Annotated in this window: 57 protein-coding genes, 1 tRNA gene and 1 pseudogene (2 of these 59 only partly in view); 29 read left to right on the top strand and 30 right to left on the bottom strand. The window is 57.5% G+C overall.

The genetic code is table 11. The features are described from left to right. Positions 1 to 468, top strand: partial view of a metallophosphoesterase gene (locus tag AVCG78_RS04470; RefSeq protein WP_071204617.1) — the 3' end only. It extends 663 nt beyond the left edge of the window; 468 of the gene's 1,131 nt are visible here — the last part of the coding sequence; its start codon lies beyond the left edge, outside the window; its stop codon occupies positions 466 to 468. A 65-nt stretch (positions 469 to 533) separates the two neighbouring features. Here AVCG78_RS04470 and AVCG78_RS04465 read toward each other — a convergent pair whose 3' ends face one another. Both AVCG78_RS04465 and AVCG78_RS04460 read right to left on the bottom strand, forming a co-directional pair. Beyond that, on the bottom strand, positions 534 to 1,817 hold the full coding sequence (locus AVCG78_RS04465; protein ID WP_071204618.1) for an O-acetylhomoserine aminocarboxypropyltransferase: 1,284 nt from the start codon (positions 1,815 to 1,817) through the stop codon (positions 534 to 536). Between the two features lie 139 nt (positions 1,818 to 1,956). After that, on the bottom strand, positions 1,957 to 2,409 hold the full coding sequence (locus AVCG78_RS04460) for a CoA-binding protein (RefSeq protein ID WP_071204619.1): 453 nt from the start codon (positions 2,407 to 2,409) through the stop codon (positions 1,957 to 1,959). Positions 2,410 to 2,651: 242 nt separating this feature from the next. On the opposite strand from AVCG78_RS04460, the gene AVCG78_RS04455 reads away from it, so the two are divergent. Next, positions 2,652 to 2,996 carry a hypothetical protein gene (locus AVCG78_RS04455; RefSeq protein WP_322267438.1) on the top strand — a complete coding sequence of 115 codons (345 nt, stop codon included), beginning with the start codon at positions 2,652 to 2,654 and terminating at the stop codon, positions 2,994 to 2,996. An 81-nt stretch (positions 2,997 to 3,077) separates the two neighbouring features. Here the strand turns inward: AVCG78_RS04455 and AVCG78_RS04450 are convergent, their stop codons facing one another. Next, complete coding sequence (locus AVCG78_RS04450) at positions 3,078 to 3,542, bottom strand: CoA-binding protein (protein WP_071204620.1); 465 nt, start codon at positions 3,540 to 3,542, stop codon at positions 3,078 to 3,080. A gap of 1,225 nt (positions 3,543 to 4,767) precedes the next feature. On the opposite strand from AVCG78_RS04450, the gene rplM reads away from it, so the two are divergent. The 9 genes from rplM to AVCG78_RS04405 all read left to right on the top strand — a co-directional run bounded on the left by rplM (position 4,768) and on the right by AVCG78_RS04405 (position 11,849). Beyond that, complete coding sequence (gene rplM / locus AVCG78_RS04445) at positions 4,768 to 5,232, top strand: 50S ribosomal protein L13 (protein ID WP_015915628.1); 465 nt, start codon at positions 4,768 to 4,770, stop codon at positions 5,230 to 5,232. 2 nt (positions 5,233 to 5,234) lie between these two features. Further along, the gene (gene rpsI, locus AVCG78_RS04440; protein ID WP_015915627.1) at positions 5,235 to 5,702 is read left to right on the top strand and encodes a 30S ribosomal protein S9; all 468 of its coding nucleotides are present in this window, start codon (positions 5,235 to 5,237) and stop codon (positions 5,700 to 5,702) included. Between the two features lie 146 nt (positions 5,703 to 5,848). Beyond that, the gene (locus tag AVCG78_RS04435; protein ID WP_071204621.1) at positions 5,849 to 6,181 is read left to right on the top strand and encodes an antibiotic biosynthesis monooxygenase family protein; all 333 of its coding nucleotides are present in this window, start codon (positions 5,849 to 5,851) and stop codon (positions 6,179 to 6,181) included. Between the two features lie 71 nt (positions 6,182 to 6,252). Continuing rightward, positions 6,253 to 7,098, top strand: coding sequence for a CgeB family protein (locus tag AVCG78_RS04430; RefSeq protein WP_071204763.1), 846 nt, complete (start codon positions 6,253 to 6,255; stop codon positions 7,096 to 7,098). A 118-nt stretch (positions 7,099 to 7,216) separates the two neighbouring features. Continuing rightward, a complete protein-coding gene (locus AVCG78_RS04425) occupies positions 7,217 to 8,062 on the top strand; it encodes a hypothetical protein (protein ID WP_071204622.1) in 846 nt (281 codons plus the stop codon). A 58-nt stretch (positions 8,063 to 8,120) separates the two neighbouring features. Further along, positions 8,121 to 9,074 carry an agmatinase gene (speB, locus tag AVCG78_RS04420; RefSeq protein WP_071204623.1) on the top strand — a complete coding sequence of 318 codons (954 nt, stop codon included), beginning with the start codon at positions 8,121 to 8,123 and terminating at the stop codon, positions 9,072 to 9,074. A gap of 69 nt (positions 9,075 to 9,143) precedes the next feature. Beyond that, positions 9,144 to 10,076, top strand: coding sequence for an N-acetyl-gamma-glutamyl-phosphate reductase (gene argC, locus AVCG78_RS04415; protein WP_071204624.1), 933 nt, complete (start codon positions 9,144 to 9,146; stop codon positions 10,074 to 10,076). Positions 10,077 to 10,092: 16 nt separating this feature from the next. Beyond that, the gene (locus tag AVCG78_RS04410) at positions 10,093 to 10,959 is read left to right on the top strand and encodes an aminoglycoside phosphotransferase family protein (protein ID WP_071204625.1); all 867 of its coding nucleotides are present in this window, start codon (positions 10,093 to 10,095) and stop codon (positions 10,957 to 10,959) included. Positions 10,960 to 11,021: 62 nt separating this feature from the next. Next, complete coding sequence (locus tag AVCG78_RS04405; protein WP_071204626.1) at positions 11,022 to 11,849, top strand: DODA-type extradiol aromatic ring-opening family dioxygenase; 828 nt, start codon at positions 11,022 to 11,024, stop codon at positions 11,847 to 11,849. Here AVCG78_RS04405 and AVCG78_RS04400 read toward each other — a convergent pair. Further along, positions 11,829 to 12,923, bottom strand: a complete 1,095-nt coding sequence (locus tag AVCG78_RS04400) for a COX15/CtaA family protein (protein ID WP_156582639.1) — start codon at positions 12,921 to 12,923, stop codon at positions 11,829 to 11,831. The two genes, AVCG78_RS04405 and AVCG78_RS04400, sit on opposite strands and share 21 nt — an antisense overlap. A gap of 155 nt (positions 12,924 to 13,078) precedes the next feature. Here AVCG78_RS04400 and AVCG78_RS04395 point away from each other — a divergent pair, with 155 nt between their 5' ends. After that, positions 13,079 to 13,288, top strand: coding sequence for a DUF2842 domain-containing protein (locus tag AVCG78_RS04395; RefSeq protein ID WP_041696430.1), 210 nt, complete (start codon positions 13,079 to 13,081; stop codon positions 13,286 to 13,288). 79 nt (positions 13,289 to 13,367) lie between these two features. Beyond that, on the top strand, positions 13,368 to 14,582 hold the full coding sequence (locus tag AVCG78_RS04390) for a GNAT family N-acetyltransferase (RefSeq protein ID WP_071204628.1): 1,215 nt from the start codon (positions 13,368 to 13,370) through the stop codon (positions 14,580 to 14,582). Positions 14,583 to 14,633: 51 nt separating this feature from the next. Here the strand turns inward: AVCG78_RS04390 and AVCG78_RS04385 are convergent, their stop codons facing one another. Further along, a complete protein-coding gene (locus AVCG78_RS04385; RefSeq protein ID WP_015915616.1) occupies positions 14,634 to 16,877 on the bottom strand; it encodes a GumC family protein in 2,244 nt (747 codons plus the stop codon). Positions 16,878 to 17,054: 177 nt separating this feature from the next. Between AVCG78_RS04385 and AVCG78_RS04380 the strand changes: the two genes are divergently transcribed. From AVCG78_RS04380 to AVCG78_RS04355, 6 genes are all read left to right on the top strand, one after another. After that, positions 17,055 to 17,624 carry a polysaccharide biosynthesis/export family protein gene (locus AVCG78_RS04380; protein WP_015915615.1) on the top strand — a complete coding sequence of 190 codons (570 nt, stop codon included), beginning with the start codon at positions 17,055 to 17,057 and terminating at the stop codon, positions 17,622 to 17,624. Beyond that, complete coding sequence (locus tag AVCG78_RS04375) at positions 17,624 to 18,760, top strand: glycosyltransferase family 4 protein (protein WP_015915614.1); 1,137 nt, start codon at positions 17,624 to 17,626, stop codon at positions 18,758 to 18,760. Before AVCG78_RS04380 ends, AVCG78_RS04375 begins: the two co-directional genes overlap by 1 nt. Positions 18,761 to 18,860: 100 nt before the next feature. Further along, a complete protein-coding gene (locus AVCG78_RS04370; RefSeq protein ID WP_071204629.1) occupies positions 18,861 to 20,411 on the top strand; it encodes an undecaprenyl-phosphate glucose phosphotransferase in 1,551 nt (516 codons plus the stop codon). After that, on the top strand, positions 20,408 to 21,634 hold the full coding sequence (locus tag AVCG78_RS04365) for an O-antigen ligase family protein (protein WP_071204630.1): 1,227 nt from the start codon (positions 20,408 to 20,410) through the stop codon (positions 21,632 to 21,634). The genes AVCG78_RS04370 and AVCG78_RS04365 overlap by 4 nt, the downstream gene beginning before the upstream one ends. A gap of 31 nt (positions 21,635 to 21,665) precedes the next feature. Continuing rightward, entirely contained in the window at positions 21,666 to 22,940 is a 1,275-nt protein-coding gene (locus AVCG78_RS04360; RefSeq protein WP_071204764.1) for a glycosyltransferase, read from the top strand. 106 nt (positions 22,941 to 23,046) lie between these two features. Further along, positions 23,047 to 23,196: a hypothetical protein gene (locus tag AVCG78_RS04355; protein ID WP_015915610.1), complete on the top strand. Its 150-nt coding sequence runs from the start codon at positions 23,047 to 23,049 to the stop codon at positions 23,194 to 23,196. A 199-nt stretch (positions 23,197 to 23,395) separates the two neighbouring features. On the opposite strand, the gene AVCG78_RS04350 is transcribed toward AVCG78_RS04355, so the two are convergent. Both AVCG78_RS04350 and AVCG78_RS04345 read right to left on the bottom strand, forming a co-directional pair. Continuing rightward, entirely contained in the window at positions 23,396 to 24,424 is a 1,029-nt protein-coding gene (locus AVCG78_RS04350; RefSeq protein ID WP_071204631.1) for an extracellular catalytic domain type 1 short-chain-length polyhydroxyalkanoate depolymerase, read from the bottom strand. Positions 24,425 to 24,927: 503 nt separating this feature from the next. Next, positions 24,928 to 25,004, bottom strand: a tRNA-Pro gene (locus tag AVCG78_RS04345). Positions 25,005 to 25,483: 479 nt separating this feature from the next. On the opposite strand from AVCG78_RS04345, the gene AVCG78_RS04340 reads away from it, so the two are divergent. From AVCG78_RS04340 to dinB, 4 genes and pseudogenes are all read left to right on the top strand, one after another. Continuing rightward, on the top strand, positions 25,484 to 26,335 hold the full coding sequence (locus AVCG78_RS04340; protein WP_197434932.1) for an AraC family transcriptional regulator: 852 nt from the start codon (positions 25,484 to 25,486) through the stop codon (positions 26,333 to 26,335). Between the two features lie 82 nt (positions 26,336 to 26,417). Continuing rightward, positions 26,418 to 27,134 (top strand): N-acyl homoserine lactonase family protein, encoded by a 717-nt coding sequence (locus AVCG78_RS04335; RefSeq protein WP_071585294.1) that lies wholly within the window; start codon positions 26,418 to 26,420, stop codon positions 27,132 to 27,134. Between the two features lie 90 nt (positions 27,135 to 27,224). Next, positions 27,225 to 27,579, top strand: a pseudogene (locus AVCG78_RS04330) (transposase); the annotation flags it as partial. 171 nt (positions 27,580 to 27,750) lie between these two features. After that, positions 27,751 to 28,845, top strand: a complete 1,095-nt coding sequence (gene dinB / locus AVCG78_RS04325; protein ID WP_071204634.1) for a DNA polymerase IV — start codon at positions 27,751 to 27,753, stop codon at positions 28,843 to 28,845. A 361-nt stretch (positions 28,846 to 29,206) separates the two neighbouring features. Here dinB and AVCG78_RS04320 read toward each other — a convergent pair whose 3' ends face one another. Further along, positions 29,207 to 29,353 (bottom strand): DUF1127 domain-containing protein, encoded by a 147-nt coding sequence (locus AVCG78_RS04320; RefSeq protein WP_071204635.1) that lies wholly within the window; start codon positions 29,351 to 29,353, stop codon positions 29,207 to 29,209. A 171-nt stretch (positions 29,354 to 29,524) separates the two neighbouring features. Beyond that, positions 29,525 to 30,403, bottom strand: a complete 879-nt coding sequence (locus tag AVCG78_RS04315; RefSeq protein WP_409065491.1) for a 3'-5' exonuclease — start codon at positions 30,401 to 30,403, stop codon at positions 29,525 to 29,527. Between the two features lie 460 nt (positions 30,404 to 30,863). Here AVCG78_RS04315 and AVCG78_RS04310 point away from each other — a divergent pair, with 460 nt between their 5' ends. Further along, on the top strand, positions 30,864 to 33,221 hold the full coding sequence (locus AVCG78_RS04310) for an Orn/Lys/Arg family decarboxylase (RefSeq protein ID WP_071204636.1): 2,358 nt from the start codon (positions 30,864 to 30,866) through the stop codon (positions 33,219 to 33,221). 22 nt (positions 33,222 to 33,243) lie between these two features. Then, on the top strand, positions 33,244 to 33,804 hold the full coding sequence (locus AVCG78_RS04305; RefSeq protein WP_071204767.1) for a GNAT family N-acetyltransferase: 561 nt from the start codon (positions 33,244 to 33,246) through the stop codon (positions 33,802 to 33,804). Positions 33,805 to 34,109: 305 nt separating this feature from the next. Here AVCG78_RS04305 and AVCG78_RS04300 read toward each other — a convergent pair whose 3' ends face one another. The 4 genes from AVCG78_RS04300 to AVCG78_RS04285 are packed head-to-tail and all read right to left on the bottom strand — an operon-like array spanning position 34,110 to position 36,678. Further along, positions 34,110 to 34,343 carry a PAAR-like domain-containing protein gene (locus AVCG78_RS04300; RefSeq protein WP_071204637.1) on the bottom strand — a complete coding sequence of 78 codons (234 nt, stop codon included), beginning with the start codon at positions 34,341 to 34,343 and terminating at the stop codon, positions 34,110 to 34,112. Between the two features lie 4 nt (positions 34,344 to 34,347). Then, entirely contained in the window at positions 34,348 to 35,403 is a 1,056-nt protein-coding gene (locus tag AVCG78_RS04295) for a hypothetical protein (RefSeq protein WP_071204638.1), read from the bottom strand. Beyond that, positions 35,400 to 36,416, bottom strand: coding sequence for a DUF2169 family type VI secretion system accessory protein (locus AVCG78_RS04290; protein ID WP_071204639.1), 1,017 nt, complete (start codon positions 36,414 to 36,416; stop codon positions 35,400 to 35,402). Before AVCG78_RS04290 ends, AVCG78_RS04295 begins: the two co-directional genes overlap by 4 nt. Positions 36,417 to 36,426: 10 nt before the next feature. Beyond that, the gene (locus tag AVCG78_RS04285) at positions 36,427 to 36,678 is read right to left on the bottom strand and encodes a hypothetical protein (protein ID WP_156601505.1); all 252 of its coding nucleotides are present in this window, start codon (positions 36,676 to 36,678) and stop codon (positions 36,427 to 36,429) included. Between the two features lie 259 nt (positions 36,679 to 36,937). Between AVCG78_RS04285 and AVCG78_RS04280 the strand changes: the two genes are divergently transcribed. Continuing rightward, positions 36,938 to 37,504: a phage head morphogenesis protein gene (locus AVCG78_RS04280; RefSeq protein ID WP_071204641.1), complete on the top strand. Its 567-nt coding sequence runs from the start codon at positions 36,938 to 36,940 to the stop codon at positions 37,502 to 37,504. A gap of 189 nt (positions 37,505 to 37,693) precedes the next feature. On the opposite strand, the gene AVCG78_RS04275 is transcribed toward AVCG78_RS04280, so the two are convergent. Both AVCG78_RS04275 and AVCG78_RS04270 read right to left on the bottom strand, forming a co-directional pair. After that, a complete protein-coding gene (locus AVCG78_RS04275) occupies positions 37,694 to 39,070 on the bottom strand; it encodes a sensor histidine kinase (protein WP_234665077.1) in 1,377 nt (458 codons plus the stop codon). Positions 39,071 to 39,303: 233 nt separating this feature from the next. Further along, a complete protein-coding gene (locus AVCG78_RS04270) occupies positions 39,304 to 40,095 on the bottom strand; it encodes a PRC-barrel domain-containing protein (protein WP_071204642.1) in 792 nt (263 codons plus the stop codon). Positions 40,096 to 40,167: 72 nt separating this feature from the next. Between AVCG78_RS04270 and AVCG78_RS04265 the strand changes: the two genes are divergently transcribed. Then, complete coding sequence (locus tag AVCG78_RS04265) at positions 40,168 to 40,659, top strand: DUF982 domain-containing protein (RefSeq protein WP_234665078.1); 492 nt, start codon at positions 40,168 to 40,170, stop codon at positions 40,657 to 40,659. A 112-nt stretch (positions 40,660 to 40,771) separates the two neighbouring features. On the opposite strand, the gene AVCG78_RS04260 is transcribed toward AVCG78_RS04265, so the two are convergent. The 6 genes from AVCG78_RS04260 to AVCG78_RS04235 all read right to left on the bottom strand — a co-directional run bounded on the left by AVCG78_RS04260 (position 40,772) and on the right by AVCG78_RS04235 (position 45,230). After that, positions 40,772 to 41,317: a MerR family transcriptional regulator gene (locus AVCG78_RS04260; protein WP_015915593.1), complete on the bottom strand. Its 546-nt coding sequence runs from the start codon at positions 41,315 to 41,317 to the stop codon at positions 40,772 to 40,774. Positions 41,318 to 41,510: 193 nt separating this feature from the next. Further along, positions 41,511 to 41,849 (bottom strand): integration host factor subunit alpha, encoded by a 339-nt coding sequence (locus AVCG78_RS04255; RefSeq protein ID WP_015915592.1) that lies wholly within the window; start codon positions 41,847 to 41,849, stop codon positions 41,511 to 41,513. A 97-nt stretch (positions 41,850 to 41,946) separates the two neighbouring features. Then, positions 41,947 to 42,918 carry a beta-ketoacyl-ACP synthase III gene (locus AVCG78_RS04250; RefSeq protein ID WP_015915591.1) on the bottom strand — a complete coding sequence of 324 codons (972 nt, stop codon included), beginning with the start codon at positions 42,916 to 42,918 and terminating at the stop codon, positions 41,947 to 41,949. A 19-nt stretch (positions 42,919 to 42,937) separates the two neighbouring features. Continuing rightward, on the bottom strand, positions 42,938 to 44,005 hold the full coding sequence (plsX, locus tag AVCG78_RS04245) for a phosphate acyltransferase PlsX (protein ID WP_071204643.1): 1,068 nt from the start codon (positions 44,003 to 44,005) through the stop codon (positions 42,938 to 42,940). A gap of 110 nt (positions 44,006 to 44,115) precedes the next feature. Beyond that, positions 44,116 to 44,679, bottom strand: coding sequence for a YceD family protein (locus AVCG78_RS04240; RefSeq protein ID WP_015915589.1), 564 nt, complete (start codon positions 44,677 to 44,679; stop codon positions 44,116 to 44,118). Continuing rightward, entirely contained in the window at positions 44,676 to 45,230 is a 555-nt protein-coding gene (locus AVCG78_RS04235; protein WP_071204644.1) for a ubiquinol-cytochrome C chaperone family protein, read from the bottom strand. Before AVCG78_RS04235 ends, AVCG78_RS04240 begins: the two co-directional genes overlap by 4 nt. A 331-nt stretch (positions 45,231 to 45,561) precedes the next feature. Here AVCG78_RS04235 and AVCG78_RS04230 point away from each other — a divergent pair, with 331 nt between their 5' ends. Beyond that, the gene (locus tag AVCG78_RS04230; protein WP_234626767.1) at positions 45,562 to 46,071 is read left to right on the top strand and encodes an outer membrane protein assembly factor BamE; all 510 of its coding nucleotides are present in this window, start codon (positions 45,562 to 45,564) and stop codon (positions 46,069 to 46,071) included. 78 nt (positions 46,072 to 46,149) lie between these two features. Here AVCG78_RS04230 and AVCG78_RS04225 read toward each other — a convergent pair whose 3' ends face one another. The 4 genes from AVCG78_RS04225 to ribH form a co-directional block, all read right to left on the bottom strand. Further along, complete coding sequence (locus tag AVCG78_RS04225; RefSeq protein WP_071585295.1) at positions 46,150 to 48,288, bottom strand: sodium-translocating pyrophosphatase; 2,139 nt, start codon at positions 48,286 to 48,288, stop codon at positions 46,150 to 46,152. Between the two features lie 339 nt (positions 48,289 to 48,627). Next, positions 48,628 to 49,854, bottom strand: coding sequence for an MFS transporter (locus AVCG78_RS04220; RefSeq protein ID WP_071585296.1), 1,227 nt, complete (start codon positions 49,852 to 49,854; stop codon positions 48,628 to 48,630). A gap of 26 nt (positions 49,855 to 49,880) precedes the next feature. Then, entirely contained in the window at positions 49,881 to 50,363 is a 483-nt protein-coding gene (gene nusB / locus AVCG78_RS04215; RefSeq protein ID WP_015915584.1) for a transcription antitermination factor NusB, read from the bottom strand. A 4-nt stretch (positions 50,364 to 50,367) separates the two neighbouring features. After that, a complete protein-coding gene (gene ribH / locus AVCG78_RS04210) occupies positions 50,368 to 50,826 on the bottom strand; it encodes a 6,7-dimethyl-8-ribityllumazine synthase (protein ID WP_015915583.1) in 459 nt (152 codons plus the stop codon). 530 nt (positions 50,827 to 51,356) lie between these two features. On the opposite strand from ribH, the gene AVCG78_RS04205 reads away from it, so the two are divergent. Further along, positions 51,357 to 51,734 carry a hypothetical protein gene (locus AVCG78_RS04205; RefSeq protein ID WP_071204647.1) on the top strand — a complete coding sequence of 126 codons (378 nt, stop codon included), beginning with the start codon at positions 51,357 to 51,359 and terminating at the stop codon, positions 51,732 to 51,734. Positions 51,735 to 51,795: 61 nt separating this feature from the next. Here AVCG78_RS04205 and AVCG78_RS04200 read toward each other — a convergent pair whose 3' ends face one another. The 5 genes from AVCG78_RS04200 to AVCG78_RS04180 all read right to left on the bottom strand — a co-directional run. Further along, entirely contained in the window at positions 51,796 to 52,407 is a 612-nt protein-coding gene (locus AVCG78_RS04200) for a riboflavin synthase (protein WP_071204648.1), read from the bottom strand. Continuing rightward, positions 52,407 to 53,507 (bottom strand): bifunctional diaminohydroxyphosphoribosylaminopyrimidine deaminase/5-amino-6-(5-phosphoribosylamino)uracil reductase RibD, encoded by a 1,101-nt coding sequence (gene ribD, locus AVCG78_RS04195; RefSeq protein ID WP_071204649.1) that lies wholly within the window; start codon positions 53,505 to 53,507, stop codon positions 52,407 to 52,409. The genes AVCG78_RS04200 and ribD overlap by 1 nt, the downstream gene beginning before the upstream one ends. Positions 53,508 to 53,509: 2 nt before the next feature. Further along, on the bottom strand, positions 53,510 to 53,986 hold the full coding sequence (nrdR, locus tag AVCG78_RS04190) for a transcriptional regulator NrdR (protein WP_015915579.1): 477 nt from the start codon (positions 53,984 to 53,986) through the stop codon (positions 53,510 to 53,512). Positions 53,987 to 53,995: 9 nt separating this feature from the next. After that, positions 53,996 to 55,285: a serine hydroxymethyltransferase gene (glyA, locus tag AVCG78_RS04185; RefSeq protein WP_060715809.1), complete on the bottom strand. Its 1,290-nt coding sequence runs from the start codon at positions 55,283 to 55,285 to the stop codon at positions 53,996 to 53,998. 202 nt (positions 55,286 to 55,487) lie between these two features. Further along, positions 55,488 to 55,756, bottom strand: the 3' end of a protein-coding gene (locus AVCG78_RS04180) for a L,D-transpeptidase family protein (RefSeq protein ID WP_041696415.1). 1,057 nt of this gene lie beyond the right edge of the window; only the last 269 of its 1,326 coding nucleotides appear in the window; its start codon lies off the right edge, out of view; the stop codon is at positions 55,488 to 55,490.

The raw sequence follows: 55,756 nt of genomic DNA, 5'->3' as shown, positions 1-55,756 counted from the left end.
TTCCAGGGCTGGATGGCCCATCTCGCGACCTTGAAGATGAACATGCTCTCGAACGCCCATGCTGTGATCACAAAAGGCGATGCAAAAATCGCCTTGGCAGGCGTCACGGATCGCTCCGCCGCCGCGCACGGCGCACCAGCCCCGGACCTCGCAGCGGCGCTCCAGGGGACACCTGCAGATGCGCCAATCATTCTCCTCGACCATCAGCCGATGTCGGCAGCCAAGGCGGCCGCGTCAGGGATAGCCCTTCAACTGTCGGGTCATACGCATGGCGGCATGGTTCTGGGCCTTGACCGGCTGGTCGCCCGTGCCAATAACGGCTTTGTTTCAGGCCGCTACGGCATCGGTGGCATGACGCTCTATGTGAACAATGGGACAGCGCTCTGGCCCGGCTTTGCACTCCGGCTCGGCGTGCCGTCAGAACTGACGAGGATTACCCTGAAAGCGAAGGCGCCTGGCGGGATTTAGAGCATTTCAGCTTTTCCACGGAAACGCTGAAATGCTCTGAAAGCACCCATCGTCAGCAAGCCCCATCAGAGTTTTGACAAGGCCTGATGAAGATCGGCGATGATATCGTCGGGGTCCTCGATGCCGATGGACAGGCGCACGACCTCCGGCCCGGCACCGGCCGCCACCTGCTGCTCCGGGGTTAATTGGGCGTGGGTGGTCGAGGCAGGATGAATGACCAGCGAGCGGGTATCGCCGATATTGGCAAGATGGGAAAACAGCTGCAATCCTTCCACCAGCGTCTTGCCCGCCTCATAGCCGCCTTTCAGCCCGAAGGTGAAAACGGCGCCAGCGCCTCTCGGCGCGTAGCGCTGTTGCAGCGCATGGTTCGGATCGTCAGGCAGGCCCGCATAATGCACCCAGGAGACTTTGGCATGGGCCTTCAGCCAGTGGGCGACCTTGAGGGCGTTGTCGCAGTGGCGCTGCATGCGCAGCGGCAAGGTTTCGATGCCTGTCAGGATGAGGAAGGCATTCATCGGCGCAATCGCCGGTCCCAGGTCACGCAGACCGAGCACCCGGCAGGCAATGGCAAATGCCATATTGCCGAAGGCGTCATGCAGAACCACATCGCCATATTCGCTGCGCGGCTGCGACAGGCTCGGAAACTTGTCCGATTGCGACCAGTCGAACGTGCCGCCATCGACGATCACGCCGCCCATGGAATTGCCATGGCCGCCGAGAAATTTGGTGGCGGAATGCACGACGATATCGGCACCGTATTCCAGAGGCCGGACCAGATAAGGGCTGGCCATGGTATTATCGACGATCAGCGGTAGGCCGTGGCGTCGTGCAACATCGGCAATCGCGGCAATATCGACGAATGTACCACCGGGATTGGCAAGGCTTTCGATGAAGATCGCCTTGGTTCGCTCATCGATTTGCGCCTCAAAGCTTGCCGGATTGTCGGTATCGGCCCAGCGCACCTGCCAGCCGAAATTCTGGAAGGCATGACCAAACTGGTTGATCGATCCGCCATAGAGCTTTTTGGCGGCAACAAAATTATCCCCCGGCTGCATCAGAGTATGGAAGACTAGCATCTGCGCGGCATGTCCCGATGCCACCGCCAGTGCCGCCGTGCCGCCTTCCAGAGCAGCCACGCGCTCTTCCAGCACGCCCTGGGTTGGGTTCATGATCCTTGTATAGATATTGCCGAATTGCTTGAGGCCGAACAGGGCGGCGGCGTGATCGGTATTTTCAAACACAAAGGCCGTCGTCTGGTAGATCGGCGTCGTACGTGCGCCGGTCGCCGGGTCCGGCTGAGCACCAGCATGTACGGCCAGCGTCGCAAAGCCCGGTTTGTTGTTTGCCATGGTTATCCTCCCTGAAATAGTGCGGCAGAGCATTACACCGATGCCGATGAAACGCTACCTCATGCCCTTTTTGACCGTCCTGGCTTTTTTGGAAAATTGGACAATCGTTTGATGCCTATAGATTTCTTATCCGATCAGCCTAATGCCTGTCCGGCTCCAATGTCCCTTGAAAAATTCTCGGATATTCGATGGCCGGGCAGCGGTTCATCACCACCTTGATCCCGGCGGCCTCGGCGCGTGCGGCGGCCTGATCGTCGCGCACGCCAAGCTGAGCCCAGATCACCTTCGGTAAATGCTTGAGTCCCAAGGCGTCATCCACCACTGCGGGCAGATATTCGGAGGCGCGGAACACATCGATCATATCGACTGGCTCGGGAATGTCCGCAAGCGACGCAAAAACAGTCTGCCCCAGAATGTCCTTTCCCGCCTGCCCCGGATTGACCGGAATAACGCGGTAGCCATGGTTCAGCAGAAAATGCATGACCCCATGGCTTGGCCGCGCCGGATTGGGCGAAGCCCCGGTCAGAGCAATGATCTTGACCGTTTCCAGAATGGTCCTGAGATAATCGCTCTCATAAACGTCATGCTGCATGTCATTCTCCCCAAGACGCTACTGCATGAGTAGCTCCTGTGATCCTTTGGAACTGCGCCCTGTCTTGATCGTAAGCGAAAGCGCCCCAGTTAAGAAGAGGATATACAGCACGTCACCCGAAAGTGTGCGGCGGTTTTGAGAAAAAGACACGCGAAAACAAAAAACTATAACATGTCGGGTGAATCCGGAATCACGCGACATGCTATAGACATTGGCAAATGCTTTTTGATGGAGATATTCCAATGAACCCAATGATACGGCTAGGTTTTTGCGTTGCTATTTCTTTATGGGGTAGCAGTGCGCTGGCGATAGAGCGTTACAACTCGACCACGCTTGCCTGCGAAAATGTCCGGCAAATCCTGCGAGACCAGGGGGCTGCCGTTCTACGCTATCCCTCGAAGCGGGTGCCGGGCATGGCGCTTTACGATCGCTACGTTCGCAACACCAATTCCTGTTCGCCAGGCGAGTATGCCGAACGCGCCACAGTACCGACACGCGACAACCCTGCCTGCCCGGTGCTGAACTGCAAACCGGTGGACAACCTGCAGGACGGCTTTATCCGCTTCGTTCCGCATTATTCCCTCTGAGCGACAAGCAGCCCGTGGATAAGCCCGCAAGACTGCGATAATCGCGCAAGGCAGCGCGATTATCGTTGGTGCAGCTTGGTATCAGGCGGCGGTGGGGGAGCGATGGGCAATATGACTGGCCTGGTAGACCAGTGGATATTCTGCGACCAGCGCTCGGTTCATCACGACAGCGATGCCTGCCGCCTCGGCTTTTGCCGCCGCTTCATCGTCGCGGACACCCAATTGACCCCAAATCGCTTTTGGTCGTCTCTCCAATGCCAGGGCTTCATCCACCACCTCACTGAGGGATTCCGAGCGGCGAAACACATCGATGAGATCGATCGGCACCCCTATATCGGCAAGGCGTGCATGCACAGGGCGACCAAGGATCGTGGTGCCAGCAAGCGCCGGATTCACGGGGAAGACCTGATAGCCCTTGCCGAGCAAAAAACCGAGCACCCAATGGCTAGGCCGGTCATCGCGTGCGGACGCTCCAACCAGCGCGACGGTGTGGGTGCGCGCCAGAATCTTGCAGAGATAGTCATCGGAATAATGGTCGTGGTTCATGGCTTATCCTTCCCGGCTTGACAGCCGTTTCTCCAGACAATCCGTCCCTAAAACCTGTCGCTTAAAAGTGGGCAGCGGTTTTGCGATGACGACATGCAGCAAAACAAAAATTCAAAGCATGAAAAGCTACCCTGAAGATATGCTTTGCTCTCGTGCTGTCGTTTGTCTTTTCAGGAAAACCGGGCTCCACTCTTCCTAAGGCAAACTCTAGGTCCCGGTCGCAGGATAGCAAATTTGGCTTAACTGTTTGCAAAGACGTAAAGTCCCGCAATGACACATTACGCGCTCCCATTCGCGCCATCATTTCCCGATTAAGTAACCTTTCTTTGCACAACCATCCCTCTGCCGACCCAGAATCGGAAACGCCGAATACAACCCTTGAGATAAAGACGCACCAATACCCCTCCACCTCCAGAGGAGACAGTGAAGCGGTCGTCATGTTATCGCTATCATTAGTATGCTCTTTTTAAGGGAATTTTCAAGCTTGATGTGATAACCATCACATCAATGAAGTCCAATGCCATTATGTTCACTTAATATTCTTTTTTTGTTCACGTACATTTTAGCACTCTCAAACATTGAATTCCCTAATGATTACAAGTAGTTTTAGGCAAAAATTATTTCACTTATAATGTCGCTAGACGCACTAGAATTTAAATCGATTTGATTGTCGATCAACCCACTTGCGTAAGCCTGCGTTAACGCAATAGCCTCGGGTTACGTATGTCAGAGTTAAGTTTATACTACCCTTGATTGAAAATTAATTATCTAGAAACAAGGCGAAATAACAGAGCGGCTTGTCTCAAAACGAAGCAACTACCTCACGTCTTCTCCAGGAGGAAATAGGCATCAAACACGGAGCTCCCCGCCCTCGCCCGAGAGGAAAAAGACAAGCGCGCCTCATAGCCTCATAGAGCAGTTGGCAAGTTCAGCATGACCGCCCAGCCGATTGCACCACGGAAAAGGCCGAAATCCAGACAAGACGGCAAAGTATTTTGCGGTAAAATAATACCACACATCTAATCCTCTGTTTTTTATAGATTTTTCGAACTCCGCCATCAAGCAACCATCCTTGACCGAACCCGGCACCGCGACTATAAAGCCGGCAGCTTGCGGCCCTATGGACCGCATTCTTTTTGTGCGTGTGAAAGCGCGCAAGACAAGCAACAAGAAACGCCCGACCGGCCGTTAACGGCTGAAAGGGTCCAAAAGAAAGTTGAACCTCATGTCTACCTTCGTTCAGAAGCCTGCAGAGGTGGAGAAGAAGTGGGTCATCATCGACGCCGAAGGGCTCGTTGTTGGTCGCCTCGCCACCGTGATCGCCACCTATCTGCGTGGCAAGCACAAGGTCACGTACACTCCCCACGTCGATGATGGCGACAATGTCATCGTCATCAATGCCGAAAAGGTCGTCCTGACCGGCAAGAAATACACCGACAAGACCTATTACTGGCACACCGGCTATCCGGGTGGCATCAAGGAACGCACGGCGCGCCAGATCATCGAAGGCCGCTTCCCGGAGCGCGTTCTTGAAAAGGCTGTCGAGCGCATGATTCCCCGCGGTCCGCTTGGCCGTCGCCAGATGAAGAACCTGCGCGTTTACGCCGGGTCCGCCCACCCCCACGAAGCCCAGCAGCCTGTCGCTCTCGACGTGGCCAAGCTGAACAGCAAGAACGTAAGGAGCGCCTAAGTATGGCTGACCTCTCTTCCCTGAAGGATCTCGGCACTGCGCAGGAAGCTTCGGCTCCCGTTCACGTCCGTAAGGTCGACGCTCAAGGCCGCGCCTACGCGACTGGCAAGCGCAAGAACGCAATTGCCCGCGTCTGGGTCAAGCCCGGCACTGGCAAGATCACGGTCAATGGCCGCGATTTCCCGGTTTACTTCGCCCGTCCGGTTCTGCAGATGATTCTGCAGCAGCCTGTCGTTGCTGCTGCTCGCACCGGTCAGTTCGACGTTATCGCCACCGTGACCGGTGGTGGTCTGTCCGGCCAGGCTGGCGCTGTGCGTCACGGCATTTCCAAGGCACTCACCTACTTCGAACCGGGCCTGCGCTCGGTTCTGAAGAAGGGTGGCTTCCTGACCCGCGATAGCCGCGTTGTTGAACGTAAGAAGTACGGCAAGGCAAAAGCTCGCCGGTCCTTCCAGTTCTCCAAGCGCTAATCGCGCTTCTGGAATTTTACATTGGAAAAGCGGGGCTTCGGCTCCGCTTTTTTTTATGATCGATCATCAATTTGAATTTGTCTATTTCGGCTGAAGGAGCAAATTGACAACACGCCATGCCTCAACCCAACAGAGAGTCGCCCGTGATGTCCGGTTTTGCCAAACTGCCTTCTCCCCCTTACTACGTCGTCTGTTTTTCCTCGGTCAGAACCGAAGTCAGCAATGGCTACGGTGACATGGCAGAGGCCATGGTGACGCTTGCCAGCCGGCAGCCAGGCTTTCTCGGTGTGGAATCCGCCCGCGATGCGACCGGGTTCGGCATAACCAATTCCTACTGGAGCGATGAAGACTCGATCCGGGCCTGGAAAAAGGTCGTGGATCATCTGGCAGCGCAAAACCAGGGCCGTGCGGAATGGTATAGCCGCTATGAGGTGCGCGTGGCAAAAGTGGAGCGGGCCTACAGCTTTGCGAAAGCCTGACACAGCAAGGATTACCGATTGCCACTGGCTTCAGTTTGACCGGTGACGCAGGCGGAACCTTGGAATTGAAGATGATAAAACGGCCTTACAATATTTGCATCGTGGAGCCGAAAGGCTTCGGACACTCGAAAGCCTTCGAGGAAGTCGCCGAGGCCCTCGACTATTCCTTGAAAGAATTGGGGTATCCGACGGCCCTTTCAGTCAACAGAGTGACCGACGACGCCGTCAACATTATCTTCGGGGCGCATCTCCTCCCCTTGCAGGACCTTCACAGCCTTCATCCGAGCACGATCATCGTCAATGCCGAACCGCTATCTGCAACTTCAGAACGGACACGTGAGCGGGTTCTCATCTGCCTCAATGCCGGTTTGGAGATCTGGGATTACAGTCCCGCAAATATCGAGATCCTCAACCGAATCGGTGGGCAGCCCGTCAAATATCTGCAATTGGGCTTTCAGAAAGAACTGGACCGTATAGCGCCCGCACCGGTCCGGGATATCGACGTGCTTTTTTATGGCTCCATGAATGAACGTCGCGCAGAGATTCTCTACGGCTTGCAAGCCCGAGGGCTTGTCATCGAGCATCTGTTCGATGTGTATGGACGTGAGCGCGACGCCTGGATCGCCAGGTCCAAAGTGGTTTTGAACATGCATCTGCTGGAATCGCAGATTTTCGAAGTCGTGCGCGTGTTCTATCTGCTCATCAATGGCGTGGCCGTCGTGGGCGAAGTGAATGGACCGGAAACGCTGATTGATGAGCGGTTTGCGCAGGGCATCGTCGCCGCCTCTTATAACAATCTGGTTGACGTTACGGAACAGCTGGTGCGCGATGCTGCCAGGCTCGAGAACCAACGCATCCTGGCCCGCGACGCCATCAAGCGTCATCCGCAAGTGACCTTCACCCAACAGCTTCTTTGATGTCTGATGGTAGAAATGGACGGCCTACAGGTTTGCGAAAGCCAGCTGCGCCATGGTCACAGCCCTTACCGTCATGCACCGAGCGTGCATCACGGCCTCGTAACAGCTGGTCGGTGACATGAGTTCTGAAAAATACAATATCTGCATCGTGAGGCCTGACGGCTTCATACACTCCATGGCTTTCGTGGAAGTCGCTGAGGCACTGGGCTATTCGCTGCGAGCGCTGGGGCATCAGTCGATGGTGAATTTTAACGCCTTCGCGCATGACGCAATCAACATCATTTTCGGTGCCCATCTGCTGACGCCCCAAGATATAGCCGATCTCAAGCCAAACACGATCATCGTCAATGCCGAACCGCTCTCGGCGATTGATGCGCCGGTACGTGAGCGCATTCTCACCTGGCTTGAGACCGGATTGGAAATCTGGGATTACAGCCGGGCCAATATCGAAATCCTGAGCCAGATCGGCGGACGGCCAGCCAAATATCTGCAATTGGGCTTCCAGAAGGAACTGGATCGCATTACGCCCGCGCCGCGCCAGGATATCGACGTGCTGTTCTATGGCTCGATGAACGACCGGCGTGCCGCCATCATCGATGGTTTGCGCGACAGGGGCCTTGCCGTCAAGCGCATGTTCAACGCCTATGGGCGCGACCGTGACATTTGGATCGCCCGTTCCAAAACCGTATTGAACATGCATTTTTTCGACGCACAGATTTTCGAGGTCGTGCGGGTCTTTTATCTCCTCAGCAACGGCGTGCCTGTTGTCGGTGAGGTCAACGGACAGGCGACACACATCGAGGAGCGATTTGCGCAGGGCATCGTTGCCGCAACCTATGACGATCTTATCGACGTCACGGAAAAGCTGGTGCGCGACCCGGAAAGGCTCGCACGGCAGCGCATCATCGCCCGCGACGCCATCACGCCCTATCCGCAGACGGCGTTCACGCAAATGCTGCTTTGACTGAGGCCGAGGCCTCTATAGGATTGCCGCATCGAACAGCTGACGCGGATCAAATACCTTGGCAGATAAATCCATAGACCACGCCTTCACGGCAACCGATCTCACATCGGCAGCCACCGACCCGACCTATGCCGGGGTGCTCTCCTTCATGCGCAGGCGCTATACCAAGGCGCTGGATGGGGTGGACACGGCGGTCTGGGGCATTCCCTTCGATGCCGCCACCTCCAACCGGCCAGGCGCCCGATTCGGGCCACAGGCGATTCGACGTGCCTCGGCCATTTTCGACAACGACCCGCAATATCCGTTCGAGCGCGACCTCTTCGCGGCCATGCCCACCGTGGATTACGGCGATTGCCGTCTGGACTATGGCAACCATTGGCAGACACCAGCGACCATTGAAAAGGAAGCGGCCGATATTCTCTCTAAGGCGAACTTCCTGCTGACGCTTGGCGGCGACCATTTTATCACCTGGCCGCTGCTAAAGGCCCATGTCGCCAAACATGGCCCGCTGGCACTGGTGCAATTCGATGCCCATCAGGATACCTGGTTCGATGATGGCAACCGGATCGACCATGGTTCCTTCGTCGGGCGGGCGGTGCGCGAGGGCTTGATTGTCCCGTCCCGTTCGATCCAGATTGGCATCCGCACCCATGCGCCTGACGATTGCGGCATCCGCATGCTCTACGGTCATCAGGTGGAGGAGATGCGCGCTGCCGAGATCGCCGCGCTGATCCTCGAGCATACGGCGGGCCAACCCGCTTATCTCACCTTCGACATCGATTGCCTCGACCCTGCTTTTGCCCCCGGCACCGGCACGCCGGTCGCAGGTGGACCATCCAGCGCAAAAATCCTCTCAGTTCTGCAAAACCTTCATCCGCTCGACATAAGAGGTGCCGATATAGTCGAGGTGGCACCCGCCTATGACCATGCCGATATCACTGCCATTGCAGGGGCAACGGTGGCAATGTATATGCTGGGTCTGCGCGCTGAACGACTGGCGCCATCTGGTTGATAAACTGATTCAAGCAATTCAGGATTTGAATCCGCAAAAGCGGGCAATTCCCTGAAAAGAGAGGGTAAAATGACAGCGAAAATCTTCATTGACGGCGAACACGGCACCACCGGCCTGCAAATCCGCAGCCGCATGGCCGACCGCCGCGATGTGGAATTGCTGTCGATCCCGCAAGAGCAGCGCCGTAATGCCGCCCTGCGCGAGGACATGCTCAACAGCGCCGATATCGCCATTCTGTGCCTGCCCGACGATGCCTCGAAAGAAGCCGTGTCGATGCTGGCTGGCAACAACAATGTGCGGATCATCGATACGTCCACCGCTTTCCGCGTTGCCCAGGACTGGACCTATGGTTTTGCCGAAATGGACAAAGCCCAGGGCGACAAGATCCGCTCGGCCCGCTGCGTTGCCAATCCCGGTTGCTACCCGACGGGCGCTATCGCGCTGATCCGGCCGCTTCGGGCTGCTGGCATCTTGCCGGACGGCTATCCGGTCTCGGTCAATGCCGTGTCCGGCTATAGCGGCGGCGGCAAGCAGCTGATCGCGCAGATGGAAGACGAGAGCCATCCCGAGCATCTGACCGTCAATAATTATGTCTATGGCCTGAACCTCAAGCACAAGCATGTGCCGGAAATGAAGGCTCATGGCCTGCTGGATCGCGCCCCGCTGTTTTCGCCTTCGGTCGGACGGTTCCCGCAGGGCATGATCGTGCAGGTGCCGCTGTTCCTGGAGGATCTGGCGGATGGCGCGACCGTGGAGAGCATCCATGCAGCACTTTGCGCCCATTACGCCGGGCAGGACATCGTCAAGGTCGTCGCCCTGGAAGACAGCGCCAAGCTCGGTCGCGTCGATGCCGAGGAACTGGTGGGCCAGGACACGATGAAGCTCTTCGTGTTCGGCAATCCGGGCTCCGGCCATGTCAATCTCGTCGCCGTTCTGGACAATCTCGGCAAGGGTGCGTCCGGTGCAGCGGTCCAGAACATGGACCTGATGCTGTCGGCGTGATCGTTTGAACAGCTCTTTGAAAGCCCCCATCTTTCCTCCATCTCTGATGGAGACATGGGGGCTTTCGCATATCAGGCTAATCGCCGACACCCATAGCAGTCTCGTTTTCCGCGCCATGCAAGGTCAACGCCTGGTGGTTGCCAAAGCCCTGAAGCCAGAAGGCCGCGGCGAGCGACCCGGCCTTGATTTTTTGCGCTGGCGGGCTGGCAATGGTGCAATCCGGCTCATCGATCAGGCTGGCGACATCGCCCTGCTGGACGATGCGGGTGATCTGCTGCTGCGCCATCATCTTGGCAAGGTCGGAGACCCGGCAGCAACGGAGATCATCGTCAATGTCCTGGCGCGCCTGCATGCGCCCTCGCCCGACCCTGTTCCCGATGCGCTGACGCCTCTACAGGTCCATTTCAACGCCCTGTTTGCGCTCGAAAAAACCATTTCGGACCCTGCTATCGCCGAGATCATCCATTGGACGGCAGCACTTGCCCGCAGCCTGCTTGCGGAGCAACAGGATATCAAACCGCTGCATGGCGACCTGCATCACGATAATGTCATCGGCGATGACGGTGGCAATTGGCTGGCCATCGATCCACAAGGCCTGCTGGGCGATCCGGCCTATGATGTCGCCAATGTCTTCGGCAATCCGCTGCACGCCCCAGATCTCGTTCTCGATCCCCGGCGCGCGATGGACCTCAGCCAGCGGTTTTCGGTGGCTCTGGGCTGTTCGCCACGCAAAATCCTCGGCTATGCCGCGGCCCATTCGGGTCTCTCCTGCGCCTGGACACTGAGCCGTCCACTGACCGCATCCGGCAATGCCAATCTTACTGAGCGGCTTGGCTTTGCCCGGCTTGCCCGGTCCATACTTGCTGAACAGTTTGTCGACTGATCCGCCTCTCGTGCTGGTTGCCGCCACGGCGTATATTCAGGTCATATGTTCAGGAGCAAACCATGACCGACAGCCGTCTTCCCGTTTATTTCATCCCTCATGGCGGCGGGCCATGGCCCTTCATGGATTTCCCGAAAGACGACCACGGCAAAGGCCCCTGGGACGATCTCGCGGCCTTTCTGCAAGGCCTGCCTGCCGATATCGGCGTCACGCCGAAAGCCATTCTCATCGTCTCCGGCCATTGGGAAAAGGAACCGCAGGTCACCGTCAGCACAGCAGCAGCCCCCGGCATGCTCTATGATTATTACGGCTTTCCCGCCCATACCTATGAGATAACCTATCCCGCCAAGGGCGATCCCGCGCTGGCCACCCATGTCCGCGACCTGCTGCAACAGGCAGGCATCGCGTCGGCGGAAGACGATTCGCGCGGCTTCGATCACGGTGTCTTCATTCCGCTGATGGTCGCCTATCCAGATGCGGATGTGCCTGTCGTGATGTTGTCGCTGAAAAATACGCTGGATGCGGAAAGCCATCTGGAGATCGGCAAGGCCTTGCAATCGTTGCGCGATGACAATGTGCTGATCATTGCATCCGGCATGAGCTACCATAATATGCAGATGTTTCGCCGCCGCGATGCCGACCACGAAGCCGTTGCCAAACGGTTCGATGACTGGCTGACGGCAGCGGTCGAACTGCCCGACCCGGATGCCCGTGCAGCCAAGCTCAGCCTCTGGGATCAAAACCCGGATGCGCTTGCCTGCCATGTCCCCGACCATGACCATCTCGTGCCGTTGTTTGTGGCCGCAGGTGCTGCGGGCACCGACAAGGGCGTGCGGATGTTCAACGGTCTGGCGCTGGGCAAGGCCTATTCAGGCTACCGGTTTGGGTAGCGGATAGGCACCATAGAAGCCGCGCAGATGCGCGACCGTAAAGCCGAGCAGGATCAGCGCACCGCCCTGATGGGCGAGCGCTGCGTCCAGTGGCACCTGCAACAGCAGTGCAGAAATTCCCAGCACTGCCTGACAGCAGACGATGGCAAACAGCACGACGCTGCGGCGCGCATGGGTCGTTCCCGGTGCCGCCCGCAGCGACGAAATCATATGATAGAGCGCCACCAGAAACACGGTATAGGCACCAATGCGATGCACGAACTGCACCGTCTTCGGATTTTCGAAGAAATTCAGCCAGACCGGCTGCTGCACCAGCAGATCGCCGGGGATCAGCGCCCCATCCATCAGCGGCCAGGTATTGTAAGACATGCCAGCATCCAGCCCTGCCACAAGCGCACCCAGATAGATCTGGAACAGCACAAGGCACAGCAGCGCAATCGCCCAATGCCTCGAATGCGCAGTCGGGGCCGGATCGGCGCTATGGCGGGCAAGGCCACGCATCACCCAGACACAGGCCGAAAAGATCAGACAGGCTGTAACCAAATGAGTTGCCAAGCGGTATTGGCTGACCTCGGTGCGCTCCGATAGCCCTGATGATACCATCCACCAGCCAATAAAACCCTGAAAGCCGCCAAGCGCCAGGATGCCGACCAGCGGCCAGCGCAAACGCTTCTCGATCCGTCCTGTGGCCCAGAAAAACACCAGCGGCAGGGCAAAGATCACGCCGATGCTGCGGGCCAGGAAGCGATGCGCCCATTCCCACCAGAAAATCGTCTTGAACGCCTCGACCGTCATGCCCTTGTTAACCAGTTCATATTGCGGAATCTGCTGGTAGAGCTTGAACTCTTCCTCCCATTCCGCCGCGCTCAACGGTGGAATGACGCCGTGGATTGGCTTCCATTGGGTAATCGACAAGCCCGAATTGGTCAGCCGCGTCGCGCCCCCGACCAGAACCAGCGCAAACAGCGCGAGAATCACCAGCCCAAGCCAGAGGCGAAGGGCGCGGCGGTTGCGGCTCTGACGGTCGAGGCCGGCTGCCGCCGGGACGGGTGAAGCGGTGCTGGCGATGGTCATCGGTCCAATCTCTCCATTCTACGGCATAATCCCGGTCCGAACGCTGTCTTGCGGGCGGAACGGGTGCATTCCAGTTGATTTGCATCAGCACCCGGTGCAAAACAAGGGCGGAAGGTTTGCGACATCGCGTCGCGTCCTGCAATCAGGGTCATAGCATGCCGGTCAGACTGCGCAAATTCATCGGGACGATTCTGATCGTCGTGCTTGTCATGCTTTACGCGGTGCTGGCCACCACCATTGCCACACTGACATTGGCACAGTCGCCCTGGTGGGTACATCTCACCTATTTCCTGCTGTCGGGCGTGGTCTGGATTCTGCCAGCCATGGCGATCATCAAATGGATGGCGGGTCCGGTTCGCAAATAATCCGCGCATTGCATAATCCTTAAATACAAAGCGGATAAACTGGTGCTGCATCGACAGGACCGGAGGATGCAGCGTGGCGATGATCGATCCGAAACGGCTGACTGAAACCGCCAGTGGACAAATTTCCGTGGCAGATATCATCGTGGACGTTCTGCCTGCGATGGAGCCGCTGGAGGCCGACTGGCGCTGTCTGGAGCGCAACAACCATCTGTCGCTGCATCAAGGTTACGACTGGTGCCGCGCCTGGGTGAAAACCCATGGCAATCCGCTGGCCATCCTGCATGGCCAGCGCAACGGACGCAGCCTGTTCATCCTACCGTTGGAAATCACCCGTCACGCCATGGTCCGCAAGGCCAGCTTCATCGCCACCCGCTTCACCAATATCAATACCGGCCTGTTCGACCCGGCTTTTTTCCAGCAAATCGAACCGGACACAGCCAAACAGTTGGGAAGGCAGATTGTCCAGGCGATGACTGGGCATGCCGATCTCGTTCATCTCGGCAATATTCCGCTCTCCTGGCGTGGATTGTCTCATCCCCTGGCTGGCCTACCGGCTGTCGAACATCAGAACCATGCCTTCCAATTGCCGCTTCTAGGCGACTTCGAACAGACACTCTCCCAGATCAACGCCAAGCGGCGGCGCAAGAAATACCGCAATCAGGTCCGCAAGCTAGAAGCAAGCGGCGGCTTTGAACATATTATTGCGTGCGGTGAGGAGCAGAAAGCCTGGCTGCTGGATCTGTTCTTCCGGCAAAAAGCCGTCCGCTTCGAAACCCTCGGTCTGCCGGACGTGTTTCAGGAGCCGGAGACACAGGCATTCTTCCAGTTGCTGCTGCAAAGCGAGGCAGGTGGATTGAACGTGCCACTGGAACTGCATGCACTGCGGTTGTCGGGCAGCCATCATAACGGCAAGATTGCCGCCATCGCCGGTCTTTCACGTAAGGGCGATCACGTTATCTGCCAGTTCGGCTCGATAGATGAAAGCATCGCCCCGGAGACCAGCCCAGGCGAATTGCTGTTCTGGCTGATGATTGAACAATGCAGCGCCGAGGGGGCCGCCCTGTTCGACTTCGGCCTCGGCGACCAGATCTACAAGCGAAGCTGGTGCCCTATGGAAACCGTGCAACACGATATTTTGCTGCCCGTGACCCCTCTGGGGCACCTCGCAGCCACAGCCGAGCGCAGCCTGATCCGCTCCAAGGCGTTCATCAAGGGGCATCCCCAACTCTATAGCGCGCTGCAAAAACTCCGCGCTCGTAGCGATGCGCAGGCACATGATATGGGTAAGGAATGAAACCTGGAACCTGTCAGAGAAACCCGGGTTCAACCTTTCCTAAGGCAAAGTCTAAGCCACCCGCCGGTCCCCATCATCCGGTGGCACCGGGCTGTCGTCGCTCATCAGCACCAGATCACTATAGCCCACAGCTTCGAAGGAGGACATGATCTGTGCCAATTGCTTGCGGTCCGGATTGGGCGCGGAGAGAATGACTTCATGGTCCTGGGCCTTGCACAGACCAACAACATTATCGGCGCTGGCCGGACCGCATTCGATCAGGACCAGATCATAGACATCAGCAAGCGCTTCGACCACCATGGACAGGCGCTCGATGCCGCGCAGCGCCTGACGGATATCGCTATTGCCCTTCGGCACGATATGGGCGTTTGACAATCTGTCGGAATGGATGGTTTCGCCAAAGGTAACGTCGCCGCAGAGCAGATCGGTCACGCCGGGCAGATCGTTTCGCTCGGCCATCAGCGCTGTCGGATAGCCGGAGCCAGTCATGTCGATGAGGATCACCGTGCGTTCGGCTTTGGCCACGGCGCGTGCCAAAAGCACGGTTGCCGCCGAACCATCATCGCCGGAAGGCGAGATCACCACTGCTTTGGAAATACCATGCCGCGTCAGATAACGCGCCACCGACGCGATTGAAAACTCATGATCGGCATCGGTAAAGGCCGCCCGATGCTGATCGCTTTCACTTTCAGTATCTGCCGGTGCGATGGGCGGGGTTTCCTTTTCGATCCGTTCGGCGGCTGCCGTCGCTGCGACAGCGGCAGCCGCCGTATCCAGTCTTGGCTTCTGCCTTGCAGGCGCGGCTACCGGTTCGTCAAAGGCAGGTTCACCGGTCCGGCGGCGAGGATATTCCTCCGCAAACCGCCCGCTGCGGTCTGGATCAACAGGGCCGACAGGCTTCAGCGCCCGGCCGCTGAACAGCTCCGCCAGCATGATGACGATCACGCTCAACACCAGAGCCGCCATGGCGGCCACCACTGTTATTGGAAGAACCTTGGGGAAATTCGGCTCACTCGGCTCAGACGCACGGGAAATCACCCGGGCATCGGCAGGGCTGGCATTGCTGTCTAGCCGGCTGGTGGCTTCGCGGTAGCGGGCAAGATAGGTTTCCAGCAATTGCCGCTGGGCGCTCGCTTCCCGCTCCAATGCCGCAAGCCCAACCTGGCTGTCCCCGGCCTTGGCACTTTGTGCCTTAAGGGTGGTCAGCTGTCGGTCAAGCTCCGCTTCACGCATCCGAGCGACATTGGCCTCGGTTTCCAGACTGGAAACGACTTTTCTGGTCTCTTCGGCCAGTTGCTGGCGCAGATTGGCCAATTGCGCCCGCAGTGCCTTGATGCGGGGATGACCGTCCAGAAGGCTGGTGGAGAGGTCGGAAATCTGTGCCTGTACGGCGGCTTCCGCCTGTTTCAATTGTTGCACGGCAGGAGAGGCCATGACGATATCGAGATTGTCGGTCGATCGCCCGGCCTTCAGCGACGCCTTGGCGTTTTCGGCCCGCGCCTGCGCACTGGCCCGGTCGGTGCGCACCCGCGCCAATTCCGTCGAGATATCATTGAGCTGCTTGGAGGCGAATGTACCGCCCTCGCCGGTCGACAGCAGATCGGCGCTGCGGCGATAATCCGCGACTTTCTTTTCGGCGTCGGAAACCTTCTGACGCAGATTGGAAATTTCAGGTTCCAGCCAGCGGGCCGCATCCTCATTGCTATCAAGCTTGGCGCCGCTCTGTATTGCCAGATAGACCTTGACCATTTCATTGGGAATGGCGGCGGCAAGCCTTGCATCCTTGGAGGAAAACTCGATGCCGATAACCCGCGACTTCTCCACCTGATAGACCTGGAGCTTTTCCAGGAAGGTGCGGATCACCCGGTCTTCGGGCGCCAGATCGAGCGGGTTCTTTTTCAGATGCAGCATCACCATCAGATCCGACAAGGCGGACGGATGCAGATCGGGATCGAATTCGGTCAATTCGTAGAGCTTGAGATCCTTCACCACCTGCCGGATCAGATCCACCGAGCGAAACAATTGCACCTGACTGGCAATATTCAGCTCGTCCAGCACCGGTTCCGAGGCCGCCGATTTGGCGTTTTCCGCATCGTAATTGGGCGCGCGCGGCTCGATCAACACCGTGGTTTCGGCGCGGTAGGTTGGACGGATCATGCTGGCCCCGGCGAAGGCGACGCCTGCGGCCAGACAGGTGACAAGCAATACCCTGCCCTTTCGCTGCCAGACGGCGCGAAACAGCTGCAAGAGATCGATATCCACGTCCTGATGGGCGGCGACCGGCTGACCCGACATTCCATCCCTCCTTCAAATCTGTCCGGAGCGTAAACGAACATAGTAACTCAAGCGTTAACCGAGTGTGGTCATCGCGGCGATTGCAAGATAAGCTAGCGGGACTTGCGCTCTGATCTTTACACTCCCTTAACCATACTGGCCGATAAGAACATGATTATCTTCTATGGGAGCGTGCGCATGGTCACCGCCAAACAGATCTTGCTGGCTGTTGCCGTCACCCTGCTGGCGGTGCTTTCCAGCTGCGCCACCTATAAGCCGGCTTCGAAAGTCTTCCAGGAAGCGACGATCCAGCCCTACCGGCTGGATAGCGGCGACCGGTTGCGCATTACCGTGTTCGACCAGGCCAATTTGAGCAATACCTACACCGTCGATCAGGCCGGCTATATCGCCTTTCCGCTGATCGGTCAGGTCGCGGCGCGCGGCACCACCATGCCGCAGTTGGAAGGCACCATTGCCCAGCGGCTGCGCAAGGGCTATCTGCGCGATCCCGACGTCAGCATCGAGATCGACCGCTACCGCTCGATCTTCGTCATGGGCGAAGTCGGCCAACCGGGGCAATATTCCTATGTACCGGGCATGACGGTGCAGAATGCCATCGCGGTAGCTGGCGGGTTCACCAGCCGCGCCAACGAGCGCGACGTGGATGTCACCCGCAAGGTGAACGGCACCATCGCCACGGGCCGAGTGCCGATCACCGACCCGATCATCGCCGGTGACACGGTTTATGTGCGCGAACGGCTGTTCTGATGCCGGATGAAAATGGGCTGCGGATCATTCATTGTTTCCGCTCGCCAATTGGCGGCATTTTCCGGCATGTGCGCGATCTGGTCGAGCATCATGACGCGCTTGGCCATTCCGTCGGCATCATCTGCGACAGCAGCACGGGTGGCGCCCATGAGGACGCCCTGTTTGCGGAATTGCAGCCCCGCCTGAAACTCGGCCTTATTCGCCAGCCGATCCGGCGTGCTATCGGATTTGACGACATCAGCGCGGTGCGCTCCTGCTACCGGCATATAAAGAGCCTGAAACCCGATATACTGCATGGTCACGGCGCCAAAGGCGGCGCGCTCGCCCGCATCATTGGCACGGCCCTTCGCATGCAGGGATCAAAGGTTGTCCGCCTCTATTCACCGCATGGCGGTAGCCTGCATTATCGCCGCAACAGGCCAGTTGGCAGACTGATCTTTGCACTGGAAAAGCTGCTGGAACGCCAGACCGAAGCCATCGCCTTTGTCTGCGGCTTCGAGCAATGGTCCTACGGGCAAAAGGTGGGAAAGCCGAGTTGCGACTCCCGATTGATTTTGAACGGGATCAGCGAAAGCGAGTTTCGACCTGTGCCAATCCGTGACGCAGCCGTGGATTTCGTCTTCATCGGCATGTTGCGGGATCTGAAAGGCCCTGACGTCTTCATCAACGCCGTGCTGGAGGCTGAACGGCTGCTGGGTCGCCCGCTGACCGCCGCAGTCATCGGCGACGGCCCGGACCGTGACAGATACGAGCAGCAGATTCACCAGCGCGGCCTTGGGCTTCGCATGCAATTGCTGCCTGCCATGCGGGTCTCGGAGGCCTTTACCTTCAGCAATATTGTCGTCGTCCCCTCCAGGGCCGAATCCATGCCCTATATCGTACTGGAGGCGATCGCCGCCGGAAAATCGGTGATTGCCAGCGCCGTCGGCGGCATTCCGGAGGCGCTCGGCAAAACCAGCGCCGCACTTGTTGCGCCCGACAATGTCGAGGAACTGGCCGCGACCATGGTGCAGGCCCTGACCCAGCCGGACTGGAAACAGGTTGTCATGCCGGACCCAACGCTCTTCCATGCGCGATTTTCAGCCTCTGCCATGGCCGCGCAAATGCTGGCGCTCTACCGTGATCATTCGGTTTGACACCAACAGTGACCTGCATCATCGTGGGACGGGTCCTGCCAAAGCTAAAGGTTTTTTAGCACATTTGCGGTAATCCAACGTTGCAAAATGAATTGCCGCGATGAGGACGCTAGAGACTTTGGATGTAGCAAAGCTCCGTCAAAAACTGAAGGAAGAGGCTGAACAGACCCGCGCAAGCGGCTCTTCATCGTCTCCAACGGTCGAATTGTCGCCACTCGCCAGCCGGGTGGCGGAGCAATTACGCCGTGCCAATCGCTCGCCAAGCATCATGCTCGGGCAGTTCGGTCTGCTGGAATTTTCCTGGCTGATCGCCACCAGCCTGATTTCCGGCTGGTTGACGATGGACGGACCGATTGACACTCTCCTGCACATTGGTGCCTTTGGCGCCCTTGGTGCGGTGGTTTTTATCCTGTTCACGCAATTTGCCGATGGCTACCAGATATACACACTCCGCCGTCCGTTCCGCTCGGTGAAGCGGGCCCTGACCAGCTGGTGTTTGGTTGTCGCCTTGATGGTCGGCATCCACTTCGCCTGGAATGCCCAGCTGTTTAGCGCCAGCTGGCTGGCGACCTGGGCGGCAACCTCTGCCCTGTTTCTCCTGCTGGAACGCTATGGCATGGCATTGGCCATTCGCAGCTGGACCCGCAACGGCATCATCGAGCGACGCGCCGTGGTGGTCGGCGGAGGGGAGCCTGCCAAACAGTTGATCCGCACGCTGGAAAGCCAGCAGGATAACGATATCCGTATCTGCGGTATTTTTGATGATCGTCAAGGCGACCGGTCCCCTAACATCGTCGCGGGCTATCCCAAGCTCGGCACCGTTGCCGAGCTGGTGGCTTTTGCGCGCGAAACACGGATCGACATGCTGATCATCGCCCTGCCGATCAGCGCAGAAGCACGTATTCTGGAATTGCTGAAACTACTTTGGGTCCTGCCGGTGGATATTCGGCTGGCGGCCCATTCCAACAGCCTGAGATTCAGGCCCCGCGCCTATTCCCATGTCGGCGATCTGCCGATGCTGGATCTGGTCGACAAGCCGATCCGTGACTGGGACCAGGTTGCCAAACGTGCCTTCGACATCATTTTCAGTCTGGCGGCACTCGCCGTCTTCTGGCCGGTCATGGCACTCGCCGCCATCGCCATCAAATCCACGTCGAAAGGGCCGGTGCTCTTCGTGCAGAAGCGCCATGGCTTCAACAATGAGGTCATCAAAGTCCTGAAATTCCGCTCGATGTATACGGAAATGAGCGACCCGACCGCCAAACTGGCCGTCACCAAGAACGACCCGCGCGTCACGCCCGTCGGCCGCTGGCTGCGCAAATCCTCGATGGATGAATTGCCGCAACTGTTCAATGTATTGCGTGGCGATCTTTCGCTGGTCGGGCCGCGCCCGCATGCGGTCATGGCGCAAACCCGCAACCGCCATTACAGCGAAATCGTCGAGAGCTATTTCGCCCGTCACCGGGTCAAGCCCGGTGTCACCGGTTGGGCGCAGATCAAGGGCTGGCGTGGCGAGATCGATACCGACGACAAGATCAAGGGCAGAACCGCCCATGACCTCTATTATATCGAAAACTGGTCGCTGCTGTTTGACCTGAAAATCCTGTTGATGACGCCGATAAGCCTGTTCAACACGGAAAATGCTTATTGAGCGCGGTCAGCCACCATAGCAGCCCGCCTTTCCGGCCAGGCTTTGCGGCCATAACCCTGACGGGATCGGCGCTGGTCGGTTTTGGCGTCTTTCTGCTCGGCTTCGTGTTCATGGAGCCAGCCCCTTACGAATTGTTCATGGCGGCGCAGATTCCCCTGTGGTTCCTGCTGGGTCTGAAGGTTTCCCGCAGCGTCGCACCGCTTCTGGCGCTGATGCTGACCTTCAATGTCGGCGGCATGATTTCGCTGACGACAATGACGGACCTCGATCAAGGCCCCCTCTATGTCGCCGTCTCGACCTTCCTGGCCGTGACCTCAGTGTTTTATGCGGCCATCGTCGAGGAGCGGCATGAACGGCTGCGGTTGATTTTCAATGCCTGGGTTCTTGCCGCAGTCGCCACGTCCCTTCTGGGCATCCTAGGCTATTTCCACGCTTTCCCCGGCGCCGAGATGTTTACGCGCTATGACCGGGCCATGGGGGCTTTTCAGGACCCCAATGTGTTTGGGCCGTTTCTGATCGCTCCATCGCTCTATCTCATCCATGGGCTTTTGACTGGCAGGCTGCTGGACGCACCGTGGAAGATCCTTTGCCTGCTGATCCTCGCACTTGGGGTGTTCCTGTCGTTTTCACGAGCGGCCTGGGCGCTTTTCCTGTTTAGCGCCATTGCCATGGTGCTGATCCTGCTGATCAAGGAGCGCAGCAGTGCCTTCCGCCTGAAGATTGTGCTGCTGGCGCTGACGGCTGCCATCGCTCTCGTTGTGGCGCTGACCGTCGCTCTGCAATTCCAGCAGGTGCGCGACCTGTTTTCCAGCCGCACCCAGCTTGTGCAGGACTATGATGGCGGCCATCTCGGTCGCTTCGAGCGTCACAAAATCGGCTTTCTGATGTCGATGGAAAAGCCACTCGGGATCGGCCCCATGGTGTTCAGCAAGATCTTTCCAGAGGATGAGCACAATATCTGGCTGAAAACCCTGACATCCTATGGGTGGCTCGGCTTTGTCTGTTTTATCACCATGCTGATCTGGAGCATTTGCTTCGGCTTCAAATGTCTGCTCTATGACCGCCCTTGGCAACCCTATCTGATGATTGCCTGGATCGTGCTGATCGGCCACGCCCTGATCGGCAATGTCATCGATATCGATCACTGGCGACATGTGTACCTGCTGTTCGGAATCCTTTGGGGATGCAGAGCACTGGAAATCAATTGGCAAAGACACAGATGAACATCGGGGGGAGCGTTTGGTGGAGGAAAACGTGACGGATGGCCAGGAAATTGCCGGTGGGCAGCGTCTGCGAATCTTGCAGGTGCTGGAACCGAGCGGCGGTGGCTCCGGCCGTCATTTCATCGATCTTTGTGCAGGCCTCGCTGCCTGCGGCCAGACGGTGACCGCTGTCTATTCTCCGTTGAGAGCAGAGAGCCGGTTCGTTGCCGAATTGCTGGCGCTGCCGCTGCACGAGATCATCGCGCTGGACATGCATCGTGCGGTCGGCCCCTGGGATCTCGCCTCCTATCGGGCGCTGCGGCGGCTGATCCGCGACAAAGGCCCGTTTGACATTGTGCATGGCCACAGTTCCAAGGCAGGTGCGCTGACCCGGCTGGCAACCCTACCCGGGCGCAATCCACCGGTGCTTTACACGCCACATGCCTTCCGCACCATGGACCCCACGCTCGGCTCCAAAGGCCGCCTGGTCTATGGCGGCGTAGAACGGCTGCTTGGACGATTTTTCAGCGACAGAGTGATTTGCGTTTCGCCAGACGAATATCATCATGCCGTGGCGCTGGGCATTCCAGCCCGAACCCTCCGCATTGTCGCCAATGGCGTCAAATATCCGCCCGGCGACGCGCGTTCGGAAACACGCACACGCTTCGGCATTACGCATGAGCACATGGTTTTCGGTTTCATCGGCAGGCTCGTGGCCCAGAAAGCCCCGGAGCGGCTGATCCGCGCTTTTGCCAGCATTGCAGACCTGATGCCCCAGGCCCGGCTGGTGATGATCGGCAGCGGCGAGCGGGAAGCGGAACTGCGCGCCATGATCCAAACTCTTGGCCTTGACGGCAAGGCCCAGATCCGCAGCGATATAAGTGGGCATGACGCCATCCAGGCCTTTGACATCCTGGTTGCTCCGAGCCGTTACGAGGCCATGTCCTATGCGATGCTGGAAGCCGCAGCCGGTGGCCTTCCCCTCGTTTTGACATCCGTGGGCGGAACGAGCGTCGTGCTGGAAAATGGTGTCAACGGCTTTGCCGTTCCCAATAGCGATGAGATCAAGCCGCTTGCAGACGCCATGGCCGCTTTTCGCGATCCCCTGACGCGGGCACAGTTTACGGCTGGCGCCTTGAGCCGCCGTAACAATTATCGGCTTGAAAAAATGGTGGCCGAAACATTGGCGATCTACCGAAACCTTCTCCCCCAGACCGCGCCAACCGAGGCTACGCCAAGCTCGCTGTTAACCTCAGAAGCTCGGGCCAAGCACGTGGCAGACGAAGAGCAGCGCACCCTGCTGCTTGCCAAGCGCATCGTCGTCTAATCCCGCCGATTGAGAATTTTTCCACGCCAGTGGAACATTTTCCCTTCTGTCGCGTTTTGAGCGCGTTCAGCCGAAACAGTTGGCGCACGGACAGAAGAGGGACAGCATGAACCGCACAAACGGTCTTTATTTGATCATCGGCGCATTGGTCGTCATCGTGGTTGGCCTCGGGGCCTATGCCTATCACGAGGAAACCAAGCCCAAGGGCGTTGAACTCAGCATTGGCAAAGACGGCGTCGCCGTCGAACAGAAATAATCCCCAGCCGCTTGGAGCCCGTCACGTTCAGGTAGAACCAGACAGGTTCTGACTTCTCTTGTTTCCGTTTGTCTTTTTAGGAAAATCGCAACCCACTTTTCCTAAGGCAAACACTAGAGTTTTTCTTACAGCTCCATGCGTTAGCTCGCATGGAGCTGTAAGACTTTGTAGCCGCGGTATCATTTCAAGTGCAGGCAAATCACGCGACCTTGCGTTTGCCTTCTGTCACGTCAAGACCCCAGCTTTCCACCAGCAGGGATGGCAAATGCAGGTCGCCAGGTAGCATATAGGGCATTGCCTGCCCCTCACCCGCCTTGATCGGCAGACCATGCCCCAGGCCATCCATTACGGCATATTCCACCTTGATCGCACCGTCTGCGTCATGCCAGACATAGCCGTCGCTCCGGCCATAGGCCACAGGTTTTGCCTTGCCGTCCAGCAAGCCATGCACGGCAAGCCATTGGATGACCAGCGCATCTGCGTTCTTCTGATGGACGACATTGTCATCCCTACCCTGCCAGATCGAAATCCTTGGCCAGTCCCGACCTTCAGGCGCGGCCTGATAGACCAGTTGCGCCCATTCATCCGGGGCTTTGGCCACACCGTTATGCATGATGTTCAAGGCATTCATTGCATCGCGCGCACCACCAACCGGCAACCCGGCAACCACCGCACCCGCCTTGAAGATATCGGGATAGGCGGCAAGAGCCGCAGCAGCCAGCGCCCCACCGGCCGACAGGCCCATGATGAAAACATTGTCGGTGCTGAGGCCATGAGCCTCGACCATGGTGTCAATCATCTGGCGGATCGAGCCAGTCTCGCCGCGATCACGGGCAACAGCACTCGGGCGAAACCAATTGAAACACCCATTCGGATTGTTGGAGCTGCGCTGTTCGGGGTAAAGCAACGCGAAACCATGCTGACGCGCCAGACGGCTCCAGCCGCTGCCATCATCGAAATCCTTGGCCGTCTGCCCACAACCGTGCAGCACGACCACCAGCGGCGCGCTCGGCGGCAAGCCGGGTGGCACATAGGTCATCATCCGCAAATGTCCGGGATTGCTGCCGAAGCTAGTGTTTTCAACAAGGCGCGGCTGGGCGGGCTTTCTCGGTTTCGGCGCGACCTTTTCGCGCGGCGTGGCGCTCTCAACCAGATCCACAAATGCCTTTTGTAATTTTTTTTGGCGGCGAACCATGGCGGCCACCGATTTTGGAACATTCAATCGCATCACATCTGCCTTCCTGACGGCTGCATTCTCTCGTCTGCTTCACAAGCCGCCAATACTTCTGGCCCTCAGAAACTCATGGTGAATATCGTCTCATGCTAATCTCGAAGGTTATGAGGACCAACGACAAGGCATATTGCTGCACTGCACCCAATATAAGGCAGAGACCGGACTTTATCGATACCAGTGCAGCACCATTTGGCGCTTTTGCAGCCTGTTCAGTCTCTTCAAAGCCCAGAAAATCTGAGAATAGCCCTTAGAATATAGATGGTTACAGAAAAAATCTGCCTATTATGTGCACCGCAAAAAAAGCATTATACATTATAAACATAAAACTCTTGAGATTAGCTTACGCCCTGAATGGAATACGCGAGCACAAAGCCGCCGCCTCTCCCCAAAATAAAAGGGCTTCAGCAAACCTGAGTGCAAGGCGCTGTAACGCTGAAAATAGGCATATGGCTTGAAGAGAGGCAATCACCCAAAATTGGGGGAGTGATTGAAATAAATGGTCGGGACGGCAGGATTTGAACCTGCGACCCCTTGACCCCCAGTCAAGTGCGCTACCGGGCTGCGCTACGCCCCGACCCGCTCCTAAGAGCAAGATGCCTATAGATTTTCTGCCTTTGGCGCGCAAGCGAAAAATGCGGCTGAAATAATAAAAATCAGAACAAAAAGACATCAAATGCAAGCAGCGGGACAAAAAGTCCCACGAAAGTCCCACGGATGTTCTTCTTTTGTGCACGCCTCAACGAGGCAATCCAGCCTTCTTGACTCCAAAATAAAACGGAACGTAATCAGAACAACGATACGAACATTTACGTCCTTACCCGCCTGATAATGGAGAAAATGCACCATGAACCAGGAATGCGAGAGCACATACGCTCGACACGAGGCCGCGAAAGCCGACCCGATATCTCACCTTATTGAGTTCTAAGATCTCATACCGCTGATCAACGTTCATGTTACTCCCTATGGCCGATTCGATCTCGACACTCGGATAGATTTCGGCAAAATCGCTGCGCAGGCAGTGGGACTTTTGCGAAAGCCCGGTCAGCGCATTTGATGACTGAGATAAGCAACCAGAAGGAAGGAGGCTTCATGTTCCTAATTATTCCTCCTGCTCGCGATCTCGCTACGCTTGTTAAAGCCTATTGGTTCGTTGAAGATCTGTCAGGAGAACATGCAGGACGTCTAATCCGAACTAGCCCCATCCCTCTGGCGGTACTATCTGTCAATATGGGCCGTCCCAATGCGACGGAGGATGGCGAACTGGTGCCGAGCGTGTCCTTTCTTGGCTTACAGTCTCGAAGCCGGGCATGGCATTCATGTTTAGACACCTATTTCGTCATGGTGATGCTGACGATTCCGGGACTTGTTCGGCTGCTTCCCCATACCGGATCATGCAGTGCCAACATGCTTCTTGATCTTGCTGCGCTTACCGGTGATGCTTCCGCCCAATCTCTGAAAGATGGTGTTGGCGTGGAGCAGGAACCTCGACGTATCGCGGCTTTCTTGGATCAGTGGCTACTTTCCAGGATGAGCTGCACGCGACCTGTTTCGGAAGATAGGCAGATCGCCATGGCACATTCAATCCTGTGCCGTGGCGGGACCGTCGAAACGGCCGCGGAGGCTGCCCAGATTAATCGCCGTCAACTGCACCGTCTTTTTCACCGACATCTCGGCGTGGGGCCAAAGGAACTCGCAGATCTGGAGCGATTGCATTCCAGCCTAAAGGGCGTTCAGTCTGGTCGAGGCGAGCCAATGCAGGGGTTCAGCGACCAGGCCCATCAGATCAGAAGCTGGCAGCGGCGATTGGGCGTAGCGCCGGGTGCTTATGCCCGTGCGGCGCGCGCACCATTGGCCGATCAGTTCGATGCGCAGGGCGCCGTACCCGGGATCGCCTATTATTTGTGACGCCGCCTGTCCCATTCTTTCAAGACAGCCAGCCATTCTCTGTGAATGGTCGGATTGTGTCGAAGGGAGATCAAAACAAACCATGCGCCTTTATCTGCTCCACCTGGGCCTCATGCAGCCCGGCGATGTGCCCGTTCCGGGCTACCTCATCCAGACACCAGATGGCATCAACATCCTGATTGACACAGGCTGGCCACGATCCTTCGTCGAAGATCCGCTAAACCCGCCGGGGCTTGTCGTCGAAATAAGGCCTGAGGATACGGTGGTTGCTCGCCTTGCGGCCATCGGACTTCAGCCATCTGACATCGACTACCTCATATGCACCCATCTCGATGATGACCATTCCGGCAACCACGATCTGTTCACCAGCGCCGAATGCGTCGTCCAGAGACAACACTACGAGCTGGCGAAAGGCGGGCATCCCCGGTTTGCGGCCAACCGGGCTGCATGGGATCATCCGTCGCTTCACTATCGTCTCATCGAAGGGGACATCGAACTGGTGCCGGATGTGGAATTGCTGAAAACCAGCGGACATGTTCCCGGCCATCAGTCTGTGATGGTTCGTCTTCCGCAGACAGGAACCGTGCTGCTTGCCGCTGACGCCGTTATGCACCACTCAATGGCTGACGCTGCAACGCGGCAAATGTTTATCACCGATATGGATGATGAACCGGCCATTCGACGAAGCACGCAGAAGATCTCCGACATCGCGGAACGCGAATGCACGGCATGTGTCGTCTACGGACATGATGCCGAGCAATGGGCCTCCTTACGTCACTCTCCAGCGTTCTACGAATGATCTGCTTGCCAATCGGACACCGCTAAAAGCCTCCCCTTTGGCCTGTTTTCGTGATTCAATCCGGCGTGTGTGATTTGCCTGGAGTGGATGATGCGGGGACAGCCGGGGTTCTTTGATCTGGACGAACGTTACGAGCGGCTGAGTGCCGTTGGTGACCCGCTGGAGAAGCTGAACGCGATCAAACGGATCGAAGGGTGGACGTCCGCCGTTTTCAGCGGTTCTGATGTTCAAGATCCTTGTGCTGCAGGCACTCTACAATCTCTCCGACGATCAGGCAGAGTTCGTCATCCAGGATCGGCTTTCCTTCATGCGCTTCCTGGGGCACGGCCTTTGCGACAAGGTTCCGGATGCCAAGACGATCTGGCTGTTTCGCGAAAGCCTGGTGAGGGCCAGTGCAATCGACAATCTGTTCGCCCGTTTCGACAAGCATCTGTCGCGGTCCGGCGAATAACCTTCTCCTTTCAGGGCTTTGCAGCTCTCTTTGCCGATGCTATGTTCATTATTTGTTCCAAATACTTTTATGCGGCAGTCGGGATGTCAGGCAGTTTTATTCATGCGAGATAAAACCCATCTGAGGGATCACGCCATGACGAGTTCGGATGGGCCTGAGACGGCCATGAGCCCAGATCGTTCGACCGGCGTCTCTGGGCGCAAGATCATCCATGTCGATATGGACGCCTTTTATGCGTCTGTTGAACAGCGCGACAATCCGCAGCTGCGCGGTAAGCCCGTCGCCGTTGGCGGGTCCGCGGCCCGTGGCGTGGTGGCGGCTGCAAGTTATGAGGCACGCGCCTTTGGCGTCCACTCGGCGATGCCGTCCGTGACCGCCAAGCGCAAGTGCCCGGATTTGATCTTCGTGCCACCTCGCTTTGACGTCTACCGGCAGGTCTCTCACCAGATCCGCGAGATCTTCGCCGAATACACGCCGCTCATCGAGCCACTGTCATTGGACGAGGCCTATCTCGATGTCACAGAAAATCTGAAGGGCATGGAGATCGCCACCGAGATCGCGCTGGAAATCCGGGCAAAGATCAAGGCAGCCACCGGGCTCAACGCCTCAGCTGGCATTTCCTACAACAAGTTTCTGGCAAAGATGGCAAGCGACCTGAACAAGCCGAATGGCCAGGCTGTCATCACGCCAAAAAACGGGCCAGGGTTTGTCGAGGCCCTCCCTGTCAAGAAATTCCATGGCGTGGGACCCGCCACGGCCGAGCGCATGAAACGCCATGGGATCGAAACCGGGCTCGATCTGAAATCGAAGTCGCTTCAGTTTCTTCAGACGCATTTCGGCAAGTCGGGGTCCTACTTCTATGGCATCGCGCGGGGCATCGACGAACGGCAGGTAAGAGCAGATCGCATCCGAAAATCTGTCGGTGCTGAAGACACATTTGTTGAGGACATCGATGATCTCGATTTGGCCAAAGCCGAATTGCGGCCTTTGATCGAAAAAGTCTGGCGCTATTGCGAGGCGCACGACATCAAGGGAAAGACCATCACCGTCAAAATCAAATATTCGGATTTCAGCCAAGCGACACGTAGCAAGACCGTGGCAGGATACGTATCGGACATCGACATGATCATGGGGATAGCGGAGCCCCTGCTCGCCTCAGTATTCCCATTCAAACATCCGGTGCGGCTGCTTGGGATCACCCTGTCATCGCTGAACACCGAAGAAAGCGAGCAGACACCGCAGCTCGCGCTCGAACTCTGATGCGACGGCCCTGAAAACGAAAAAGCCTGCCGCGGGAGGAGGTGCGGCAGGCTTTCCGAAAAGAACCGAACAACGGCTGGGAGGAGGAGTGCCGCTGTTCCGACAGACGTGCCCTGGGAGGAGGAGTGGGCCGTCTGAATTCGAAGCTCTGCGGGAGGAGGTGCATCGCTTCGATGAAAATTAAGATACCAGTTTCCGCCGCACACGAAACAGACATTGCTGCAGTGCAGCTATGCGAGAAGCGCAAGGCCCTTTTGCGGCATCAGAAGTATCGAGCTGAGGCTCCGTGGTGGGCCACATACAAAAACGCCCGCGTCATCAGCGGGCGTAGTATCAATTCGATCGCTTGAGAAAAAGCCGCTTAGCGAGCAACCGACTGGCGGGCAACGTTGTTGATGTCAGCGCGATTGATGCCCAGATCCTGCAGCTCACGTGTACTCATGCGACCCAGTTCGGTAACGGTCTGTCGATACTTGCGCCAATTGTTGAAAGAGCGTGCTACGTTCATGATGATCCCCTTTCGTGAGGTCTCTTGACGCCAGCAACCTTGCCTTGGTTCCAACGTCGTTTCGATAATTGGAATATAGGCCCTTGCCCGCCCGTCGATAAGACACAAGGTCTGAGGTCAGCCATGCACTCAAAGCATTGGTCTTCTCGGAAAGTGATCAAAGCGATGGCATCAAGCCCTAAAACGGTCGAAGGCAGTCAGGCGCTTGATCGGGGGGTCGGCATCCGGATACCGGTAGATTTCGGTTCGCAGGTATGAGAGTTCCTCGTCTAGCGCCTGTTCATCGACTTCGACCCACCAGGATTTCGGACGGCCGTCGCTTCCGTCAGACCAGCGATAACCTCGCGCCTTCAGGTGGTCCTTCATGTCAAAGGGGCTATTCTCGGCAAGGATCCGGACACGCGATCGCTGGCTTGCTTGATAGAGTTCAGCAAAAGCGGTGGAGGCCGTTCCATCATTGTCCCTTGCGAAAACCTCCAGGAGCGCGAAACAATCGTCGACCGCCCGGTGCCCATCGTGGAAGAATCCCGCCTGCCCGATGAGATAGCCAAGCTTGGTGCCTTCATATCCCCGTGACGACCAATCGATCTCGGCATTCGAGCAGGCCCAGGCCTTGCCCGCAAACATCTTAGACAACATCTCGCAGAATGGCCGGTCGAAACCGGCATTGTGGGCGATCACCAAATCCGCGGGTTCGATCAGGGCCTGGACGGCGGCCATGTCGATCGATTGACCGGCGACCATCTCATCGGTGATGCCGGTGAGCCTCGTGATGTCAGCGGGAATAGACATGCTTGGCTGCTGAAGCCCGCCATAGACCTCGGTCACGTCACCGATGTTTCCATTGGAATCGAAAGTGAACGCGATCAGCCCGATCTCGATGATCTCATCCTTGCGCCAATTCAAGCCCGTGGTCTCGGTGTCAAGAAGGATGCCCTTGAGGGGGAATTCCGGACGAGGGAACCGCTCGATTGCGCGCGGCACGAGTTTTGTGAGGATGCGGTAGCGGCCCGTCTCCGACAAATGGCGAACCATCTCCTCTTCACTCATGGAAGCGACCGGTTGCTCAGGCTTCACGGGTCTTGATTTGGCACGAACAACCAGCCGATCGCGCGAAACCTCTCCCGAAAACATGTCAAACTGTTCTGTCATTTCTGCCGCCATCACTTCGTCGCCGGTTGCCGCCGTTCAAACACGGTGGGACCGGCAGTTCAATCATAATGGAGCATTTTGGGTCGTTAAGTTAAGAACGCCTAACGTGCAACTGCATGCCGATCGCGACAGAGTCCTCCCTTCCCTGCCGCGACGGCCTGATCAGTCTCCGGTCTTCGTGAGATCCAGTAGCCCTCTCGGCAGACTATTCATGCATTCCCGTGTTCAGCATTCCCGTGTTCAGGCTTTGCTCTCCATTGACCTTTTGAACGAACGCCAGTGGTAGCGCATCGCCGTTGTCACAGCCCCGTCATAAAATAAGGCGACAGCTTTCGCTCGATCAACTTTGGATGCTGGCATGGATTATTTCAGACGCTTCAACTTCTTGTTCGCAACACCCTCGTTCGACAGCGAGGATTTGGAGGGCGTTCGTTACAAACAGATCATCCAGGAAATCGAGCGTTCCGGTTTTGAAGTGGTGCGTGCCCGCAATCTGGACGACGCAGAGATCGTGGTTCAGACCGACGCCGCGATCGGCTGTATGATGGTCGATTGGGGAAAAAAGGGGCTTGAAGGCAAGACCTCTCACCTCATAAACTTGATGCGCCGCCGCGGGCTGGATTTCCCCATCATCCTCCTGATCCGTGGAAAGCGTTTCGAGGACGTGCCGGTCGAGGTGCTCGACTTCATCGATGGTTACGTTTTCCTGTCGGAGGAAACGCCCGCTTTCATCGCGAAGAACCTCATCAGCCGTCTGAAGCAATATGCCGAAACGCTGAAAACGCCGTTCTTCGGCGCGCTCGTGGATTACGCAGAGGAAGGTAATCATCTCTGGACTTGCCCCGGGCACAATGGCGGCGTGTTCTACAGCCGTAGCCCGATCGGCCGCGTGTTCATGGAGCACCTTGGCGAAGCGGTCTTCCGCGACGACCTCGACAATTCCGTACTCGACCTCGGCGACCTCCTGACTCATGAGGGACCGGCGCTTGCGGCACAGAAGGAAGCGGCGAAGATCTTCGGCGCCGAGAAGACCTATTTCGTGTTGAACGGAACATCTACCTCCAACAAGGTCGCGCTTTCCGCCCTTGTCACAGATGGCGACCTCGTGCTGTTCGACCGCAACAATCACAAGGCCGCGCACCATGGGGCCCTGATGATATCGGGTGGCATTCCCATCTACCTCCCGACCACGCGCAACGCGCATGGTCTCATCGGCCCGATCGACTACGCGTCGCTGGACGAGACCGCGCTGCGCGCGCGCATTCGCGCCAATCCCCTGGTGAAGGATCCTGACGCCTGGCAGAAACCGCGGCCATTCCGTGTTGCCGTCGTCGAGCAGTGCACCTATGACGGCACGATCCACAATGCCGAGATGATCCTGAAATCGATCGGTCATCTCTGTGACTACATCCTATTCGACGAGGCCTGGGCCGGGTTCATGAAGTTTCACCCGCTCTATGCGGGGCGGTTCGCCATGGGGCTCGCCAATCTTGGCCCGGATTCCCCCGGCATCATTGCCACCCAATCCACGCACAAGCAGCTCGCCAGCTTTTCGCAGGCGTCGCAGATCCACATGAAGGATCGCCATATTGCCGGGCAAAAGCGGCGTGTGGAGCACCGGCGCTTCAATGAGAGCTTCATGCAGCATGCCTCCACTTCGCCCTTCTATCCCCTGTTCGCCTCGCTCGATGTCGGCGCGCAGATGATGAAGGGTCGTTCCGGCGAGGTGCTGTGGGACGATACGATCCGCCTCGGGATCGAACTCAGGAAGAAGATGCGCGCCGTGCGCAGGGAATTCGAGGACAAGGAGCCGCGTGCAGAGCGCCGTTGGTTCTTCGAGCCTTTCGTGCCGGATCGCGTCTTGATCCCTGATGTTGCAAGCCCCGGCGCCTCGCACGACGTGCCATGGGAGAGCATTGCCACCGACCAGCTGGCGACAAACCCGGCTTTCTGGCACCTCACCCCCGATGCATCCTGGCATGGTTTTAGCGGCATGGAACAGGGGTTCGCCATGACGGACCCCAACAAGTTGACGGTGCTGACGCCGGGCTTCGACCGCAAGACTGGTCTCTATGCCGAACATGGCATTCCTGCCCCGATCGTAGCGCAATATCTTCGCGAAAACCGCATTGTTGCCGAGAAGAACGACCTCAACTCCTTGCTCTTCCTGCTGACGCCTGGGGTCGAGGCAAGCAAGGCCGGCACCCTGATAAGCGGCCTCGTGGCCTTCAAGAAGCTGCATGACGACAATGCGTTACTGGAAGAAGTGATCCCGGAATTCTACCGTCGGCGCCCAGGCCGCTATGCCGGCGTGCGCCTGCGCGATCTCTGCGGCGATCTGCACCGCTTCTTTCGGGATGCCAACGTCAGCGCGTTGCAGGCAAAGCAGTTTTCTGCTGCGCACCTACCACCAATGGCGATGTCTCCGCATGACGCGGCACGCAGCCTGGTGCGCAACGACGTCGATTACCTGCCGATCGACGAGATTACTGGACGCATCGCGACAACCCCCTTCGTGGTCTATCCGCCGGGCATCGCCACCATCGTTCCGGGTGAGCGGCTCACCGATCTGGCGCAGCCGATGATCGACTATCTCAAGATGTTCGAATCCTGCTTCAACACCTTCCCCGGGTTCGAAGTGGAAATCCAGGGCGTCTATCGCGAAACGGATGCCGCCGGGCGCGTGCGGCTCTATACCTACGTCGTTGCGGAGTAGTCTGGCCATGTCGGAACAAATGATGGAGCAGGACAACCGGATCGTCATCCGGCCGTCGCGCGACGCAGACGTGGAAGCGATGCTAGCGATTTATCGACGGCATATCCGCCGCGGCCTCGATGAGGGCGTGGACGACAGCGACACCCCCGAGCCGGACGACCTGCGGGAGCGGCGCAAGAACCTCAAGAGCAAACGCTTTCCCCATATTGTCGCAACCATTGACGGCACGGTCGTGGGCTACGCCTATGTGGTTCTGTTTCGCAAGCGACCGGCCTATCGCTATACGGTCAAACACTCGATCTATGTGCATCACGACCATATCGGCAAGCGGGTCGGAAGCCAGTTGCTGCGCGGTCTGATCGACGCCTGTGCTGCAGCGGGATTCCGGCAGATCATCGGCTACATCGACGCCGACAATGCGGCTTCGCTTGCCCTGCACGATCGTTTCAACTTCGTGCGCGTCGGCCTGTTGCCGGCCGTAGCCTATCGCTATGGCCGCTGGGCGGACAGCGTCATGGTGCAACGTTCGCTAGGGACGGGTGCAGCCACGCCACCTCCCCCGCCGCCGTTATCCACACGCTGACGCCCCAGCGCGGCTTTATGCGGTGGTAAGACCGCAGACCTGCTGGGCTCCGCACGCATCCTAAGAGCATCGGACCGAAAAGTGGGAACCGGTTTTCGGATAAATCCGATGCGTAAACAAAAACTTAGAGCAGCGCGACCACTGCAATCGGCTGCATGGTGGAGCTCGGCACCGTCATGCAGCCTGTTGGAACACCAATGGTAGATCCTGGGCGTACGGGGTCGGGCATTTTTTCAGATCATCGGCCTGGCTTCCTGTTATTCGAAGGAGCAGAGATGCAGCGTTTTTAGCTCAAGTGTGCAGTTTCAAGGTTCATCGCCGAAGGAGCGGTAGAATTCGGAACCCGTGATGCCATTCATGGCACCGCCATGAGAGAATACCGTGGTCGTGCCTTTGGCGAGATCACGGGCATAGGCGGTGTTGGTGTAAGGCACCGGTTTATCCTGGCTTATGCAGAGATCCGGCAGTGTCGAGCGAACCCAGCCATCGGAATGTTTATGGCAGAGTGTCAAGCCGTTGATCGAGACAGTTTCCTGCATGGGCTCAGTTCTCCTTTCCATAGCGCTCGAGCGCGATGACACAGCGGGGGCCTTCAAAATGCGAAGTCGATAGGATCGATAGAAGGCTGGGCCGTCGTTCCTGATCATCGCCTGCGAAAACATCGGTGTCGATCGTGTCCGCAGGCGAGCACAAAGCAAATGCTGTCATCACCAAGCCGTTGGCGGCACCGCAGTCACCGGTATTCGAGAGAGGTGTTTCTAAGTCCGAGAGCAACCTGTCAGGAATGAGCGCTCCCGAAAGCGCAAATCCAAGGTCTTCCGAGCGCCACCGTTCGCCATTCAGATCGACCAGAAACCGATCCGGCTGAAAGGCTTCAAAAGCCTGACGCAGCGGCTTTGCCAGACCCCGACCAATGATACCTTGTGGCGCCGAGAGATTTTCGGTCTCAAAGCCATTGAAGGCCGATCTTACCGTGCCAACAGGTGAGGCATCCGGGAATGCCGCGTTTGAACCGATCATCACAATAACCGCCGCCTCACCGGGGACAAGGCCATGCGGCGTACCACGCTTATAAATACGATCGTTTATCGCGAGTATGTCGAGGAGTTCTGCATCCATATAGCTGTCAAGCGCAGCAATGGCCATGGCGGGAACCTCTCCCTCCGCAACCTGCCGCAATCCCTTGACCAGTTCATAGGCTGCCAATGTATCGCCATCGGCAAGCAGAACCACGTCCGTAAACAGAGTGGGCCAAGTGTCGCCGATCCAGGACATCAAGCTTTGCCCGATTTTATGCCTGGCTAGCCAGCGCGGCACAACAATCCGTATCGCAACAGGGCCGGATGTAATGGTGAGCGTTGCAATCATATCGTCCACGGCACCTGCGAAAAGCCGTTGCAGCCTCCGTTCGAAATTCCGGACGTCTTCAAAAGGCATCACACAGGAAAGCGTGACGGATGCGCCATCCGCACCCACGGGGCCTTTTTCAGACTTCACAAAATTATGCTCATTTGCAGCATAGGCCTTGGACGCATCCGCAAGACTTTTGCCCAACGGACAATTAATCCCAACGCCGTAAACCTGGGCAACAGCGCTCATCGCTCCACCCCAGCCATCTGCTTGATATGGACGCGGCAATGCGAAACCGACATGTCGCCCGTCGGACATGGCACGCTGGTGTTCCACACCATTTCCAGCGTTTTGTCGGAACCATTCAAAAGCACAGAAATCAATTTTGGTCTTGTTTCGACTTTATGACCTCTGATCCAGGTACCACAATCCATAATGACTTGAGGCAGACGAAAGCCGTAGTCGCCTTCTTCGTGCATGCCAAAGATGCGGCCTGACTCTCCCCCCCTAAGATCGAATATCTGATCAGCCGGCGCCACTTGGTAAAATTGCTCGGAAAAGTCTGATGGCAGCAAGGGAGCTTCATATTTACGCCAGTCATCGTCATAGGTTCCGGCATGAGATGCCCGCGGTTGCCATGAGGGTTGGATGGCACCAAAGCCAATAGGCGCAGGCAAGGGCCGTGCATCAACGAAGGCTTCCGGGTTCTCGATCAACGGCAAGAAAACTTCAGTCCCGTTCGGAATGTTTGGCCATTTCGATGTCCATCCCATACCAATCGGATTATCCTTATTGGCTTCTCCACCAGGATCGAGAAAGTCCGGGCCACCAAGGCTATGCTTCCAGTTCAAGGCGCATGCTTTAAACGCCTCATACCCTTCCAGATCCAGTTTTCCGACCTTCTGGCGCAACTGTCTTTTGCCAAAAACCATTGCGCGTTTGCCACGTCCAGCCAGATCGAAGCCTACTTCGACCTTATTAACCTCGTAGCCCGCACGGGCACGCGCTTCACCGGTCAAAAGCACATCAGTCTTTGGCCTGAAAGGGCAGAAATCCCCGTCTGCCTGCAACTCCAGTCCCTCACTGTCAGCATAGTCCGGTTTAATTCGGATTTCACCTTGATCTTCCATCAAGGTGTTCAACTGGCTCGGAAGAATATGAAACCGCGCACGGACTGCGACAGACCAATGCTCCAGACCAGCCCGATCTCGTGCGAAATAGCCGAGCACAGCAAACGGTGTCTTGTTTTCAACCTGCCACATGAACAGATCGTCAATTTAGATCGATAACGGCCGCGTCGAGAGCAATAGACCGCTCTGCCTGCTGGGTGATCGATACGCCTTTGACAGAGATGCGGCCGTCCTTACGCAGTGTAAGTGATGACTTGCCATTGGTTATTGTCAGCGCACCGGTCAACTCGTCGATCTGCATCATATCAGCCAATGCCATCAATTTTGACCAGCGATCATCACCAGTCGATATGTCGGGCAGCAAAAACGCAGCCTTGTCCTGAATTGCATTCATAAAAGCGCTCCTCGGATATTGGGTTTAAAACGGTTTGCACGGCGCAACAAAACATCATCCGTCAGCAACACTATCTGCATGCCCTAAGAACAAGCTTACAAATCGCACCGCCAAGGCGACTGTTAAAGATTACGAAGCAAGTGATACGTCGCTAAAGAAAACAAACGCCATCCCCTCCCATTGATTTAATGTACTCGCTTCAAAATTGACTGCATGACGAGGTCATAGCCGGTGATCTCTCCTGCATTCTCCAGCCTGTTTGGGCCGCTCGGCTCAAAAAAAACGGCAGCTAACGGCAAGCTTTGCCGATGACGCCGATCCGGTCAGTGATCTGACGGATCAGCTCGAAGATTTAGCCGCCAGCCTTTCGACGCGCCGCCTCAACACTATGCGCAGCACCTTTGAGTCCGCGCCCGATTATCCAGACGCCGCCCGCGCCATTCTCACCCTTGGCGCGAAGTGGACCCCTGACGCACTTGGCAAACTGCTGGGCTATGGCTTGGAATTGGCAGCACTTCAGGGCCGTGAAGCGGCGTTTCTTGATGGCGAGGACGATGACGCCCGTTTTGCCGACGCTGACGTGTTCAACCAGCCGTTCAAGGAGCAGGTTGACTTCTTTACCCAAAAACGGAGCAAGCCGACCAAGGCGTGGACAGATGCTTTGCGCGGCACCCACGACCGCGCCTTTGTTATTGCAGGTGCCACCGATCTCACCATGCTGTCTGATTTTCAGACCGCCATTGCCAGCGCCATGCAAAACGGCACCACCTTCGCTGATTTCCAGAAGGACTTTCACCGGATCGTTGCCACATACGGTTGGGCCTAAAAGGGTGAACGTGGTTGGCGCAGCCGGGTGATCTTTGAAACCAACCTGCGCACCAGCCAAGTGCGCTACCGGGCAGCGCTACGCCCCGACCCGCTCCGAAGAGCAAGGTTCACCTAGAGTTTTTGACTTTTGGGTGCAAGCCGAGTTTTGCCCGAACAGATCAAAAACGGGCAAAACACACCTCAAAGCTCATTCCGCCAAGATCGACGGTGGAAGCCTGACGGTATACGTCGTGCCACTGGAGCTTGTCGCGCTGGCCAGGGAACCGCCGAGTTGCTTGACGAAAGCTTTGACGAATTGGGTGCCAAGTCCTGATCCCTCCGATTTGCCACTGAGGCCGATCCCGTTATCGCTAACGGTCAGCGCGACCTCCCCCTCCCGGCGCTGAAAGCCGAGAACAACCTCGCCCTGCCCCGATGGAAAGGCATATTTCACGGCATTGGTGGCAAGTTCATTGACGATCAAGCCGATCGATACGGCATGATCGGGGAGAATGCTTAACGGCTCGGTCTTCGTGCTGATCGTGATGTTCGAATTCGGGCTTAGAAGGCTCTTGCGGATCGTGTTGTTGATGCCTCTCAGATAGGTTTCCATATTAACAGGACCAAACGCGCTGGATTGAGCAATGACGTCATACAGTTCGGCAACGGCCCTGATCCGCGCCTGCATTGCCTTATATCCTTCGGCACAAGGCTCTGCGGCGCGGCGAATCTCATGGGACACAAAAGAGGAGATGATTTGCAGGCTGTTCTTGATACGATGGGCCAGTTCCGCTGCCAATATATCCCTGTGCCTGTCGAGCAGCACGGCCTCCGTTGCGTCCTCGAACACGACGAGCATCCGAGTGACATGATTGCCGGGCCGAAATATTTTCCTGGCATTGATCTTGAACACACGCCGGCCCAGGCCGGGAAAGTCGTCCTCCAGCAGCAAGCCATCGACATGCTCGTCGCGTGGCAGAACGCGTTCCAGAAGATCGTTGAGCGCAGCCACATTCCACTGGCCGTCCCCCAGCGTTTTCAACTGCTGGCCGACAACCTCCGTGGATTGAACGCCGAAAAGTTTCAGGAAAGAACGGCTGGCAAACACAATGCTCATGTCGTGCTCCAGTACCAGCAGTGGATCGCGGACCGTATCGACAATATTCTGCGCAAGGATCCAACTGCGCTCGGCCTCCGCGCTGGCAAGGCGCACTTGCGTGACGTCGTCAATTGACATCAAAAAAAGATTTGCGGCATCACTCGCGCGTTGAACCCGCCGAACATTGACCATCATGATCCTATGACCCAGATCCGGGAAAACCACATCAACTTCATGAGCACTGACGACCGTGTCCTGCGGAACGATCTGCTCCAAAAGCAATCGAAGCCCTGGAATATTCCAATGGCCGCCCTTCAGATCGTAGAGTTGCCGCCCCAGCGTCTGCTCCGAAGCGATATGAAAGTTGGCGTAAAAGGCTTGATTGGCCGCAAGGACAGTCAGATCCTGGCTCAGAATCAGCACTGCGTCACGGGAGGTATCGATAATGTCCTGAGGCAGGATTTCGTTGAGCAGAAGGTTGGTCAAGGGGTGTCGCTTTTCTAAGATGAGATAGGCTGTTTCCAGGTGCGGCTATGCCGCGCGTGAAATAGGTGAGCTATACCACGGTCCAAACATACCAAAGCATCAATGGCTTGGGATAGAGATCAGTGGAGTAGCAGACATCGTTTTTAATGAATGTTCGTGTTGGACGATTGAAACGTCAGGCATGGCAACTGGCGGCTTGTCCCCGTCCGTCAGAGCATGCTCTGGCTAACCGCTTATTTGGTGGCACTGTCTCTCGAGGTTTTCGTGGGTTGATCAGGCCCGGGGCCTGCAATCAAACTCTCGAAAATCGCATCGTTTGTCTTGCGCCATGTCTCGTCGGTCAACCATTGATAATCCTGGTCCGGCATCAAGGGGACAGCCTTTACCTGCGCATTCGAAATCCGCAAAAAGAAGCTCTTCCGTTCCCGATCGACAAGCAGGTAGCGAAGCGGAACAACGAGGCTATCCTTGCCCGGGACAAAGAACCCGCCAGCCGCAACGATTGCATAGTCCTGCCGGTCCTTGGTGCCGATGACCACATTGCGAACTTCGCCAACGATCTTGTCATCGGCAGTCCGAACCTCGGCACCGACAATTTCATTGACCAGCAGGCCAGGATCAAGATCGTTGATGCTGATCAGAGCGCCCTCATTGGCAGCGCCACGGCTTCCCTTGACCTGGCCCAGCCTATGCCATTGCGGCTCGCCGGCGGCCAATTGCTGGTCGGTCGCGTCTTCGTCATTCGTACCCAACCGCGCCATGAAAGGGGATGCGATCAATTCCCGAATATTGCCCAGCAACCGCTCGCAATCTTTTTCCAGCCCGTAATTCCAGAGAAGAAAGGCCGCATCGCGCAATTTACGCAGGTCATGCACGAGATAGCGGTTTTGAGGATCCCGAAATTCAGGCTTTTCCAGAATGGCTTCTTCAAGCCTTGCATCGGAAATATTGCAGGCGGCAAGCGCTGGCGTGCCACAAAACGCAAGCAGAAGCGCTCCAGCCGCAGCTGATTTCATAAACGTCATTCCTAGTCCGATCGGCGGGTTTTGCTATGACTTCGTGTTGCCCAGCACACTGATCGGAAGGAGGCGCACCGCATGACGCTATTCTTCACCAAGCATAACGCGCGCCATCCCGATTTGTTCCAAAATTTAAGAAAATATTCCTTTTTGCCATTCTTTTCTTATTGCCGAAACACACGCCAAACACGTCTTTGCCGTCGATTCCACAGCCCGCGATATACGGCCAAAATTTATTATTCACATCGGATTTTTTCTGCGGAACCAATGGTTAACCGTGGCGTTATGAGCCGCGGAGAACATGACATGACATTAGACAGAGACTTTCAGCGGCCGGTCGCCTTGGTCATTGCCGGAACCACCCACATGGTCAGATCAATTCGTGAAGCAGCCTGGCTGCTCGCCGATCAATGGCCGGATTTTTCCTGCGAATATTTTCGCAAGGCCCTGTCGGCCTGCGCGGCCGCCCTGGAAGGACGGCGTTCCGCCACCTATGCGCGGCGCGCACTGATCCTTGCCGCGCATCGCGCCAATGTGGCGATTGCGCCTGAGCAAACTCAGGCGGCGTGAGAGTGGTGTTTTAGCGCATCGGACCGAAAAGTGGGAACCGGTTTTCGGATAAATCCGATGCGCAAACAAAAACTTAGAGCATCGTTCTGGTTCCGATTTTCTGTACGATGCTCTAGCGGACCTGATCCAATAGCCGCTTGCATTCCAACAGATCAAACAGGGTTTCCTGAAGCAGCGCCCGATCTTCTTTGCCGACGGAACCGCGACCGGCGGAAATGTCGAGAGCACTATCGTCGCCACCGCCGAAGTTAAAGAATCGGCTGCTGGTACGAGATTTTGCATGACCGACGACCTGATCGTCGTCGCTGCCGAGTTTGGGATCGTCATTGCTGGATTGGCCAGCAGCAACCAGGGCTTCCATCGTCGCCAGATCGCCGGAAGCGACAGCCATGACGAATTTATTGCCATTGGTTTTCAGAAGCTTCTGCACGCCTTTGATCGTATAGCCATGATCATAGAGCAGATGACGAATGCCCTTCAGCAATTCGATATCGTCAGGACGGTAGTAGCGCCGTCCGCCGCCGCGTTTCAGTGGCTTGATCTGCGGAAACCGGGTTTCCCAGAATCGCAGCACATGCTGAGGCAAATCAAGATCGTCCGCCACTTCGCTGATCGTACGGAAGGCATCAGGGCTCTTATCCAAGACGGGCTCCATCATGTCACTCTCAACGACAGCATATCTCTCATCAGAAATGGAGGCTGTATCATCTTGTCTTTCGGCTAGTGAGTTGAAGACTAGTCATCAAGCCATCCATCCAGATGGCCACTCGAAAACGTCGCTCGCAAACAATAAAGACCGACACAATCAAGCGAATAACCTTGCGGGAAACGCTGCCTTGGCCGCAAGGCTGTTAAGCAGCCGGATTGGCCGGTTTCTGCTTGGCTTTGCGGGCCAGATGCGAGCGCAGGATACGCTGTTTCAACACGTTGGAGGCTTTGAACGTCATCACCTTGCGGGGCGAAATCGGCACTTCTTCGCCGGTCTTCGGGTTGCGGCCGATCCGCTCATTCTTGGCGCGCACCTGAAAGGTGGCGAAAGAGGAAAGCTTGACCATTTCGCCACGCACGATGGCATTGCAAATCTCATCGATAACAGTTTCGACAAGCTCGGCGGATTCTGTCCGGGAGAGACCAACCTTGCGGAAGACCGACTCAGCCAAATCCGCGCGTGTTACCGTTTTGCCAGCCATAGCACCCCGTCCATCATCAGTTCTGATCGTTATACTCAGAGACTATTGATATGAACGCAATCGGTCAAGCGCCGTTAACAACTTGTTTTTGCGGCAACTACCAGCGTAGCAGCAGCGCGCCCCAGGTAAATCCGCCGCCCATGGCTTCCAACAGCACCAGGTCGCCTTGCTTGATCCGGCCATCGGCGACCGCAACCGAAATCGCCAGTGGAATCGAGGCGGCAGATGTATTGCCGTGCTGATCGACGGTGATCACAACTTTTTCCAGGGGAATATCCAGTTTTTTAGCCGCACCGTCGATAATGCGGCGATTGGCCTGATGCGGCACCAGCCAATCGACATCCTCTGCGGTTAGGCCCGACGCCGCAAATGATTGTTCGATCACATCGGCGATCATGCCGACGGCATGTTTGAAGACTTCACGGCCTTCCATGCGCAAATGGCCGACGGTGCCTGTCGTGGATGGCCCGCCATCCACATAAAGCTTGTCCTTGTGCGAACCGTCCGAGCGCAGATGCGCCGTCAACACACCGCGATCGGCAATGGTTCCCTGCCCTTCGACCGCTTCCAACACCAGCGCGCCCGCGCCGTCGCCGAACAGCACACAGGTGGTACGGTCCTGCCAGTCGAGAATACGCGAAAAGGTCTCTGCACCGATGACCAGCACCCGCTTTGCCAGTCCGCCACGAATATAAGCATCCGCCGTCGTCATCGCATAGACGAACCCGGTGCAGACGGCCTGAACGTCAAAGGCAAACCCATGGGTCATGCCAAGCCGGTTCTGGATATTCACAGCAGCCGACGGAAAGGTATTGTCGGGCGTCGATGTGGCGCAGATGATCATGTCGATATCGGCGGGCGCGAGGCCAGCTGCCTCAAGCGCCTTCAAGGCAGCCTCAGCGCCAAGCGAAGCGGTGGTCTCCCCCTCGCCGGCAATATAGCGCTGCTTGATGCCGGTGCGTTGAACGATCCAGTCGTCCGACGTGTCGACAAGCGTCTCCATTTCGCGGTTACTCAATAGCCGCTTGGGCAAAGCCGAGCCAACACCGCGAACAACTGAACGAATCATTTTATATTTATCCTGTCCTTCACGCTGCTTCCGGCCCGGCGCTGGAGGAACCAGCCCTGGACATCGATGGAAAGCGAGTGTGATAAAGTTTCAAATCATTTTCAATTTTCTGGGTCAAACCATTGCGCGCCATGTCATAGCCAACCTCGATGGCTGAACCGAAACCTTCCGCATCCGTACCGCCATGGCTCTTGATGACAATGCCGTTCAGACCGAGAAAGACGCCGCCATTCACCTTGCGCGGGTCCATCTTGTCCTTGAGCGCATCAAAGGCCCCCTTGGCGAAGAAATAGCCGATCTTCGACATCAGGCTGCGCGACATGGCTGCCCTCAGATAGGTTGCAATCTGGCGCGCCGTGCCTTCGGCAGCCTTCAAGGCGATATTGCCAGTGAAGCCTTCCGTGACGACGACATCGACCGTGCCCTTGCCGAGATCGTCTCCCTCGACGAAACCGGCATAGTTTAGGGTGTCCAGACCTGCCTCACGCAACATGCGGCCCGCTTCGCGCACTTCTTCCTGACCCTTGATTTCCTCGACGCCGACATTCAACAAGCCAATCGAAGGGCGATCAATCTGGAATAAAGCCCGGGCCATAGCACCGCCCATCACGGCGAAATCCAGCAGTTGTTGCGCATCGGCACCAATGGTAGCGCCAATATCGAGCACAATGCTTTCCCCCTTCAGGGTCGGCCAGATCCCGGCAATCGCCGGTCGCTCAACATTGGCCATGGTGCGCAGGCAGAACTTGGACATCGCCATCAGTGCGCCGGTATTACCGGCAGACACGACAACATCCGCCTCGCCTGTTTTGACGGCCTCAATCGAGCGCCACATGCTGGAGACATAGCGGCCACGCCGCAGCGCCTGGCTTGGCTTTTCGTCCATAGCGATTGCCACTTCGCAATCGTGGAAGACGGATTTTGCTTTCAATTTTGGATATTTGGCAAGAAAAGGCTCGCACTTTTCCCGCTGGCCAAACAGGATGAATGTAATCTCCGGATGGCGCTCCAGCGCCCGGGCGGCGCCCGGAATAACGACTTCGGGACCGAAATCGCCCCCCATGACGTCGAGAGAAATTTTGACCACGCGTCTTAATCCCTTCTTTTTCACCCCCAGGTGAAATTTTCGGCCAAAATACCGGTTTTGGTCTGGCGTACAACTTATTTGTGGTTCATCGTCAAGGCCCGACTGTCAATCTAGTCCTTTTTCCAGTCTTTAAGGGCGGCAAAGGGCGATGGGCGAATAATCTGCGCGCCTGTATCCTCGTTATGACCTGAAAACTCAACGCCCGGCTTGCGCGGATAGGGATCGATTGCCATGGCGGCAAACTCTGCGACCAGCGCGCCTGCATCGATCGTGTCACCGACAAAGGGTTCCGGCGCGTCCGGTCCATCCGGGTCCAGCACCATCTCGCCCTGCCCGTCCAGCACGATGCGGGCAAGCTTGGAACCCTCAGGCACGAAGACCTGCTCCACCTGTTCGCTAATCTGCGTCAGAACAGGCTCCAGCGTCACGACGCAGGCCTGCTCGATCTCGCCTTCCACCACGCCCTTGATGCGCACACCGTCGCGCTTCCAGCGGCTGATCTGAAGTTCAGCCTTCAGAGAACGGACAGCCAGCACTTTCCACAATTGCGCCAGGCCTTGACGCTCGGCGTCATCGGCCTCAAGGCGCACCCGCACGGCATTGGCGGAGACATGTCCGACCTTGACGTGATAGGAAAAAGGCGTGTTTGCCGGGGTCTGGCCTTGCGATTTCATCGATGAACCTGCTGCTCTGGAAGAGGAAATGCCAGCGATCCGGTGATCACGGCCTCTTCCGTCGTTTGTAAAAGATATGTTTCTGCTGTGATGGCCCACTGGGCCAAATCCGTCATGGCCGGACGAGCGGCTTCCGGCACGTCAGGATGGATATTGCGCCGAAAGCCGGCGGCAAGCGCACTTTCATCCTTCAAATCGAGTGCCTTGCCGTAGGTTTCAAGGCGGCCATAGAACATTCCCGCCAATTTTTTCATCCGTTTGGGTACGGTCTGGTCGCCAACCCCCAATTCCCGGATGGAATGATCGACATCCTGAAAAAACGCGTCGATGATTTCCTGCGCCACTTCCTGGCCGCTGCGCTCAGATTTCGCCGTGCGGCGCAGATAGAGAATCAGCACCAGCGACAGCATTTCAAAGCGGCCCATCACGGTATCAGGCACATCGAGCGCCTCGTAAAACAGCGGTACACGGGCGGCTTCCATCAGCACGGCATATTGGCGGTCGATAATCTGGCGGTTGTTCCGGCGGGTCTTGAACAGGGTAAAAATCATCGCAGCGCCTATTTTACGTGTTGCCGGCTATTCGTCCGATCCCTGGAGAAAGAGGCGCGACGGCCCGACCGATGTTGCATGATGGCTAAAGCTGGTTTACCGAAGCAGTCATGAATTGCAATGCCGTTTTACCGGACCGGCCCTGCCGATGGCAATCGCATCGGGCAAAGCGGGTTGGAGCTTGAAACATATCGTTGCTCCGTCTTTTCGGTTTCCCCGGAAAGGCCACAATGATATGGGCAAGACGCAAGCGGATAAGCACAAGAAGCGACTGGCGCAAGAAATGGCTGGCGCAAGAACGAACCTGGCCTGCAGGCGGGCAGAAGAGAGCATGATGGGAGATGCATCATTGAAGAGACGGTATTTCCGGCCCGACGCCAGGGCAATCGGCCTGGCCGCGATGACTTTGCTGATCGCAACCGGCGGCTTGACCGGCTGCACGACCGGCGAAGTTTTCCATAACGGCTATATTGTGGACCCGAAAGCGCTCGATCTGGTGCCGGTCGGTGCCAGCCGCGAACAGGTCCTGCTATCGCTCGGCACGCCGTCGACCACGGCGACCTTCGATGGCGAGGTATTCTATTATATCTCCCAGACCCGTAAGCGCCCCGTGGCCTTCATGAAGCAGCAGCTGGTCGATCAGCAGGTCTTGGCGATTTACTTCGACAAGAACGGCACGGTCGTACAGCGCGCCAACTACAGCATGAAGGACGGCAAGGTCTTCGATATGGTCTCGCGCACCACGCCAACCGGCGGCAAGGACCTCAGCTTCCTGCAACAGATTCTGTCGGGCGGCAACGGCGCTGCCAACAGCGTCAAGAACATGCTCGGCTTCCAATAAGCAGAGCCTCGATATCAAACAAAAACCCGCGGCCTCACGGTCGCGGGTTTTTCTATGTCTATGTTGGATCAGACACCCTCAACCGGCAAGAATAGCCAGCAGCAACAGGGCGACGATATTGGTGATCTTGATGGCCGGATTGACGGCCGGGCCTGCCGTATCCTTGTAGGGATCACCAACCGTATCGCCGGTGACGGACGCCTTATGGGCGTCTGACCCTTTCAGATGCGTTGTCCCATCCTTGTCAACAAAACCATCCTCGAAGCTCTTCTTGGCATTGTCCCAGGCGCCGCCGCCCGATGTCATGGAAATTGCCACGAACAGGCCGTTGACGATCACACCCAGCAAGGAGGCACCCAGCGCCGCAAAGGCCGAGGCCTTGGAACCGGAGACCAGCAGCACGCCGAAATAGACGACAATGGGCGCCAGCACCGGCAATAACGACGGCACGATCATCTCCCGGATTGCCGCCTTGGTGAGAATATCCACGGCGCGGCCATAATCCGGTTTCTCGGTGCCCTGCATGATGCCGGGCTTGTCACGGAACTGGCGACGCACTTCCTCAACGATGGAGCCAGCGGCCCGGCCCACCGCCGTCATGGCGATACCGCCAAACAGATAGGGAATGAGACCGCCGAAGATCAGCCCCGCCGCCACGTAAGGATTGGAGAGGCTGAAGGAAATGTCGCCGATCCCGGCGAAATAGGGGTATTGATCGCCATTGGCGGCGAAATATTGCAGGTCATTGGAATAGGCGGCAAACAGCACCAATGCGCCCAGCCCGGCTGAGCCGATGGCATAGCCCTTGGTGACGGCCTTGGTGGTATTGCCGACGGCGTCCAGCGCATCGGTCACTTTGCGAACCTCCGGCGGCAGATGCGCCATTTCGGCGATGCCACCGGCATTGTCGGTGACGGGGCCGAAGGCGTCGAGCGCAACGATCATCCCCGCCAGCCCCAGCATGGTGGTGACGGCGATGGCCGTGCCAAACAGACCGGCTAGCTGATAGGTGGAGATGATGCCGCCGATAATCACCAGCGCCGGCAGCGCGGTTGACTCAAGGGAAACCGCCAGCCCCTGGATAACGTTGGTGCCGTGACCGGTCACCGACGCCTGGGCGATGGAATTGACCGGGCGTTTGTTGGTTCCGGTATAGTATTCGGTGATGACAACGATCAGCGCGGTCACGACCAGGCCGAGAATACCGCAGATGAATAGGTTGATCCCGGTAATAGCCTGACCCGCAACGCTGCCAATCGTACCCCAACCGATGGTGAGCTGGGTGGCCACGGCCAGACCGATGATCGAGAGCAATCCGGTGACGATCAGGCCTTTGTAGAGCGCGCCCATGATCGAGCCGTTAACGCCGAGCTTGACGAAAAACGTACCGGCAATCGAGGTCAATATGCAGGTGCCGCAAATCGCCAGCGGATAGATCATGGCGCTTTCCAGTATCGCGCTGCCTGCGAAGAAAATCGCCGCCAGCACCATGGTGGCGACCACGGAGACCGCATAGGTCTCAAACAGGTCGGCGGCCATGCCGGCGCAATCGCCGACATTATCGCCGACATTATCGGCAATGGTGGCCGGGTTGCGCGGATCGTCCTCCGGAATGCCCGCCTCGACCTTGCCGACCAGATCGCCGCCGACATCAGCGCCCTTGGTAAAGATACCGCCGCCAAGCCGTGCAAAAATTGAGATCAGCGAAGCGCCGAAGCCGAGCGCCACCAGCGCATCGATCACATCGCGCGAGCCGCTGGCATGGCCAAGACCATAGGTCAGGACGCAATAATAGACGGAGACGCCGAGAAGAGCGAGACCTGCCACCAACATGCCGGTAATAGCTCCGGATTTGAAGGCAATGTCGAGACCGGCGGCCAAGCTCTGGGCCGAGGCCTGCGCGGTGCGGACATTGGCGCGCACCGACACATGCATGCCGATAAAGCCCGCTGCACCGGAGAGAACCGCACCGATCAGAAAGCCGATGGCGGCCTCTCCCGACAGCAAGTACCAGACGCCTGCAAACACCACGGCGCCGACGATAGCGATGGTCAGATATTGCCGGGCCAGATAGGCCTGCGCCCCTTCGCGGATATAGCCGGCGATTTCCTGCATACGCGGCGTGCCCTGGTCAGCAGCCAATACCGCCTGCGTTGCCCAGACCGCATAGGCCACGGAAATCAAGCCACATAGAATTACGCCTAACAGAACTGCCATTCCAACGCCTCCCTGTTGGACACCGCCCTCTCCTCCAAGGACGTTGCCTGTTTCTAACAGTCTATCCAATAATCGCCGCTGGCCGGCTGCAAATGGCAATTTCTGCGCTTCCGGTACTCACGTACTTTAAGTACGCTCCGTTCCGGTTCTCAAAATCACCATTTTCGCCAGGCCAGCAGCAATTCTTGAACAAACTGTAAGGCAGAGTGCGCTTCTCCCGCTGCAAAGGTCAAGAGTATGCAACCGGATTTCAAAGCGCCCTGCCATGCCTGAACGCAATCAACAACCGTCGGGAAATGTTCCGCCGTGAAGGGCCGTGTTTGAGGGTATCAGGAGCCGTCAGGCCTTGGCACGACGCTCGGCAAGCAATTGCAGCGCAATCAGCACGAGGCAAAGCACGGTCACCGGCCAGATCACCAGGTTCATCACCGACCAGCCATAGGCGGTAAACACCTTGCCGGAAGAAAAGGACGAGAGGGCGACCGTGCTGAACAGGATGATGTCGTGGAAACCCTGGACCTTGTCAGCTTCCTGTGGCCGATAGGAGGAGGCAACAATGGCTGTCGCGCCGATGAAACCGAAATTCCAGCCGATGCCGAGCAGCACCAGCGCGCCCCAGAAATTCCACAGCTCAACGCCCATATGCGCGACAACGGCGCAGCCCATCAGGATCAGCAGACCGGCGGCAACGATCTTTTCCGCCCCGAACCGGCGGATCAGCCTTCCGGTGAAGAAGCTTGGCGCGAACATGGCGATGACATGCCATTGAATGCCGAGTGTTGCCTGATCGGAGGTAAAGCCGCAGCCGATCACCATGGCGAGCGGCGCGCCGGTCATCATGAAGGTCATCAGCGCATAGGTGCAGATGCCGCAGATCATCCCGGTGATGAAACGTTGCGTCAGTACGATCTCGCGCAGCGAGCGAGCGGGCTTGGCGCTGTCATCGTGGTGGCCTAGCGGCTGCCCCAGATGAACGAAGCTGAGAATGGCAATGGCCAGCAGCATCAACGGCGCCAGCGCCAGGAATGCACCGGCAAACAGCACAGGCTCGAACAGATCTTTCAGCCAGATCGCCAGTTGTGGACCAAGGATCGCCGAAACAATGCCGCCTGCGAGAATCCAGGAAATGGCCTCGCCCTTGAAATAGCTGGGCGAACTGTCGGCGGCGGCAAACCTAATCTTCTGGGTAAAGCCGCTAGACAGGCCGATCAGCAGCAGGCCGAAGGCAAACAGCCAGAAATCGATCTTAAACAGCGCCAGCGTCGCGACCAATCCGCCAATCGCCGCCGAACCAGCTCCCATGATGAATGCAGCCTTGCGGCCAAACAAGCGGGACGCAATGGCAATGGCCACTGCACCAAGTGCCACGCCAATGTTGAAGCCGGTGAGCGGCGCTGTCGCCAGCGATTTATCGGCGCCCAGCATTTGGTAACCGGCAAGCCCGCCCAGGGAAAAGGACAGGGGGGCAACAGAGCCCAGAACCGCCTGGGCAGCGGTCAGAATAGCAACGGTGCGCTTGGCACCTCGCAACTGATGTTCAAGGCCAGTGCTGCTTTCCACTGCCATGTCCCTGCCCCTCCCCCGAAGGGCTGTTACTTGACTGCGGGAACCCTGACCTGCTTGGCAATCCGGTCCAGCACCGCATTGACCAGCTTGGGCTCGTCTTCCTGGAAAAAGGCGTGGGCAATCTCGACATATTCCGTGACTATCACCGCAATGGGTACGTCCTTGCGCTCCAGCAATTCGAACGTGCCAGCGCGCAGAATGGCCCGCACCGTGCTGTCCACCCGGGCCAGCGACCAATCGTCCTGCAAGGCCTGACGGATCAGCGGATCGATCTTGGTCTGGTCGCGGACCACACCGGCCACGATGGAGCGGAACCAGGAGGCATCGGCCTTCAGATAGGTTTCGCCGTCGATTTCCTGACCGAGACGATGGGTCTCGTATTCAGCAACGACTTCGAGAACGCCGGTGCCGCCGATATCCATCTGGTATAGCGCCTGGACGGCGGCAAGCCTGGCGGCACCGCGCTGGTTGGCGGTCTTGACCGGCGGTTTGTTATTTTCGGTCGTCATCGGTTCAGCCACCAAATTTCTGCTTCAAGGCAATCATCGTCAGGGCGGCGCGAGCGGCAAAGCCACCCTTGTCCTTGTCCGTCCGCTTGACGCGGGCCCAGGCCTGTTCATCATTCTCTACCGTCAGGATGCCGTTGCCGATGGCAAGCGATTCGGACACGGAAAGATCCATAAGGGCGCGGGAGGATTCGTTGGCGACGATATCGAAGTGATAGGTCTCACCCCTGATAACCATGCCGAGAGCCACATAACCGTCATAGACCACGCCGCCATTGTCGGCGCCGTCGAGCGCCATCGAAATGGCCGCGGGGACTTCGAGCGCGCCCATGACGGTAACGATGTCATAGCTGGCGCCTGCCTCATCCAGCACCGCCTTGGCGCCGTCCAGCAGCGCATCGGCCATGTCGTCGTAGAAACGGGCCTCGACAATAAGAAGGTGCGGTGCGGAATACTGGTCAGACATAAGCGGTCACCCCGGAACGGATGGAGAAAATGGCAATGATTGGATGCGGGGTCAAACCATGCCCTACCCCGAATGGCAAGTGTTTTTCCGAAAAACCCGCCGAAATGCCGCTAAAGCCTGGCAATACCGCTCCCTTGGCCCGCCACCGCCAGCGCTATCGCACATTATTGTGACCAAGCCCGGAAAGCATCAGTTTTGCGCTGATAGGAGAGATTTTACTGACTCTTCGGTCATTGGATGGCACACCAATTATATAGCTTTAACAAAAGACGCCCTTCGTTAGCCCGCTGATAAATATCAGTAAACTTGTGAAAAACCCGACCAGAAAACCGGTAGCGGCAAGTGGTGGACGGCGACACTTTCGCCCGCGCTAAACATGGCGATTTGATGAAAATCAAGATGACGGATTTGTAACCCATCAAGGCAGTTTGCGGGCTGGAAATTGCCTTTGTTGCGACGCACATCAGTCATCACCGGCGAGCGTTTAAGACGAGATAAGCCGGGGGATAATTTGGATCAGGAGATTACCGATGAACCGTATCGGACATGTATTCAGTGCTTCCACCGTTGCCGCCATCTCTTTCGGTGGTGTATCCCAGGCCGCCGTTGAGATGGCCTCTGAAGATGGTCGGCCCCAATCCGTACAAGCCCCGCAATCCGTACAACCCGTTGTCGGCAAGCGACTGACAGTCGTGCCGCTGCGTGGCCTTCAAACATCCGACCCAGTGCGCCAGGCGCTGGATGCCCAGGACCCGCATTCCGCCCAGGCGCGCAAGTTGCAGGCCGCCATTATTGCCAATCCGAAACTGATGCGTCAGCTCGATGGCCAGGGCGTCGATGTCACGACCATCGTCGGCATGGTGACGGTCGATGACGGCAGCATCTCGGTGTTTACCGCCTCGGCTTGATGGATATGCGCGGAAGGAGCTGCCCGGCCCTTCCGCCCTTTCTCACAAAGCGCATAAGTCTTTATGCCTTAGGAAATTCCGCGAGCCTTGCCGCATAGCGTGCCATGGTATCGACTTCGAAATTGACGAAATCGCCGACCTGCCGGTCGCCCCAGGTGGTGACCTCAAGCGTGTGGCGGATGAGCAGGATGTCGAAGTCGCACCCCTCGACACCATTGACCGTCAGCGAGGTTCCGTCCAGCGCAACCGAGCCCTTTGGGGCGACGAAACGGGCCAGGTGCTCGGGTACGCGCAGAGTGAAACGGGTCGCATCGCCTTCGGCTTTGATCGCCAGGATCTCGGCCTTGCCATCGACATGGCCGGAGACGATATGCCCACCCAGCTCATCGCCGATTTTCAACGAGCGCTCCAGGTTGATCCGTGTGCCTTTTTGCCAGCTACCGATGGTGGTCAACCGCAGGGCTTCCTCCCAGGCTTCCACTTCAAACCACCGCGCATTGCTGCCCGCCTCTGGCAGACCGGTGACTGTCAGGCAGGTGCCGGAATGCGCGATGGAAGCGCCCATGTCGATTGTATCAGGATCATAGGCTGTGACGATGCGCAGCTTTACGCCTTCCTTCAGAGGCACGATGTCTTCCACGGTGCCGATATCGGTGACAATGCCTGTAAACATCAGAAATCCTGCTCATATTCATCGAAACGATCCGCGCCGAAGTTTACACTGCGCAGATGACGAAAATTCTCCGGTATATTGGCAGGCGTAAGCGGCGATGCAAGTCCACTACCGCCGATTTCATCTGGTCCCTGGTAAAGATGGATGCGATCCACCAGTCCCGCGTTCAGGAAGGCCTTTGCCGCAGCGGCCCCCCCTTCCACCAGCAGGGAAGACATCCCCTGCACAGCCAGTTGGCGCAGCAGATCGTCAAGATCGGCCACCGGCCAGACATCAACGCCCGCAGCCTGCAATGCCGTGCGGCTCGCCTCGAAACTTTCCGTGCAGGTAAAGGTGGAAGGCTCACCACACGCGCAAACCGTCGGCACGTGCCCCGCCGTTTGCACCAGTTTCGAACCGAGGGGCAGTTCCAGCCGCCGGTCGAGCACGATGCGCAGCGGCGAAAGATGGGTTTGTCCAGCCAGCCGCACCGTCAGATCTGGATCATCAGCCTTTGCCGTACCGATCCCGACCAGAATGGCATCACTCTCGGCGCGCAGCAATTGGACCTGGGTACGGGCCAATGGGCCGGTAATCGCCACCTGCCCCTCGCCCGCCCGGCCAATCATACCATCCCGCGACAGCGCCAGTTTCAGCGTCACATGCGGGCGCTGTTTCGTCTGGCGGGTCAGATAGGCAGCGAGCCCATAGCGCGCTTCACGCTCCAGCACGCCGGTTACCACCTCGATCCCCGCATCCGTCAGGATGGACAGGCCACGGCCTGAAACCCGCGGGTCCGGGTCGGTGACGGCAACCACAACCCGTGCCACGCCAGCCTCAACCAGCGCGTCAGCACAAGGCGGGGTCTTGCCATGATGGGAACAGGGTTCAAGCGTCACATAGGCCGTAGCGCCGCGGGCCTTTTCGCCGGCCACGGCAATGGCCTGACGCTCGGCATGCGGGCGTCCGCCAATCGCTGTGACAGCGGAGCCGACAATGGTTCCGTCGGCAACGATCACGCAACCGACCGACGGATTGGTCAGGGTTTGCCCCAGATGACTGCGACCGAGCCTAATCGCCGCTGCCATGAACCGCTGATCATCAGGCTGTTCGCACACCATGTTTACCCCGGTTCGTGATCCTGGGAAATCTTGGCGGTAATTTCAGAAATGACCTGTTCGAAATCCTCGGCATGGGAAAAATCGCGATAGACCGAGGCGTAACGCACAAAAGCCACGTCATCGAGGCTTTTCAGCGCTTCCAACACCTGCAGGCCGATCTGCTCGGAGGAAATTTCCGTCTCGCCGGAGCTTTCCAGCCGCCGCACGATACCGGAAACCGCCCGTTCGATCCGGTCCCGGTCGACGGGACGTTTGCGAAGGGCGATCTCGAAAGACCGCACCAGCTTGTTGCGATCGAAAGGCGCCTTACGACCCGTCTTTTTCAACACGGTCAGCTCGCGCAGTTGCACGCGCTCGAACGTGGTGAAGCGGCCGCCGCAATCCGGGCAGATCCTGCGCCGGCGGATGGCGCTATTGTCCTCCGCCGGGCGAGAATCCTTGACCTGAGTATCGTCCGAACCGCAAAACGGGCACCGCATCTCTTCGCCTTACAGGTAAGGATACATCGGGAAACGACCCGTCAGGCCAACGACCTTATCGCGCACGCTTGCCTCGACGGCGCTATTGCCCTCGTCGGAATTGGCAACCTTCAGACCGTCGAGAACCTCAACGATCAGATTACCGATTTCGATGAATTCAGCCTCCTTGAAGCCACGGGTCGTGCCAGCTGGCGTGCCAAGGCGAACACCAGACGTGACGAAGGGCTTTTCAGGATCGAACGGAATGCCGTTCTTGTTGCAGGTGACATAGGCGCGGCCAAGGGCTGCCTCGGCGCGCTTGCCGGTGGCGTTCTTCTTGCGCAGATCGACCAGCATCAAATGATTGTCGGTACCGCCGGAGACGATATCGAGGCCACCCTTGACCAGGGTTTCGGACAGGGCCTTGGCGTTTTTCACCACCTGAGCGGCATAATCCTGGAATTCCGGCTGCAAGGCCTCACCGAAGGCAACCGCCTTGGCGGCAATCACATGCATCAGCGGGCCGCCCTGAAGGCCAGGGAAGACAGCCGAATTGAATTTCTTGGCCAGATCCTCGTCATTGGTGAGGATCATGCCGCCACGGGGGCCACGCAGCGACTTGTGGGTCGTGGTGGTGGCGACGTGGCAATGCGGGAACGGCGACGGATGCTGGTTACCGGCAACCAGACCGGCGATATGGGCCATGTCAACCATCAGATAGGCGCCAACTTCGTCGGCGATCTCGCGGAAGCGCTTCCAGTCCCAGATCCGCGAATAGGCTGTCCCACCGGCGATGATCAGCTTGGGCTTGTGTTTGCGAGCCGATTCAGCCACCGCATCCATGTCCAGCAGATTGTCGTCCTGGCGCACACCGTAGGAGACGACGTTGAACCACTTGCCGGACATGTTGACCGGCGAACCGTGGGTCAGATGGCCCCCGGAATTCAGGTCGAGACCCATGAAGGTATCGCCCGGCTGCAACAGCGCCAGGAACACGGCTTGGTTCATCTGCGAACCGGAATTGGGCTGAACATTGGCAAAATTGACGCCAAACAGCTTCTTGGCGCGCTCGATGGCCAATTCCTCGGCAATATCGACGAACTGACAGCCGCCATAATAGCGCTTGCCCGGATAGCCCTCGGCATATTTGTTGGTCATGATCGAGCCTTGCGCTTCCAGCACGGCGCGCGAGACGATGTTTTCAGACGCAATCAGCTCGATTTCATGGCGTTGACGACCGAGCTCCTTTTCAATCGCACCAAAAATATCCGGATCGGTTTCGGCAAGCGGACGGGAAAAGAAAGCATCGGTATTGGCCATGATCGCAGTCTCCTGAAAGCGTTGATGCGTGCGCGTCTTAACGTCCTCGCGCCCCAAGAGCAAGACAACAGAGCGACATTTGCACGCCAATGCGCGGAAGAAGATGCTTGTTCTTGTATCACCCGGACTGCTGCCCGCGTAAAAACACAAAAGGCCGCGCAACTTGAGCGCGGCCCTTGATAAAAATGCCTGGTGCCAAGACTTACTGCGGCAAATTGTCGTCCTCAATCCGGCCCGGATTTTGCTCCACGCCAATGTTGGTTTGCAGCGCCAACTGGGCATCGCCATCACGCTTGTAGATATCGTCACGGAACTGCACGACATTGTCCTTGGCAGACCACGCCGTGATGTAAACGATATAGACGGGGACTTCCTGCGAAAGCTTGATCACATTGTTCTGGCGCGTGGAGATGACCCGCTCGATTTCCTGACGGTTCCAGCCGGGCGTATCCCTCAGCAACCATGTGATCA

It is taken from the genome of Gillisella vitis, from assembly GCF_021559775.1.
In the GTDB taxonomy this organism is placed as follows: Bacteria; Pseudomonadota; Alphaproteobacteria; order Rhizobiales; family Rhizobiaceae; genus Allorhizobium; species Allorhizobium ampelinum.
Note: the sequence above shows the minus strand (reverse complement) of the source record. Positions and strands in the feature narration are given on the sequence as shown.

Coding starts and splice junctions, on each gene's coding strand:
- AVCG78_RS04465 (WP_071204618.1), bottom strand. CDS start 1,817: ATGGCAAACAACAAACCGGGCTTTGCGACGCTGGCCGTACATGCTGGT.
- AVCG78_RS04460 (WP_071204619.1), bottom strand. CDS start 2,409: ATGCAGCATGACGTTTATGAGAGCGATTATCTCAGGACCATTCTGGAA.
- AVCG78_RS04455 (WP_322267438.1), top strand. CDS start 2,652: ATGAACCCAATGATACGGCTAGGTTTTTGCGTTGCTATTTCTTTATGG.
- AVCG78_RS04450 (WP_071204620.1), bottom strand. CDS start 3,542: ATGAACCACGACCATTATTCCGATGACTATCTCTGCAAGATTCTGGCG.
- rplM (WP_015915628.1), top strand. CDS start 4,768: ATGTCTACCTTCGTTCAGAAGCCTGCAGAGGTGGAGAAGAAGTGGGTC.
- rpsI (WP_015915627.1), top strand. CDS start 5,235: ATGGCTGACCTCTCTTCCCTGAAGGATCTCGGCACTGCGCAGGAAGCT.
- AVCG78_RS04435 (WP_071204621.1), top strand. CDS start 5,849: ATGTCCGGTTTTGCCAAACTGCCTTCTCCCCCTTACTACGTCGTCTGT.
- AVCG78_RS04430 (WP_071204763.1), top strand. CDS start 6,253: ATGATAAAACGGCCTTACAATATTTGCATCGTGGAGCCGAAAGGCTTC.
- AVCG78_RS04425 (WP_071204622.1), top strand. CDS start 7,217: ATGAGTTCTGAAAAATACAATATCTGCATCGTGAGGCCTGACGGCTTC.
- argC (WP_071204624.1), top strand. CDS start 9,144: ATGACAGCGAAAATCTTCATTGACGGCGAACACGGCACCACCGGCCTG.
- AVCG78_RS04405 (WP_071204626.1), top strand. CDS start 11,022: ATGACCGACAGCCGTCTTCCCGTTTATTTCATCCCTCATGGCGGCGGG.
- AVCG78_RS04400 (WP_156582639.1), bottom strand. CDS start 12,923: ATGACCATCGCCAGCACCGCTTCACCCGTCCCGGCGGCAGCCGGCCTC.
- AVCG78_RS04395 (WP_041696430.1), top strand. CDS start 13,079: ATGCCGGTCAGACTGCGCAAATTCATCGGGACGATTCTGATCGTCGTG.
- AVCG78_RS04390 (WP_071204628.1), top strand. CDS start 13,368: ATGATCGATCCGAAACGGCTGACTGAAACCGCCAGTGGACAAATTTCC.
- AVCG78_RS04385 (WP_015915616.1), bottom strand. CDS start 16,877: ATGTCGGGTCAGCCGGTCGCCGCCCATCAGGACGTGGATATCGATCTC.
- AVCG78_RS04380 (WP_015915615.1), top strand. CDS start 17,055: ATGGTCACCGCCAAACAGATCTTGCTGGCTGTTGCCGTCACCCTGCTG.
- AVCG78_RS04375 (WP_015915614.1), top strand. CDS start 17,624: ATGCCGGATGAAAATGGGCTGCGGATCATTCATTGTTTCCGCTCGCCA.
- AVCG78_RS04370 (WP_071204629.1), top strand. CDS start 18,861: ATGAGGACGCTAGAGACTTTGGATGTAGCAAAGCTCCGTCAAAAACTG.
- AVCG78_RS04355 (WP_015915610.1), top strand. CDS start 23,047: ATGAACCGCACAAACGGTCTTTATTTGATCATCGGCGCATTGGTCGTC.
- AVCG78_RS04350 (WP_071204631.1), bottom strand. CDS start 24,424: ATGCGATTGAATGTTCCAAAATCGGTGGCCGCCATGGTTCGCCGCCAA.
- AVCG78_RS04340 (WP_197434932.1), top strand. CDS start 25,484: ATGACTGAGATAAGCAACCAGAAGGAAGGAGGCTTCATGTTCCTAATT.
- AVCG78_RS04335 (WP_071585294.1), top strand. CDS start 26,418: ATGCGCCTTTATCTGCTCCACCTGGGCCTCATGCAGCCCGGCGATGTG.
- dinB (WP_071204634.1), top strand. CDS start 27,751: ATGAGCCCAGATCGTTCGACCGGCGTCTCTGGGCGCAAGATCATCCAT.
- AVCG78_RS04320 (WP_071204635.1), bottom strand. CDS start 29,353: ATGAACGTAGCACGCTCTTTCAACAATTGGCGCAAGTATCGACAGACC.
- AVCG78_RS04315 (WP_409065491.1), bottom strand. CDS start 30,403: ATGAGTGAAGAGGAGATGGTTCGCCATTTGTCGGAGACGGGCCGCTAC.
- AVCG78_RS04310 (WP_071204636.1), top strand. CDS start 30,864: ATGGATTATTTCAGACGCTTCAACTTCTTGTTCGCAACACCCTCGTTC.
- AVCG78_RS04305 (WP_071204767.1), top strand. CDS start 33,244: ATGGAGCAGGACAACCGGATCGTCATCCGGCCGTCGCGCGACGCAGAC.
- AVCG78_RS04300 (WP_071204637.1), bottom strand. CDS start 34,343: ATGCAGGAAACTGTCTCGATCAACGGCTTGACACTCTGCCATAAACAT.
- AVCG78_RS04295 (WP_071204638.1), bottom strand. CDS start 35,403: ATGAGCGCTGTTGCCCAGGTTTACGGCGTTGGGATTAATTGTCCGTTG.
- AVCG78_RS04290 (WP_071204639.1), bottom strand. CDS start 36,416: ATGTGGCAGGTTGAAAACAAGACACCGTTTGCTGTGCTCGGCTATTTC.
- AVCG78_RS04285 (WP_156601505.1), bottom strand. CDS start 36,678: ATGAATGCAATTCAGGACAAGGCTGCGTTTTTGCTGCCCGACATATCG.
- AVCG78_RS04270 (WP_071204642.1), bottom strand. CDS start 40,095: ATGACGTTTATGAAATCAGCTGCGGCTGGAGCGCTTCTGCTTGCGTTT.
- AVCG78_RS04265 (WP_234665078.1), top strand. CDS start 40,168: ATGACGCTATTCTTCACCAAGCATAACGCGCGCCATCCCGATTTGTTC.
- AVCG78_RS04260 (WP_015915593.1), bottom strand. CDS start 41,317: ATGATGGAGCCCGTCTTGGATAAGAGCCCTGATGCCTTCCGTACGATC.
- AVCG78_RS04255 (WP_015915592.1), bottom strand. CDS start 41,849: ATGGCTGGCAAAACGGTAACACGCGCGGATTTGGCTGAGTCGGTCTTC.
- AVCG78_RS04250 (WP_015915591.1), bottom strand. CDS start 42,918: ATGATTCGTTCAGTTGTTCGCGGTGTTGGCTCGGCTTTGCCCAAGCGG.
- AVCG78_RS04240 (WP_015915589.1), bottom strand. CDS start 44,679: ATGAAATCGCAAGGCCAGACCCCGGCAAACACGCCTTTTTCCTATCAC.
- AVCG78_RS04235 (WP_071204644.1), bottom strand. CDS start 45,230: ATGATTTTTACCCTGTTCAAGACCCGCCGGAACAACCGCCAGATTATC.
- AVCG78_RS04230 (WP_234626767.1), top strand. CDS start 45,562: ATGATGGGAGATGCATCATTGAAGAGACGGTATTTCCGGCCCGACGCC.
- AVCG78_RS04225 (WP_071585295.1), bottom strand. CDS start 48,288: ATGGCAGTTCTGTTAGGCGTAATTCTATGTGGCTTGATTTCCGTGGCC.
- AVCG78_RS04220 (WP_071585296.1), bottom strand. CDS start 49,854: ATGGCAGTGGAAAGCAGCACTGGCCTTGAACATCAGTTGCGAGGTGCC.
- nusB (WP_015915584.1), bottom strand. CDS start 50,363: ATGACGACCGAAAATAACAAACCGCCGGTCAAGACCGCCAACCAGCGC.
- ribH (WP_015915583.1), bottom strand. CDS start 50,826: ATGTCTGACCAGTATTCCGCACCGCACCTTCTTATTGTCGAGGCCCGT.
- AVCG78_RS04205 (WP_071204647.1), top strand. CDS start 51,357: ATGAACCGTATCGGACATGTATTCAGTGCTTCCACCGTTGCCGCCATC.
- AVCG78_RS04200 (WP_071204648.1), bottom strand. CDS start 52,407: ATGTTTACAGGCATTGTCACCGATATCGGCACCGTGGAAGACATCGTG.
- ribD (WP_071204649.1), bottom strand. CDS start 53,507: ATGGTGTGCGAACAGCCTGATGATCAGCGGTTCATGGCAGCGGCGATT.
- nrdR (WP_015915579.1), bottom strand. CDS start 53,986: ATGCGGTGCCCGTTTTGCGGTTCGGACGATACTCAGGTCAAGGATTCT.
- glyA (WP_060715809.1), bottom strand. CDS start 55,285: ATGGCCAATACCGATGCTTTCTTTTCCCGTCCGCTTGCCGAAACCGAT.